The organism is Bremerella cremea (genome assembly GCF_039541315.1).
Taxonomy (GTDB): Bacteria; Planctomycetota; Planctomycetia; order Pirellulales; family Pirellulaceae; genus Bremerella; species Bremerella cremea.
The window spans coordinates 57,672-114,633 of the sequence record NZ_BAABFZ010000002.1; the positions used below are offsets into that span (position 1 = coordinate 57,672).

The 56,962-nt window shown below is 57.8% G+C and carries 54 protein-coding genes (2 of these 54 only partly in view); 34 read left to right on the top strand and 20 right to left on the bottom strand.

The features are described 5' to 3' along the window. The 4 genes from ABD890_RS00970 to ABD890_RS00985 all read left to right on the top strand — a co-directional run. Nucleotides 1-175: the 3' portion of a GNAT family N-acetyltransferase gene (locus ABD890_RS00970; RefSeq protein ID WP_345084609.1), read on the top strand. Its footprint begins 779 nt before the window's first position; the window shows 175 of its 954 coding nt (coding positions 780-954); its start codon lies off the left edge, out of view; its stop codon occupies nt 173-175. 223 nt (nt 176-398) lie between these two features. Continuing rightward, nucleotides 399-2,735: a WD40 repeat domain-containing protein gene (locus ABD890_RS00975; RefSeq protein ID WP_345084612.1), complete on the top strand. Its 2,337-nt coding sequence runs from the start codon at nt 399-401 to the stop codon at nt 2,733-2,735. A gap of 271 nt (nt 2,736-3,006) precedes the next feature. Then, nucleotides 3,007-3,888 (top strand): DUF1559 family PulG-like putative transporter, encoded by an 882-nt coding sequence (locus tag ABD890_RS00980; RefSeq protein WP_345084615.1) that lies wholly within the window; start codon nt 3,007-3,009, stop codon nt 3,886-3,888. A gap of 60 nt (nt 3,889-3,948) precedes the next feature. Continuing rightward, entirely contained in the window at nt 3,949-4,377 is a 429-nt protein-coding gene (locus tag ABD890_RS00985; protein ID WP_345084618.1) for a hypothetical protein, read from the top strand. Nucleotides 4,378-4,384: 7 nt separating this feature from the next. Here ABD890_RS00985 and ABD890_RS00990 read toward each other — a convergent pair whose 3' ends face one another. Then, nucleotides 4,385-5,047 (bottom strand): hypothetical protein, encoded by a 663-nt coding sequence (locus tag ABD890_RS00990; RefSeq protein WP_345084621.1) that lies wholly within the window; start codon nt 5,045-5,047, stop codon nt 4,385-4,387. A 176-nt stretch (nt 5,048-5,223) separates the two neighbouring features. Between ABD890_RS00990 and ABD890_RS00995 the strand changes: the two genes are divergently transcribed. Continuing rightward, nucleotides 5,224-5,859: a YdeI/OmpD-associated family protein gene (locus ABD890_RS00995; protein WP_345084624.1), complete on the top strand. Its 636-nt coding sequence runs from the start codon at nt 5,224-5,226 to the stop codon at nt 5,857-5,859. A gap of 21 nt (nt 5,860-5,880) precedes the next feature. Here the strand turns inward: ABD890_RS00995 and ABD890_RS01000 are convergent, their stop codons facing one another. From ABD890_RS01000 to ABD890_RS01015, 4 genes are all read right to left on the bottom strand, one after another. Continuing rightward, a complete protein-coding gene (locus ABD890_RS01000; protein ID WP_345084627.1) occupies nt 5,881-6,330 on the bottom strand; it encodes a hypothetical protein in 450 nt (149 codons plus the stop codon). 23 nt (nt 6,331-6,353) lie between these two features. After that, a complete protein-coding gene (locus ABD890_RS01005) occupies nt 6,354-7,382 on the bottom strand; it encodes a DUF1559 family PulG-like putative transporter (RefSeq protein ID WP_345084630.1) in 1,029 nt (342 codons plus the stop codon). A gap of 485 nt (nt 7,383-7,867) precedes the next feature. Continuing rightward, entirely contained in the window at nt 7,868-8,338 is a 471-nt protein-coding gene (locus ABD890_RS01010; RefSeq protein ID WP_345084634.1) for a transthyretin-like family protein, read from the bottom strand. A gap of 93 nt (nt 8,339-8,431) precedes the next feature. Then, nucleotides 8,432-9,490, bottom strand: a complete 1,059-nt coding sequence (locus ABD890_RS01015) for a DUF1559 family PulG-like putative transporter (protein WP_345084637.1) — start codon at nt 9,488-9,490, stop codon at nt 8,432-8,434. A 404-nt stretch (nt 9,491-9,894) separates the two neighbouring features. On the opposite strand from ABD890_RS01015, the gene ABD890_RS01020 reads away from it, so the two are divergent. Beyond that, nucleotides 9,895-10,734 (top strand): helix-turn-helix domain-containing protein, encoded by an 840-nt coding sequence (locus ABD890_RS01020; RefSeq protein WP_345084640.1) that lies wholly within the window; start codon nt 9,895-9,897, stop codon nt 10,732-10,734. On the opposite strand, the gene ABD890_RS01025 is transcribed toward ABD890_RS01020, so the two are convergent. From ABD890_RS01025 to ABD890_RS01045, 5 genes are all read right to left on the bottom strand, one after another. Further along, nucleotides 10,694-11,647: an NAD(P)/FAD-dependent oxidoreductase gene (locus tag ABD890_RS01025; RefSeq protein ID WP_345084643.1), complete on the bottom strand. Its 954-nt coding sequence runs from the start codon at nt 11,645-11,647 to the stop codon at nt 10,694-10,696. The two genes, ABD890_RS01020 and ABD890_RS01025, sit on opposite strands and share 41 nt — an antisense overlap. A gap of 173 nt (nt 11,648-11,820) precedes the next feature. Continuing rightward, nucleotides 11,821-12,789 carry a nitrilase family protein gene (locus tag ABD890_RS01030; RefSeq protein WP_345084646.1) on the bottom strand — a complete coding sequence of 323 codons (969 nt, stop codon included), beginning with the start codon at nt 12,787-12,789 and terminating at the stop codon, nt 11,821-11,823. Between the two features lie 71 nt (nt 12,790-12,860). Continuing rightward, the gene (locus ABD890_RS01035; RefSeq protein ID WP_345084649.1) at nt 12,861-13,637 is read right to left on the bottom strand and encodes a hypothetical protein; all 777 of its coding nucleotides are present in this window, start codon (nt 13,635-13,637) and stop codon (nt 12,861-12,863) included. A 77-nt stretch (nt 13,638-13,714) separates the two neighbouring features. Next, nucleotides 13,715-14,857, bottom strand: a complete 1,143-nt coding sequence (gene ispG, locus ABD890_RS01040) for a (E)-4-hydroxy-3-methylbut-2-enyl-diphosphate synthase (protein ID WP_345084651.1) — start codon at nt 14,855-14,857, stop codon at nt 13,715-13,717. Nucleotides 14,858-14,964: 107 nt separating this feature from the next. Next, nucleotides 14,965-16,080 carry a glycoside hydrolase family 88 protein gene (locus tag ABD890_RS01045; protein ID WP_345084654.1) on the bottom strand — a complete coding sequence of 372 codons (1,116 nt, stop codon included), beginning with the start codon at nt 16,078-16,080 and terminating at the stop codon, nt 14,965-14,967. Between the two features lie 156 nt (nt 16,081-16,236). On the opposite strand from ABD890_RS01045, the gene ABD890_RS01050 reads away from it, so the two are divergent. Beyond that, nucleotides 16,237-16,740, top strand: a complete 504-nt coding sequence (locus ABD890_RS01050; RefSeq protein ID WP_345084657.1) for a tRNA (cytidine(34)-2'-O)-methyltransferase — start codon at nt 16,237-16,239, stop codon at nt 16,738-16,740. Between the two features lie 246 nt (nt 16,741-16,986). Then, complete coding sequence (locus tag ABD890_RS01055; protein WP_345084659.1) at nt 16,987-17,937, top strand: lysophospholipid acyltransferase family protein; 951 nt, start codon at nt 16,987-16,989, stop codon at nt 17,935-17,937. Here ABD890_RS01055 and ABD890_RS01060 read toward each other — a convergent pair. Then, a complete protein-coding gene (locus ABD890_RS01060; RefSeq protein ID WP_345084663.1) occupies nt 17,934-18,986 on the bottom strand; it encodes a T6SS phospholipase effector Tle1-like catalytic domain-containing protein in 1,053 nt (350 codons plus the stop codon). The two genes, ABD890_RS01055 and ABD890_RS01060, sit on opposite strands and share 4 nt — an antisense overlap. Before the next feature lie 164 nt (nt 18,987-19,150). Between ABD890_RS01060 and ABD890_RS01065 the strand changes: the two genes are divergently transcribed. Then, nucleotides 19,151-19,615, top strand: coding sequence for a hypothetical protein (locus ABD890_RS01065; protein WP_345084665.1), 465 nt, complete (start codon nt 19,151-19,153; stop codon nt 19,613-19,615). Here ABD890_RS01065 and ABD890_RS01070 read toward each other — a convergent pair. Beyond that, nucleotides 19,612-20,571 (bottom strand): bestrophin family protein, encoded by a 960-nt coding sequence (locus ABD890_RS01070; protein ID WP_345084668.1) that lies wholly within the window; start codon nt 20,569-20,571, stop codon nt 19,612-19,614. The two genes, ABD890_RS01065 and ABD890_RS01070, sit on opposite strands and share 4 nt — an antisense overlap. Before the next feature lie 149 nt (nt 20,572-20,720). On the opposite strand from ABD890_RS01070, the gene ABD890_RS01075 reads away from it, so the two are divergent. After that, entirely contained in the window at nt 20,721-21,296 is a 576-nt protein-coding gene (locus tag ABD890_RS01075; RefSeq protein ID WP_345084671.1) for a DNA-3-methyladenine glycosylase I, read from the top strand. 72 nt (nt 21,297-21,368) lie between these two features. Beyond that, nucleotides 21,369-22,670 carry a tetratricopeptide repeat protein gene (locus tag ABD890_RS01080; protein ID WP_345084674.1) on the top strand — a complete coding sequence of 434 codons (1,302 nt, stop codon included), beginning with the start codon at nt 21,369-21,371 and terminating at the stop codon, nt 22,668-22,670. Here the strand turns inward: ABD890_RS01080 and ABD890_RS01085 are convergent. Beyond that, entirely contained in the window at nt 22,667-23,131 is a 465-nt protein-coding gene (locus ABD890_RS01085; RefSeq protein WP_345084677.1) for an RrF2 family transcriptional regulator, read from the bottom strand. The genes ABD890_RS01080 and ABD890_RS01085 overlap by 4 nt on opposite strands. Before the next feature lie 184 nt (nt 23,132-23,315). On the opposite strand from ABD890_RS01085, the gene ABD890_RS01090 reads away from it, so the two are divergent. Then, the gene (locus ABD890_RS01090; protein WP_345084680.1) at nt 23,316-24,602 is read left to right on the top strand and encodes a hypothetical protein; all 1,287 of its coding nucleotides are present in this window, start codon (nt 23,316-23,318) and stop codon (nt 24,600-24,602) included. Nucleotides 24,603-24,619: 17 nt separating this feature from the next. Here ABD890_RS01090 and ABD890_RS01095 read toward each other — a convergent pair whose 3' ends face one another. After that, a complete protein-coding gene (locus ABD890_RS01095; RefSeq protein ID WP_345084685.1) occupies nt 24,620-25,579 on the bottom strand; it encodes an AraC family transcriptional regulator in 960 nt (319 codons plus the stop codon). 330 nt (nt 25,580-25,909) lie between these two features. Here ABD890_RS01095 and ABD890_RS01100 point away from each other — a divergent pair, with 330 nt between their 5' ends. Together ABD890_RS01100 and ABD890_RS01105 are read left to right on the top strand one after the other, a co-directional pair. Beyond that, the gene (locus ABD890_RS01100; RefSeq protein ID WP_345084688.1) at nt 25,910-26,875 is read left to right on the top strand and encodes a DUF1559 family PulG-like putative transporter; all 966 of its coding nucleotides are present in this window, start codon (nt 25,910-25,912) and stop codon (nt 26,873-26,875) included. 136 nt (nt 26,876-27,011) lie between these two features. After that, nucleotides 27,012-27,401 (top strand): hypothetical protein, encoded by a 390-nt coding sequence (locus ABD890_RS01105; RefSeq protein ID WP_345084691.1) that lies wholly within the window; start codon nt 27,012-27,014, stop codon nt 27,399-27,401. A 301-nt stretch (nt 27,402-27,702) separates the two neighbouring features. Here the strand turns inward: ABD890_RS01105 and ABD890_RS01110 are convergent, their stop codons facing one another. Both ABD890_RS01110 and ABD890_RS01115 read right to left on the bottom strand, forming a co-directional pair. Beyond that, the gene (locus ABD890_RS01110) at nt 27,703-28,116 is read right to left on the bottom strand and encodes a carboxypeptidase-like regulatory domain-containing protein (protein WP_345084694.1); all 414 of its coding nucleotides are present in this window, start codon (nt 28,114-28,116) and stop codon (nt 27,703-27,705) included. Between the two features lie 18 nt (nt 28,117-28,134). After that, a complete protein-coding gene (locus tag ABD890_RS01115) occupies nt 28,135-29,124 on the bottom strand; it encodes a DUF1559 family PulG-like putative transporter (protein ID WP_345084697.1) in 990 nt (329 codons plus the stop codon). Between the two features lie 397 nt (nt 29,125-29,521). Here ABD890_RS01115 and ABD890_RS01120 point away from each other — a divergent pair, with 397 nt between their 5' ends. Further along, nucleotides 29,522-30,379 carry an arylamine N-acetyltransferase family protein gene (locus ABD890_RS01120; protein WP_345084700.1) on the top strand — a complete coding sequence of 286 codons (858 nt, stop codon included), beginning with the start codon at nt 29,522-29,524 and terminating at the stop codon, nt 30,377-30,379. 12 nt (nt 30,380-30,391) lie between these two features. Here the strand turns inward: ABD890_RS01120 and ABD890_RS01125 are convergent, their stop codons facing one another. After that, nucleotides 30,392-31,501, bottom strand: a complete 1,110-nt coding sequence (locus ABD890_RS01125) for an SGNH/GDSL hydrolase family protein (RefSeq protein WP_345084703.1) — start codon at nt 31,499-31,501, stop codon at nt 30,392-30,394. Between the two features lie 154 nt (nt 31,502-31,655). Here ABD890_RS01125 and ABD890_RS01130 point away from each other — a divergent pair, with 154 nt between their 5' ends. Further along, entirely contained in the window at nt 31,656-32,507 is an 852-nt protein-coding gene (locus tag ABD890_RS01130; RefSeq protein WP_345084706.1) for a GNAT family N-acetyltransferase, read from the top strand. Here ABD890_RS01130 and ABD890_RS01135 read toward each other — a convergent pair. After that, nucleotides 32,504-33,520 (bottom strand): hypothetical protein, encoded by a 1,017-nt coding sequence (locus ABD890_RS01135; RefSeq protein ID WP_345084709.1) that lies wholly within the window; start codon nt 33,518-33,520, stop codon nt 32,504-32,506. The genes ABD890_RS01130 and ABD890_RS01135 overlap by 4 nt on opposite strands. Nucleotides 33,521-33,849: 329 nt before the next feature. Here ABD890_RS01135 and ABD890_RS01140 point away from each other — a divergent pair, with 329 nt between their 5' ends. The 4 genes from ABD890_RS01140 (at nt 33,850) to ABD890_RS01155 (ending at nt 36,432) form a co-directional block, all read left to right on the top strand. Beyond that, on the top strand, nt 33,850-34,545 hold the full coding sequence (locus ABD890_RS01140) for an esterase/lipase family protein (RefSeq protein ID WP_345084711.1): 696 nt from the start codon (nt 33,850-33,852) through the stop codon (nt 34,543-34,545). 39 nt (nt 34,546-34,584) lie between these two features. Beyond that, nucleotides 34,585-35,106: a GNAT family N-acetyltransferase gene (locus tag ABD890_RS01145; protein ID WP_345084714.1), complete on the top strand. Its 522-nt coding sequence runs from the start codon at nt 34,585-34,587 to the stop codon at nt 35,104-35,106. Between the two features lie 97 nt (nt 35,107-35,203). Continuing rightward, nucleotides 35,204-36,091 (top strand): alpha/beta hydrolase fold domain-containing protein, encoded by an 888-nt coding sequence (locus ABD890_RS01150; protein WP_345084717.1) that lies wholly within the window; start codon nt 35,204-35,206, stop codon nt 36,089-36,091. A gap of 23 nt (nt 36,092-36,114) precedes the next feature. Continuing rightward, complete coding sequence (locus ABD890_RS01155) at nt 36,115-36,432, top strand: Rieske (2Fe-2S) protein (RefSeq protein WP_345084720.1); 318 nt, start codon at nt 36,115-36,117, stop codon at nt 36,430-36,432. Nucleotides 36,433-36,444: 12 nt separating this feature from the next. Here ABD890_RS01155 and ABD890_RS01160 read toward each other — a convergent pair whose 3' ends face one another. Next, complete coding sequence (locus ABD890_RS01160; RefSeq protein ID WP_345084724.1) at nt 36,445-38,340, bottom strand: SHD1 domain-containing protein; 1,896 nt, start codon at nt 38,338-38,340, stop codon at nt 36,445-36,447. 235 nt (nt 38,341-38,575) lie between these two features. Between ABD890_RS01160 and ABD890_RS01165 the strand changes: the two genes are divergently transcribed. From ABD890_RS01165 to ABD890_RS01190, 6 genes are all read left to right on the top strand, one after another. After that, nucleotides 38,576-39,319, top strand: coding sequence for an ImuA family protein (locus ABD890_RS01165; protein ID WP_345084727.1), 744 nt, complete (start codon nt 38,576-38,578; stop codon nt 39,317-39,319). Then, a complete protein-coding gene (locus tag ABD890_RS01170; RefSeq protein ID WP_345084730.1) occupies nt 39,252-40,832 on the top strand; it encodes a Y-family DNA polymerase in 1,581 nt (526 codons plus the stop codon). The genes ABD890_RS01165 and ABD890_RS01170 overlap by 68 nt, the downstream gene beginning before the upstream one ends. A 111-nt stretch (nt 40,833-40,943) precedes the next feature. Beyond that, nucleotides 40,944-44,150 carry an error-prone DNA polymerase gene (locus tag ABD890_RS01175; RefSeq protein ID WP_345084733.1) on the top strand — a complete coding sequence of 1,069 codons (3,207 nt, stop codon included), beginning with the start codon at nt 40,944-40,946 and terminating at the stop codon, nt 44,148-44,150. Nucleotides 44,151-44,305: 155 nt separating this feature from the next. Next, a complete protein-coding gene (locus ABD890_RS01180; protein WP_345084736.1) occupies nt 44,306-45,523 on the top strand; it encodes a hypothetical protein in 1,218 nt (405 codons plus the stop codon). A 171-nt stretch (nt 45,524-45,694) separates the two neighbouring features. Further along, nucleotides 45,695-46,303: a glycine zipper domain-containing protein gene (locus tag ABD890_RS01185; protein ID WP_345084739.1), complete on the top strand. Its 609-nt coding sequence runs from the start codon at nt 45,695-45,697 to the stop codon at nt 46,301-46,303. Nucleotides 46,304-46,482: 179 nt separating this feature from the next. Then, nucleotides 46,483-48,210 (top strand): outer membrane protein assembly factor BamB family protein, encoded by a 1,728-nt coding sequence (locus tag ABD890_RS01190; protein WP_345084742.1) that lies wholly within the window; start codon nt 46,483-46,485, stop codon nt 48,208-48,210. 8 nt (nt 48,211-48,218) lie between these two features. On the opposite strand, the gene ABD890_RS01195 is transcribed toward ABD890_RS01190, so the two are convergent. Beyond that, a complete protein-coding gene (locus ABD890_RS01195; RefSeq protein WP_345084745.1) occupies nt 48,219-49,349 on the bottom strand; it encodes a hypothetical protein in 1,131 nt (376 codons plus the stop codon). A 158-nt stretch (nt 49,350-49,507) separates the two neighbouring features. On the opposite strand from ABD890_RS01195, the gene ABD890_RS01200 reads away from it, so the two are divergent. From ABD890_RS01200 to dapA, 8 genes are all read left to right on the top strand, one after another. Then, nucleotides 49,508-50,332, top strand: coding sequence for an SDR family NAD(P)-dependent oxidoreductase (locus tag ABD890_RS01200; protein ID WP_345084748.1), 825 nt, complete (start codon nt 49,508-49,510; stop codon nt 50,330-50,332). 7 nt (nt 50,333-50,339) lie between these two features. Then, entirely contained in the window at nt 50,340-51,764 is a 1,425-nt protein-coding gene (locus tag ABD890_RS01205; RefSeq protein ID WP_345084752.1) for a DUF6513 domain-containing protein, read from the top strand. Continuing rightward, on the top strand, nt 51,748-53,178 hold the full coding sequence (locus tag ABD890_RS01210; RefSeq protein ID WP_345084755.1) for an anthranilate synthase component I family protein: 1,431 nt from the start codon (nt 51,748-51,750) through the stop codon (nt 53,176-53,178). The genes ABD890_RS01205 and ABD890_RS01210 overlap by 17 nt, the downstream gene beginning before the upstream one ends. Beyond that, complete coding sequence (locus ABD890_RS01215; RefSeq protein WP_345084758.1) at nt 53,175-53,843, top strand: anthranilate synthase component II; 669 nt, start codon at nt 53,175-53,177, stop codon at nt 53,841-53,843. Before ABD890_RS01210 ends, ABD890_RS01215 begins: the two co-directional genes overlap by 4 nt. Further along, nucleotides 53,840-54,439: a DUF447 domain-containing protein gene (locus ABD890_RS01220; protein WP_345084761.1), complete on the top strand. Its 600-nt coding sequence runs from the start codon at nt 53,840-53,842 to the stop codon at nt 54,437-54,439. The genes ABD890_RS01215 and ABD890_RS01220 overlap by 4 nt, the downstream gene beginning before the upstream one ends. Before the next feature lie 26 nt (nt 54,440-54,465). Then, nucleotides 54,466-55,467: a hypothetical protein gene (locus ABD890_RS01225; protein WP_345084763.1), complete on the top strand. Its 1,002-nt coding sequence runs from the start codon at nt 54,466-54,468 to the stop codon at nt 55,465-55,467. 26 nt (nt 55,468-55,493) lie between these two features. Next, entirely contained in the window at nt 55,494-56,207 is a 714-nt protein-coding gene (locus ABD890_RS01230) for a pyridoxine 5'-phosphate synthase (protein ID WP_345084766.1), read from the top strand. Between the two features lie 104 nt (nt 56,208-56,311). Next, a protein-coding gene (gene dapA, locus ABD890_RS01235; RefSeq protein WP_345084769.1) for a 4-hydroxy-tetrahydrodipicolinate synthase crosses the window boundary here: on the top strand, nt 56,312-56,962 show its 5' portion. The gene runs 237 nt beyond the window's last position; the window shows 651 of its 888 coding nt (coding positions 1-651); its start codon is at nt 56,312-56,314; the stop codon falls past the right edge of the window.

A 56,962-nucleotide genomic window follows, 5' to 3' on the forward strand; every position in this document is an offset into this window, starting at 1 on the left:
CGACGTGCAGGCTCAGTTCTTTTTGGCGGAAACCTTGCGGCAAGTTGCCGAAGAGGGGACCTCGGTCATCGAAACCCAGGTTGCCACCGCCAGCGACATGCTGACCTCACTCGCCACGAAGCTCGATTTCGAGACCGTCGACGAAGTTCACCTGCTGGTCAAACGCTTCGACTAACGCGCAGCGGCATGTTTTGCGCAGCGCGTGGGCACTCTTTTCTCCGCGCGATTTCTGGCTGACAACGGCTGATTCGGCTCAAAGTTTTACGGAATAGTCTCCGTTTTACGGTTTCAGGTGTAGATATCGCGGGGAGTCAGTATGCTTGGGTGGGACAGCATCCCAGTATTTGGTCAGCACGCCCCACTCGTTTACCCTTGAATCTTGCCGGAGATCTTCTCGCATGGCCCACACCACGACCATCGCGAAGCGCGGGCGGTTGCTTGCGTTGTTCGCTTGTCTTCTTGTTCCCGGATTGTTTGCTGGTTGCGAAGGTGAGTCGTTGATCGACGATCCCTCGACCCCGCCGGCCCCTTCCGCCAGTTCGCCTCCGCCGCTGAACCCTCAGCCGCCAGGCACGGAACCAGCCACGACTCCTTCCACCACGACTCCGCCACCGATGGCGGAACCTGGGACCGCTCAACCAGCAGCTGCTCAACCACCAGGGTCGACGCCGGCGCCTAATTCGTTGCCGGTCGATACGCCTCCGCCTCCGATGGGACTGGGGCCATCTCCTGTCACGCCGGCTCCGGCAATGACACCGGGCGGGGCACCAGGTGCTTCGGCTCCTCCGGCCGCCACGCCACCGGCTCAGCCCCCTGCTCTTTCGCCGATGGCGCCCGGCACGACCGATGTATCCGCACTGCGAAGCAAGTTGCTCGGATTCTGGGCTCCTGAGAAAGACCCCAACAGCGGCTTTCAGCTACCAATCTTAGAGATCGGCGAAGAAGAGTTCTCGATCGCGGCTGGCGAGTCGGGACCTTATCAACTGCTCGATGCCACCACGCCAGCGCGAATCATTATGGATGGCGGACACGAGAAGATGCACGCGCTGGTTGACCTGAACGGCGAGATGTTGCGGCTGAGTATGCTCAACCCGCGCGAGCATCCAGGAGAGTTTCCGAAGTCGATGAACGACAAACGCGGGATGCAGCTCACCTTTCATCGTGGTGAATCGCCTCCACGGTCGATTGCGCATTTCGGCCTAAGCGTCCGCGGCGTCTACTACCAGGCCGGCACACTTCGGCCCGATGGCAAAGCGGCTGCTATGCGATTGGGAAATCAGCTGCTGGTGTGGGATCTGGAGAACCAACGCAAAGTCACGCGACTCTCGTCGCTGAACTGTGGCGAGATCGGGCAGGTATCGTGGTCGCCCGATGGCAAATGGTTAGGTGTGGCTTCGCAGTATGCGCTGCCGAACATTGATGGCGGTTATTTATTGGATGTCGACACCATGAAGCCCCTGGCCACCTTCGAAAAGGAGTGTGCCTACGTCGTCTTCAGTCCCAATGGTCGCTTCTTTGCCACGGGCGGTCGCGAAGTGAACCCGAAACTATGGAGCACCACCAGCGGCAAGCCGGTCATCGAGTTGAAGACGCAAACGAATCGTTCCGAAGCTGGGGCGATCAGTCCTAACTCGAAATGGCTTGCCACATATGGCCATGGTTCCGACACGATCGAGTTGTTCGAGACCCAGAGCGGAAAGAAGCTGGCCGAGTTGCCGCTGAAGAAAGATCAGCAGGTCAGCAGAATTTGCTTCGCACCCGATAACCGCTCGGTGTATGCGTTGACGACCAACGAGGAACCCGGGGTCTGGAAGTTTGCCTTGGATAGCAAACAGCCGATGCCCCAACGGATTCACGAGACCGAGTACGATGATATTGCGTTCTCGGCCGATGGTTCGGTTTTCGTCGCGTCGGCGGAAGAGGCCTTGGAGATTCGAGAAGATCCCGACGCAAAAGATCCAACCGAAACGTTCAAACTGGCGATCGACGGAACAACCATCGATGTTTCGCGGGATGGTCGGTTCCTGCTGGGAGCATCGGAGGGGCGCTGCGAAGTATTCGATCGGAAGGCCACCTCCGATGCGAAAGCGGTTCGTTGGCCAGGTCGACTCAGCGAGGAGCAAGACGCGCTCTTTACTCAGGACAGCAAGTTCTTCGACATGGGCTACATGCTGGTGGGAGAAGACAGAAATATCATGCAGGATGGCAAGCCGGTCCTAAGCTGGCGGGTTCGCGTTTATGATCGATACGATGCCTCGGTCGGGCACGAGTTAGCCCCTTGGGACTCGGAAGAAAACAAGGCCCTGCTCGACGCATCCCCCACCCTGTTTCGGCTCGACAAACCGCAGGACAACAAGGCCTTCGCATTGCATGTCACCGGGCCCGGGACTGTCCGCGATCCGAATGGGACCGCCACGCAGGAAGGTGACCCCGATACGATTCGGTTTGTGCTTGTTGGCCCCGAATCGGGCGTTCCATGGACCGCTCCGGAAGACTTTGTATTCGATCCGAACGATCCCTGGAAAGGGCTGCCGAAGGAAGGCTTTTACGCGAACCTCACCAGCAGCTATTCGGTGTGGGTGAAAGGCGATACGCCTCCCGACGTGCTGAAAGCGATGTTCACGATCAACGGCAAGGAAAAGGTCGACATTGACAAGTGGACCGACATCGTCACGGTGCGATTTGCCTATGGCCCAGAGGAAACAAACGCCTTGCCGCCGTTTTCGCCGAACTAAATTCACGACGAACAACTTTGAAGAATCGAACGCCCCGCCATTGAAAGATGGTGGGGCGTGTTTGTTTTCTCGCTGCGCGATGCACGAAGATCAGGCCTCAAAGAACGCCATCAAGTTCTTTCCACGGTGATGACAAAATAGCGGAGCACGACGACGTGGATTCGGATTGCTGAGGAGGAAGTGGCCCCCAAATAATGATGGGCATCGCTGGCCTGCGTTCGCGTGGTTGGCGATTCCCATCTCTCCCCTCAACTCTCTTCAAGGCCTCCCCATGTCAGCCCCACATCGTTTGCATCGCGCTTTTACGTTGGTCGAGTTATTAGTGGTGATTGCCATCATCGGCGTGTTGATCGCGCTGCTACTTCCGGCCGTGCAGCAAGCCCGCGAGGCGGCTCGGCGGATGCAATGCACCAACAACCTCAAGCAGTACGGCTTAGGCCTGCACAACTTTCACGATACGTTTGGCCGTCTGCCGGCGGGTGGCTATGGCGTTGACACGCCGCTGAAGCATGATCGTATGAGCGGGTTCGTCCCGATGATGCCGTTCTATGAACAAGGGACGCTGTACGATCTGTTCAACATTGACGAATCGGTCGACCATGCCGACAACGCCAACGCGATCCGCAACCTGGTCGGCATGATGTTTTGTCCTTCGCGACGTAGTCCAACCGCCGGGCTCACTTCGAGCTATTACATGCAAACCTGTTCGCGAGGCGACTATGCGTTCTCGGCAGGTGGCGAAGGAAGCCATAGCAACACCACCGATCCGAACTTGTTCAAAGGGATGTTCAGTCAGTACTGTAAGTTGCAACTATCGCAGATCACCGATGGCCTCTCGAACACAATCGCGATCGGAGAGAAACGGGTCGAACGACGCTCAGACGCCGAGACCGACGCGCAGTTGATCAACATGGATGGTCCTGCCTATCGCTGGGGATTTCATGCGACGCGAAACATCAAGTCGCCACTCAGTTCGCCACTGCTGACGTCGCTCAGCGATAACGACGCGAACTTTGGCAGCTCGCACGCAGGCCGCGGCGTGAACTTTGTGTTTGGTGATGGTTCGGTGCACTACATTCCGCAAACGGTGAACTGGACTGTGCTGCAAAATCTGGCCAATCGGGCCGACGGCAATCCGGTGACGATTCCATAGCCAGCAACCTCACCTGGGTGTTTTTCTTTCGTCGCTTCTTCTTCGAACGTGGTGATTGCCATGCTGTTTTCTATTGGGCGTGCCGAACTTTCCGGGCGTCGTGGTTTGCGAGGCTTGTTGCTGGTGGCTCCCCTGCTCTGTTTGCTGGGATGTGGTCCGCAGAACGAATCGGTCGTGCGCGGTACGGTGACCTATCAAGGTAAGAAGTTGACCGGTGGTTCGGTCTTGTTCAATCCAGTCGATGAAACAAAGCCATCTGCCCATGCGGCGATTGGCAAAGATGGGACCTACGAGATCCGGGCCGTCACCGGTGAGAACAAGATCGTCATTAACTGGTACTCCGAGGTCGATCCAAGATTTGAACCGGGCGATCCAGGCTATGCGATTCCGCGGGCGTTGATCCCAGAGAAATACTCCAGAATCGATTCCACGCCTCTCAGTCGAACCGTGGAACCGAAAGAAACGGTGATCGACTTCGACCTCGACTAGGAGTTCGTTAGGAACGTTGTGGGGTCAGATCTTTGGTCGTGAGCCACAGGGTCAGCGAATCACGGCGGATCTGTTTGACTGGCATGATCTGTTCGTTGGCAATCCGCTGAGCGATTGATTCCAGTTCTCCCTGAATACCGTCGGCGATCAAGCAAATCCGCCGACGTTCGCCATCGATCGTCGCCACAAGATTCAACTGAGTTGGAATGCGTTCTTCGTTGCTAGCGACGCCTTTCATGTAGGGCGTCGTGATCACTTGTAGATGATCGATGTCCGACAGCGGAATGGTCAGGCCATGTTGGACCAAACGCACGGCTTGGGCGTTCCGATCGATCACGATGGCATCGGCCCACTTTTCGGCAGCCTGCTTACTTTGATGGATAAGGATCGTCCCGGCGGCAGAAAGGCCGGAAACGACGATTATCAAGGCAAGCAAGAAGATCTTAAGCCAAGCGTAGTCAGCACCCTCAAAGAAGTGAATATACCCCAAGGCGGCGAATAGACTCCCGATAAACAACCCGATCCAGGGCAGGCAACCTTGCCCCTCGTGCGCGACGGGGACAAAGGTAATCCGCTCGGGCGAAACATCGAGTTCCCATTTGCCTGCAATGCATCCAAATGGATGCGGCAAGACAAAAAGTTCGGGATCGTCGGTGGCAGTGTGGGACATGCGTAGTCGTTCACAGGATCAATAAGTGAGGGCTGCTGGAACGTCATCTTGGCTGGTGGCGGACCGCTCGTCTAGTGATTTCTAAAACAAGGCTTCCCCGCAGGCAAAGCAGGCCACCGAGACGTTATACTGGCACCCGAACATTTCCGATTCTTCGCCGCCAGTCAGCCAGACCGATGCATCCCCAAGTCGACGAATACTTTGTCAAGCTGAAGCAGTGGCATGACGAATTGCAAGAATTGCGCAGCCTGCTGCTCGATACCGAGTTGGTCGAAGAATACAAATGGCGGGCCCCTTGTTACACGCTCGATGGAAAGAACGTCGTGATTTTGGCTTCATTCAAAGAGGCCTGCATGATCAGCTTCTTTAAGGGGACGCTGCTGAAAGACCCGAAGGGGCTGCTGCAGAAGCCGGGCGAGAACACCCAGGCCGCTCGCGTCGTGCGGTTCAGCAGCGTGGCCGAAGTACTGAAGCAGAAGAGCAGCATCAAGAAGCTGATTCAGGAAGCGATTGCGGTCGAGAAGTCAGGCGAAAAAGTCGCCAAGACAACCGAAGCCGAACCAGTGCCCGAGGAACTGCACGCTGCCTTCCAGCAACACCCGGCGCTCGAGAAGGCGTTCGAAGCATTAACCCCAGGTCGTCAGCGAGCGTACCTCATGCATTTCGCGGCGGCGAAGCAGTCGAAGACGCGTACGGCGCGGATCGAGGCCTGCACCGAACGGATTCTGGATGGCAAGGGCCTGCACGACTGCACGTGCGGGCTTTCAAAGCGCATGCCTGGTTGCGACGGATCGCATAAGTCGCTCGCTTGAACCTACCTGGCTCCTGACCATCTATTTGGTGGTCAGGTCGATCGTTCCCATCTCGACCGGACCGCTGCCGTCGACTGCCAGCCGGATCGGTGATTTGTCGGACTTCGCGTAACGATTCTTCAGCTTGTCAGGCCCGCCGTAGCTTCCTTGAATGACCTTGAATTCACCCCAGTAAAATGTCAACGCATAGTTGCCGGGCGGAACACCATCGCCGTCCTCGTAGGTTGAAAGGTGGAAGCTGCCATCGGGCAGCGTCAGCCCCTGGGTCACCGACGGATTACTGGCGTCGATGCCATTTTCTGGATGGCATTGAATGACAATCGGACTGCCAGGGGGCGAGCCGTTGACGGTCACCGTGCCGGTAACGGGGTGGGTCTTCTTGGCATGGTACTGGTGTTCGTCGTAGCTGCATCCAGCGACCACGGTGCAAACGATCAGACCGACCCACAGACATCGTGTTGGGGAGTGCATTGCTTCTCTCTTTCCGCCAGAAACTACTCGCTGAAGACTTCGCCTTTGGCACGCGTGATTTGGGCGGCGAAGGCATAGGCGGCAATGTTCGATGAAACGAATCTCACCGAACCGTCGCACATCAGGAACTCGGCGCCGCCAGGATGGAATGAGTAATACCCATACGTCCTCGCGTTGGTGCAGTTGATAGCGCACGGGCCGCCGTTTGAACCGAGCGTTCCATCGTAGAGCGAACCTTTGTTCCAGTGTTCGCCGATCAACACATCGCCCCAGGCGCCGCCCTGCGTTGGGCCGAGCGCCGCGGTCAGTGTGGGATCGATGGCACGCTTACGATAGATGTTGCTTCCGCCGAGTCGCTCGCCCAATAGGAACGTATTGGAAGTCCCATCTTGAATGTCGGCGATGCGGGTCGTGTTGGTACTAGCCCCATACCCGGTATTGTTGAGCGCACCGGTTCGACTTCCCCCAGCACTGCCGCTATAGGCCACACTCGCGAAATCGCCGAAGACGCCAGAGGTCGCGCTGTAATCGCAACGAGCCGCAGTCCAGCTCAGATCCATCGGTGGTACGCCACTGCCAAGGCCATCTTTCGGAACTTTGTAGTCGTGAACCTTCGCTTCCGGAGCGGATGGGCACATGAAGACATTCACCGGCGTTGCGATCGCCTGGACATTCGAGTTTACGGAAGCCGCGGGATAGCCAAGCGATGCTGCTTCGTTAAACGCCGGAACCTTCGAGTCGATGCGCGAGGCAAGCGCCGGTTGTTCGATGTAATCGAGAAGCTGAATTCCCCAACTCGACCCGTTTAAATCACCGGTGATATTCCAACTAAAGGGAAACCGCTGCAAAGCTGAGTGATAGTTGTGAAATCCAAGCCCCAGCTGTTTCAAATTGTTCGAGCACTGCATCCGACGAGCCGCTTCCCGTGCTTGCTGCACCGCCGGTAATAGCAAGGCGATCAGTACGCCGATAATCGCAATCACGACCAGAAGTTCGACCAACGTGAAGCCACGTTTGCGATCGACACGCATTCCATTGAGAGCGTCGTTCATGAGAGTCCCCTGAGATGAGAAGAGATGGGACCGCACAAAAGGAACGGCCGCCACGAGGAATCCAGCTAGGGGGCAAGATACACCTTGTTTGAGAAATTGTCATTAACGATTCGTTCAATTCGAAGAGGTTTTGCCCGCCTGCAATCCCAGTGAAAACCAATGAGGTAACTAACGATCTCCGCGAAAAAGTTCGCTAGTCTTCGTAGCCTGCAAACCAGCAGACAAGCCAGCATCGACAGGCAAACAATTGCTATCAGAGACCTATGAGCAACATCCCCCGAATCGCCAGCGTCGATTCAATCGGGCAAGCACAGAACGAGGCATGTATGCGGGACCAACTTGCCACAACCGACGTTGCCCCAGCGGCATGCGATCGCGAGTCGAATCGGGGCGAAATATGCTTCGCGCAAAGAAACAGACAAGGTCCCCGTCGAGGGAGAAGACCTTGCCTGCAAGTTGTGGATGAAGTTTATTGCAACGCGGAACTATTTTGATTCCAGCGCGAACGGAATGTCGTTGTTTCCTTCGTGTACCGTCGCCGTCAAACCAGACTGGTTCGGGTTTTGATAGCGCTTCGGCACGTGATAGGTCAGCTTTGGCTGCGGTGCGTTGCCGACAACATCTTCCGGAGTATCGGCAGCCGTCGCCTTGGCGATCGTCACGCGATATTCTCCTGGTAGCGTTCCCCCGTTCACTTGGGAACTCAGGCCTTCGCCTGGCTGCACAACGGTTAGTTCGTAGTGTCCCTGGGCATCGGTGAAGCCATTGGCTGGGGCACCTTCGCCGCGAACGACTGGCGAGAACATGATAGTCGCTCCTTCGACCGGTTCGCCATCCAGCGTTACGGTTCCTTCGACGTACTCGACTTTGAGAACCGAGTCGTCCGTGGAACAGCCCGCCAAGAAAATAGACAGAAGTAGGAACGATCCGACACGGATCCATTGATGGCAAGTCACGAGAGGACTCCTTTCGCGATTGATTACGGTGGGTTGAAGCAGGAAAGCGGGGCGTCTGGCGATCCGAGCGATTGCCAGGCGAAGACATCTCGGCTATGGAATTGACGAGATTTCACTTCCCGCCGTGCTGCCAAGTGCTCCCCAGACTCCGTAATAGGAAGGCCCCTGGTAAGTGGTAGACGACGGCGCTTGGGTGGGATCGCCCGCGTCGATGGTTTCCGCCATGAACTTCACGGCACCATCGGCGAAGACGACATTCACTCCCCCAGGGTGATAACTGCTAGCCGAGGCCAACGAGTATTGTTCGGCATCGCCGTTGGCACAGTTATGCGAGTTGGGCGGCAAGATCGGTTGCCACTGGGTGTAGATCGTCTGGCCACACGCCCAGCGCGAACCGCTGGTGTAGTTGCCAACGTAGATGTCGCCGTTGATCGTGCCATTGGCACCACGCCGCGCGGCACATAGGCTCGGTGCAGATCCTTCCGTCGCGCCAACGTTGCGGGCAATGCCCGTCGTCAGGCGATCGCTGGCGTAAAGGCCGAGACGCGATTCCGAGACCATCATCGTGTTGCTGGTGCCATCGACCAGGTCGCGAAAGCCTTTCCGGGTGAGGCTTTGTTTGCAGAACACGCCGCGACATTCCGGCCGATTCCAACTGATCCACATGTCGCCCCGGTTACAACGATAACTGGTCGGAGCGAGCCCGCGCGGCGTAGCGGTGTTGCCATCCGACGGACAAACGATCATCGAGATTGGTCGCTTCAGGAATTCCGTCTCGGACCAGGGTGTATAGATGCCAACATGGGTATCGACCAATTCGTCGTAAACAGCTTGCTGTTCCAAAAATGGCATCAGCACAGTCAGATAGCTCCACTGTTTGCTGGACCCAGGATAGGCGGCTTCCGAGTAAGGATCGGCGACGCTCTGATTACGAAACGCCCAGTTGTATGTCCCCCCGGGGAACATCTGGAAGGTATCGTGAAAGTTATGGATTGCCAAGCCGATTTGCTTTTGCTGATTGACGCATTGAATACGGCGGGCCGCCTCGCGAGCCTGTTGCACGGCCGGCAAAAGAAGTGCGATCAACACACCGATGATCGCGATCACCACTAATAGTTCGACCAGGGTGAACCCCTGTTTTCTGACAGACATACGGATGAACTCCAGGTATGAATGGAAGAATATTTCGAACGCAATAACGACGCGTACCGCAGGTACGAACAGCGTTAAAGACATTCGCATCGCAGAAAAATATGCAATGAACTAAGGGGTACGAGTAAGGTGCCAGGAACCCCTGGGTGTTGCAAGAACAATCCAGGGAGAATCATGGCAAAACATCCACTAAACTCTTGCTCGCTCGGGAAGAGGTACGTAAACCGCCATTGGTTCTAAATTTGGCCTCGATCCTTTTCGGCCTGAATGTCAGAGTTGAGCAATTCGTGTTCGCTTGCGGGTAATTGCCGAAGAAGTCGCTGGAAACCAATGCCGCCGTGCGGCATCCAACCTGGCACATAATGCTGCGCAGTGATTGCATTCAAGGGCCAGGAGCACAAGAAATGTCGGTTGAGTTGGTACGATTGCCGCAAGATACCGGTCAGGTCAGCACGCATGTTCTGCAAGGCTCGGCCAAGATGGTCCGTTTCTACCAAGGACGGCGGCACGCGCACGACTTTCACCAGGTGACGTTGCTGCTGTCGGCTCCGCGAAGCTTGTCCTGGTCGGTCAACGACGTGGCCCGGTCTGCCAAGTCGCTGTCGAAAGGGGAAATCGTCATCTGCCCGGCGAACGTCCCGACCAGCGTCACGGCGACCGACCCGTTCGATGCGATCTCCGTTCGGCTCACAAGATCGCTGGTCGATCATGTGAGTCGACAAACGGGGCGAACTGGTTTTCAGTTGCGGCCGATGGTGGGCACGCGTGATGTCTTTCTCGAAACGCTCGCCGAGAAGCTTGCCGAAGATGTTGGCAGCGAATGTCCCGTTCTATCGGAATCGCTCGGCACGGCGCTGGCCGTGCATTTGCTACGCGAGTATGCCGACTTCTCCGCGCCGACTCGATCGATCACCGAGCTAGGCCAGAAAGATCTCGACGACGTGCTACGTTACATCGACACTCACCTCGCCGAGAAGCTTTCGCTGGAACAGCTTGCCGCACGCACGAGTTTGAGCCCGCATCACTTTCTGCGAAAGTTTCGCGCAGCGACTGGTCTGACGCCGCGACAATACGTGATTCAATCACGCGTCGTGCGTGCGAGGGAGATGCTGCAGCGCGGCGTCGGAATCACCGAGACCGCACTGGCTGTCGGCTTTTCCAGTCAAAGCCATCTGCATCAACATGTGCGAAAGCTGTTGGGTGTCACGCCGGGCGAACTTGCGCGGCCTCTTCCGCCAACATAAACCGATTGGCAACGGCCGCGGCAAACGCACCTTCCGCGGCGGCGGTTGCGACGCTCGGTAGACCGGCGGCGGCGTCTCCTACGATGAAAAGACCTGGCACCTCGGTCGCTCCGGTTGGCTCGGTTTTCACCATGCCTGCCATCGGGCCTTCGGCGATGATCGTGCATCCGAGATCTTTCGCCAGCGAAGATCGCTGATGGAATGGTGCCCGGAACTGCAGGATTGAACAGTCGACCGCTGGCCCTGTTTCAAACTCGATCGATTTCAATTGGCCGTTACTGGACACCAACTGCGCGATCGGTTCTTCGCGGATGGCGATCGAGCGTTCGGTTAGCCAGCGGCGGTCTGAATCGGCAATCGAATCGTTGCCGTTGGTGACGTAAGTCAACTGATCGGTCCAGCCGCGAAGCAGCGTCGCCGACTCGATCAAGAACTCAGGCGTGGCCATGAAGGCCCACCGTTTGCCCCGGAATTCCCAGCCATGGCAATAAGGACAAAGGATCGCGGTCGATCCCCAGATCTCGTCCAGTCCGTTCAGTTTCGGCAGTTCATCGACGATGCCGGTCGCCACGATCAACTTGCGGCAAACGACCTGGCTTCCGGATCGCAGCGAAACGAGAAAGCCAGCGTCGGTGGCCTGGGCGGTCTCGACCAGCACTTCACGATAGGTAACGTCGTACGGCTGAAGTTGCTCGCGACCAAGTCGCCGCAATTCGCTGGGGGGCGTTCCGTCTTGGGTAAAGAAACCGTGGACCCCTTCCGCCGGAGCGTTCCGGCCAGGGCCGCCATCGCAGATCAGCACTTTCCGGCAAGCTCGCCCCAATACCAAAGCGGCGCTCAGGCCAGCGGGACCGGCTCCGACGACGACGACATCGAACGATTCGATGGATTGATTCACGGATTCTGCGTTCACGAAGGTTCCCTTTCCCGAAGACGACGGCGAATCGACCATACAATATTCGACCTGGCCGTCGACTCCCTATGTTGAAGTGCGACAACATGATGTTAGGAGTTCGCGGAAAGGGCATCTTCCACAATCTTGCGACAGCGTTGCGAAGAATTGCACGGCGAAGAGAATCGCTGACGTTACTTGCGCGTCGAGGCTTCCGAAAAACGTGCTTCGCGCGGGGGCAAGTTCTCGGCCTGGGGCTGGGTCAAGATGCCGTATAGCTCTGGTCTCCGCCCACGAATCCAGCGACGACCGGTGCACTTGTCGAGCAACTCAAGATCGAGGTCGGCCGTTACCAGACAATCTTCCGGCTGCGAAGCCTCGGAAATAATGCGACCGTAGCAATCGAGAATCATCGCGTTGCCGGTGCGGACTTCGTCGTCGTCGAGACCGATGCCGTTGCTGAACAGCACGAACATGCCATTATCGTGGGCCCGAGCGGGAAGCCAACGTAAGATCCACTCGCGCCCCTTCGGACCGTTCACTTCGTTACGCAAACGCTCGGGATCGGTGTGTCGCTGCTGCCAGACTTCAGGTTCAATTCGACCCATGGCGAAAGGACTGCGCGACGCCGTTCCGCCGGTCTGATGCGGCGCAAGCAAAATATCGGCCCCCAGCAGCGCCGTGGATCGAGCGTTCTCGACCAGGTTGTTATCCCAGCAGATCAGCACACCCAGCTTGCAGCCCAGGGGCGAATCGAAAACGGTGAAACGCTCGCCGCTGCTCATATGCGAGCTGATGAAACAATGCAGCTTTCGATGTGAAGCGATTTTGCCATCGGGCATGGCGACGACATAAGTATTGTAAAGCTGGCCATCGGCGGCACGTTCGATCAGGCCTGCCCCGATCACCATGTTGGTCTGCTGCGATAAGTTCGCGAGGGCCGCGCTGCCGGGACCATCGGGTACCGTTTCGGCGAGCACTTCAACTCCGTCGCGATCGAGATTCCGGACATGCCAATAACCGGTTAGGCACATCTCGGGAAAGCTAATCAACTGCACGCCGTCACTCGCCGCTTGCCGCGCGAACTGTTCGACCGTTTTCAGATTTGCGACTTTATCGCCAGGGGCATGTTGAAACTGAACCGTGGCGGCGCGGATCGGCATGGCATTCACCGTTGAAAAGAGGAGGCAGACAAGTAAGGCATTCAGGCCGATCTTCGTCGACAAGCCTGGCGTTACAGCCGAGGCCGATCGGCAGACTGGATCCTGGCAACATGCGTCGCGAGCTTCGTTTCCGCGGTCGGAATGGTGGTGCGGATGGCGAGTGGAATTGGATCGACAATCTGCTTGTCGCGGCGGGCAACCAGGTAATCGCGAATGATGGGGCTGCGTTGGTTCTGCATCAGAAAGTGAACCCACAACCACGACTCGGCGTAGTCGTTGGCGGTCATCTGTTCTGGCTTGGCAATCGTCGCGAGGCGTTCCAAATTAGGCTGCCAGGTACCACGCTGCAAACCATCGGACAGCCAAGGAAGATGTTCGCGATTGAGTCGGCCTCGTACGCCAGCGACTTCGTAATACTCCGCCAGCCCCTCGTCGAGCCAGAGCGGAAGCGTCCCGACCGACGAATTCAGATAGGCATGCGTCAGCTCGTGCCGCAAGTCGGAGAGGACATGATCAGACCAGGTCGCGTAGACATAGTACTCACCACGTTCGACGACGAACAAAGCCCGTCGTCCGCCAAGCTGTGGGAAGTGAACCCGGGTGAAGTTCGCGAAGTTGTCGGAATCGCGGAAGATGCGAACATGGATTTTATTGTTCGAGAACGGAATCCCTAAGTCGTCGCGGAGTTCCATCTTCAGGTTGCGAACTTCCTGCAGCACCTGGCTGTCGTCATGCAGATCGAAATCGGCTTCGATCTGCAGCGGAACGTCATCGACGAACTCTGGCAGGGGCGCGTTCAGTCGATTGCTCCACATCGTGCACCCCAGCGCGAAGCAGGCGCCCAGCAAGATCAGATATCCTGTTCGAGGTGCGGCGGGTGAAGCGTGGCAGGCCATCCGTGGTCCTTAGCAAGTTGCGGCGAGGTTCAGCCAACCGTTTGGGTAGCGATCAGCTGGTCGAGCTCGTCCTTCAAGCGAACGAGGACTTCGTCGTAACCGAAGGCGCCCAGAGGCTCGCCTCCCTTTTTCAGATTCACATAGTTCGGACCGCACCACAGGCCAAGGTCGGCGTCGTCGGTCTCGCCGGGGCCGTTCACGCGGCAACCCATCACCGCGATGGTGATCTTATGGTCTTTGGCGTAGGCGGTCAGGTCCTTCACCTTCGCAGCCAGATCGACAAACGCTTCGTTCTCGACTCGCGAGCAGCTGGGGCAACTGATGATATTAAGCGTTTGCAAACCGTAATCGAGCACGGTGCGAACACGACCTGCTTTGATGTCGTCGAGGATCTTGCGACCCGCTTCGATCTCTTCCCCTTTTCGCGAGTTGGGAACGGTCAGCGAAACACGCAGCGTGTCGCCGATACCGGTGCCGATCAACTGCTCGAAGGCGATACGTGTCTTGATAATGCCATCGGGCGGCATGCCTGCTTCGGTCACGCCCAGGTGAATCGGTACGTCGGGTCGTTTCTCGGCGAAGCGGCGATTGACCTGAATCACCTTTTGAGGATCGCTATCCTTCAGCGACACGCAGTAGCGATGGAAGTCCAAACCGTCGACCAGATCGCAGTGCTCCCAGGCACTCTCGAGCATCGGCGTGATCGAGTCTTCTTTTTCGTACAGAGCGAGCTTGGCGGGATCGACGCTGCCGCAGTTAACCCCAATGCGGACGGCGCAGTCGTTGTCTTTGGCGATGCCAATGATGTACTCGACTTTCTCTTGCCACGGCTTTTCGCGCTCGTGGTGATAGAGATGCCCAGGGTTGTAGCGGATCTTGTCGACGTGCGGAGCGACCAGTTCGGCCAGCCGGTAATTCTCTTGCAGGTCGACCGAAAGATTGCCGGAAGTCTGTCGCCGAATTTCGGCCAACGCTTCGGCGTCCTTCTTGTTATCGACCGCAATGCGGATCACATCGGCGCCTGCCTTTTCCAGGTCGATTACCTGGGCAACGGTGGCATCGATGTCCTGGGTCTTAGTGGCAGTCATGCTCTGCACGGCAATCGGATTGCCGTTGCCGATGGTCACACTGCCGATTTTCACGCTACGCGTCGGATTGCGCTCGATTTCCAACGTTGTAAACTCCACGGTTGAAAGACTTTTGCCCTATTCTCTCTAACCGTGGAAGTTTTGACAACATCACGATTTCACTTGCTTTTCGATTGCGCGTGAAGAGTTCGCTAATTTTCGCGAACAACCTTGGTCAACGCTTCGACAAAGAAGTACTCGCCGAACATCACCGATTCGTCGACTCCCAGGTCTTTTTCGGTGTGATACACCCCATGTTTGAGGATCCCTTCCCAGCCTTCGTCGTTGATGGCCAGGTATTCCGGCTGAACCAGGGCATCGAGCGTTTTCAGGGCTGTTTCGCGGTATTTAGCCGCCTTGGCAGGGTCTTTGACCTGCTTCGACAGATCGATAAGCCCCGATGCGGCGATCGCTCCGGCCGAAGTCTCTTTCTGGGCACCCCAGGGGGCCGGCTGCGACAAGTCGGCGTCGAAGTCCCAGAACGGCACCCCATCTTCGGGCAGGTTCTCAACCCAGAAGTCGGCATTTCGCACGGCCACATCGAGGAACTCTTCCGAACCCGTCAGGGCGTACACTTTGCTGTAGCCATACAGCGACCACGCAAGGCCGCGGGCCCAACTGCTGTCGCCACGAAGACCCTGATGGGTCGTTTCTTCCAGGAATTCGCCGGTTTCGAGGTCGAACATTCCTTCATGGGCGGTCGAACCGTTCTCGCGGACGATCTTGTCGCGGGTCGTTCGGCAATGGGCAACCGCCTTCCGCATCAGCTCTTCGTCGCCTGTTTCGATGGCGGCATAGAAGATGATCGGAACGTTCATCATGATGTCGATGAACAGCGAATCGTCTGAGACGAAGCTGCGGAGATACTGACCCTTTTCCTTAAACCGCATCGCCAACGTGCGACCGGCCTGGATCAGGACATCGTTCAATTGCTTGTCGCCGGTCAGCTTGTACCACGGCAAATAGGTACTCAAGAAGATAAAGCCGAGATCGTGCACGTCGCGGTCGTGTTGACGATGTTCGAGCAGCTTCGAGTAGTGCTCGGCCCGCTCGCGCCAAGTCGCATCACCGGTTCGCAGATGGAACTGCCACATCATTCCCGCGAAAAAGCCAGCACACCAGTCGGTCCACAACTCCTTATCGTGCCGCCACTTCCCTTCTTCGGTGTAGATGGGAAAGTAATCGGGATGCTGGGCCACCGTTCCGGCAACCTGCTTTTCGGCGAATTGAAGGGCCTGCGTGTATTGGTCGATGCGTGCGTCAGACATGATGGCGAAAAACTCTTACGGGGAAACGGGATAGGAACGCGGTCGAGGCGTTAGTCGCCGGTTGGAGATGCTATAATGCCGGTCCAACTGGGCGCTATCGTAGTCCTCGCGATCTAGCCCGAAAAGCCATTGGACCCAGGAACCCTGAAAATTTCGATGTACGAGCCTGTCTTCCATATCGTTTTGCTGGAACCAGAGATCCCGCCGAACACCGGCAACATCGGGCGAACGTGCGTCGCCACCGGTATCAAACTGTGGCTGGTCGAGCCTCTCGGATTTCAGGTCGACGATGCCACGCTCCGGCGTGCCGGAATGGACTACTGGCAGCATCTCAATTGGGAGGTCGTTCCCAAATGGCAAACGATTGAAGAGCGCCTTAAGTCCAATCGAAAGTGGTACTTAACCAAGACCGCCAAGCAAAGCTACGCCACCGTCGAGTTTGAAAAAGGAGACGTCTTCGTCTTCGGCCGCGAGTCGCAAGGCTTGCCGCGCGAACTCGTCGAAGCGAACGAAAACACGTCGATCTCGATCCCCATGCGGACCGATGTGCGAAGCCTGAATCTGGCCTCTTCGGCGGCGGTCGTCGCATACGAAGCGGTCCGACAACAGACGCTTCGTGGCGAATATTCTTTACCGATCGGCGAGTCCCCAATCGGGTAAAACAAGCCCGAATTGCGAGTCGCTTGAGACGTTCGGTCGATCGTCGTTCGAGGCCGTCAAACAAGCACCATGGTTCGGCAGAAAAGTGATTGCCTGTCTTGCCTGGGTTCGCTGAATTGTCAGATTGCCGATGAGAGGTCAATCAACAGGTCCCTGCTCGTCGTTTTGGTCTTTCCCGGAAGTCGGGAATTCTCCAGAATATGCCCGACCTTTTGACCCATCGGCCAAGCATCGCAGGGAGGCGAAATGAGGCCCAAGCTTGTAGTTGATTATCTGGTTTACCTGATTGTGCGCATCTTTATCTGCGTCGTTCAGGCAACGGCTCTGTCGGTCTGTGCCCGGGCCTCGAAGTTCCTGGCATGGCTCGCCAACGACGTGTTGAAGATCCGCGGCAAGTTGGTCGACCAGAACTTGAAACACGCCTTCCCAGACCTGACCGCCGACCAGCGCCACAAGCTGGCCCGTCGAAGCTGGTACCACTTGTGCCTGATGGTTTGCGAAATCGCTCACGCTCCACGAAAGCTGCACGATACCAACTGGCACAAGTCGATTCAGATGCACGATATACATGTGCAGATCGAACAAGCCCTGGGACGTCGCCCGGTGGTCGTTCTCCTCGGCCACTTCGGCAATTTCGAGCTGATGGGCTACTGCACCGGTTTGCTCGGCTTCCCGACTTACACCGTCGCCCGGCCGCTCGACAATCCGTTTCTGCATAAGTACTTGGAAGAGTTCCGCAGCGCGACCGGTCAGATCATTCTGCCGAAGCAAGGAAGTGCTCCGTACATCGAGAAGGTGCTGGAACAGAACGGCACGCTCGCTCTATTGTGCGACCAGAACGCCGGTCCCAAGGGTTGCTGGGTCGAGTTCATGAACCGACCTGCTTCGTACCACAAAGCGATCAGCGTCTTCTCGATGACTAGCGGCGCCCCGGTCGTGTTCCTTTACATGCGACGCATTGGCGGCCCGATGCAATTTGAAATGGGCGTCGAAGGCATCTACGACCCGGCCCGCGACGGAGCCAAAGGGGTCAAGGAAGTTACCCAGTGGTACAACGACATGCTCGAACGTGTCGTCCGCCGCGACCCCGAACAATACTGGTGGGTCCACAACCGTTGGAAAGACGACCGCCCGGCTACCAAACGCCGCAAGGAACAGGAAAAAAAGGAAGCGGCCCGCGTCGCCCAGGCCGCCTAGCCGGTCGCCTCATCCGTTGGTCCGCCAAGCCACGGCACCTGGTCGTATCGCTTGGCGTCCTTGGGGACATTTCGCCGGCGATATAAATTCGGGGAATACCACGACATCCGCTCGGGTTTCAGATCGTGATTCCATTGCCTTCGTGGCATGAACTCTAACAGGTTCCAAACGACTCCACGGGTAGAGTTGTGGACCGTGCCGTCAATGTTGGGCTTCGTTTGCGGATGTTTCTGATCGCTACGTCCCAGAAAGAAGTCGACCGTATCTTGCTTTAGCTGACACCCGGCCGCGGTCGCTTCCTGATACATCCACTGAAGTGTGGCCTTCGCGATCCCCGATTCTTCTTCAGGGTAGCCACCCCCCACATCGCCATGCGATCCGGGGAACCAGATCTCCTCGAACGATTGGTGCTGGTCCGCCTTCTTGGGACGAAACAAATTGGCCTGAAAGCAGGTCCGTCGCTCGTCCAACGCGACGGCATGACGAATATGATCGATCGATTCGTTATCAGCCGTGTAAGGAAGCGTTCGATAGTTGGTAAAACTGCCAAATGCGCTCACGGTATCCCAGACTCCCATGAAGTGGACCCGCGGTCGCTCCTCTTGTGAAAACGCAAATCGGAAATTCGCCGCCGCGCGGAACTCTCCTTCGCAATAGACCGTCCACCCCAGCGCGTCGAGGTGTTCCAGTTCTCGGCGAGCCATACCGAGGCTATGCAGCATTCCGGCAAGGGCTCTTACGGCATAGGCCCCACGACTGAAGCCGATCAAGTAGATCCGATCGCCTGGTTCCCAGTGTCGCACGAGAAATCGATAGGCTTTGCAGGCCTGATTCTCGACGCTGGAACCGATCGCCATATCGATGATTCGACTGGCCCGTTGTCCCTTTTGGGTCAGCATGCCAGGGTTGGGCAAGGTTCCGACTCCGGAGTCGTAGTAGGCAAGCTGTTCTTCGTTTCGCTCGAGCGAGCGGTAGAATCGCAAGACGTTCGTTGGGTCGTTTACGAGACCATTCGACGTTCCATCGCAGCACACAACAATGTTCTTCATTGGCTGGCCACCCCATGATATTTGTGTCATAACAGCATCATGTCATGGCATAACAGACTATCAGGTCAGTTATGTATGTCTATGAAAACCTCAAAATAAATGCCAAGGTCAGTCCAGATGACAAGAACCGCCTGTCCGGTGGGCAATGAAGAGAAAGCCAGGTCATGCTGAAGATTACGCTGACCGTCCTGGCGGTTCTTACGGTGGTGATGTTCACCGGAATGACACTCTGGACGGCCAATTACATTGGGGCAAATAACCAGCTGGATTCAACATTTACCGTCGATGGTTGCCGCAAAGCGATCGACCGGATGACCGAGGCCGAGAAGACCGCGCATCTGCAGATGACGCTTTACGCGGATACGCTGTTTCCGCTGGTCTATGGAAGCTTCCTCTGCGGCTTGCTGGTTCTTTTCAAGGCACCCTGGGGCTTTTATCTGCTGCCAGCCTTCACGGTAGTAGCCGACTACGTCGAGAACTTCTGCCAGTGGAAAGCGCTAAAAGACGCCGATGGTTACTTGTTGCTTAAGGTTGTGATGACCGACATCAAGTTCGCCGGTCTTGCGATCGCGTCGGCCGTTGTGCTCGTGCTATTCGGCCGATGGTGGTTTTGTCCAAGTTGTCGCTAGATCAGCAGGTGATCAACCGGTTCGACTGGGGCAGGCAATTCTTCCGCAGGGTAGCCGGACATCTGCCGCATGTTGCGTTCGATCATCGTTGTCAGAAACAGCAGCGGAAGGTCGTTGTCGTCGACGCTGAATGGCTGTTCGATCTCGTCGCCAACGGCGTCCAGACCCAGGAACGCATAAGCAACCAGCCCGACCACCACCGGGGTGAGCAGGCCGACCGTGTCGTGCAAGCCACACGGAAGTGCCAGGCAATACAACAGCACCGTGCGGTGGGTCAGCACGCTGTAAGTGAACGGGATCGGCGTGCTGCGAATGCGTTCGCACCCTCCCTGAATGGCCAGCATCTCGGTCAGGCTGGTATGCAAGATCGGCACGTGATAGGTATTCAGCGTCCCGCTTTTCCAGGCCGCTTGAATGCAGTTGGAAATCTCTGCCGCGACCGCAGCCGGAATGTTGTCTTGTGCCAAATAGCTTTGCAGTTTCGGATCGTCGTGCAGACGTAGCATTAACTCGTCGGTGGCATCCGTATCGCGCAAACGATGTCGCACCGCGTTGATATAGGCAATGGTCAGTTCGATCATGCGGCGTCGCTGGGCGACAGTCACGCTTTCGTCCGTGGCGTTCGCGTCAGGATTGGTTCCGTCAACCAAGGTGTTAACCTGCATGGTGAAGCTGCGGCAGACATTCACCATCCGGCCCCACAGCTTGCGCCCTTCCCAGTAACGGTCATACGAGGCATTGTTGCGGAAACCAAGGAAGATGGCGATGGCCAGGCCGACCACCGTGAATGGCGCCATCGTCAGCGTGAACTTATGATCGGGAAAGTAATACGAGATCAGCGTCGTCACGATCGAAAACGAAACCACCACCAGAAAACGAGGCCAGATCTTATCGAACGTCGTTCCATGAACGGCGAAGATCATGCGGAGCCAACTATCTTTTTCGGTGACGATCATGGAAGAAATAGCCTGGTCAGATGGTTTCTGGAACGACGTGTTCGCGTATCATCGATGGTTGTTGTCGAACAAGTTACCCGATCCGGCACCCCGGCGGCAACCAAGCCGCCCGATTGCTCGCCGCCCCTTACGACTTTCAAGAAGGCGTTATGCCCGTAACCAGTCCGCCGAAGCGATGTGCCTGGGCCGGAAACGACCCTGACATGCAGGCCTATCACGATCAAGAATGGGGCGTTCCCCAGCACGATTCCCGCATGCTGTGGGAGATGCTAGTGCTGGAAGGCTTTCAGGCCGGGCTTGCCTGGATCACAGTGCTGAAGAAACGCGAGGCCTTCCGCAAAGCGTTTTCAGGCTTCGAGCCCAAGAAGGTCGCCCGCTTCAACGAGGCCAAGGTCGCCAAGTTGCTCGAGAACCCAGGCATCATCCGCTCGAAGGCCAAGATCGCCGCGACCATTCAAGGGGCGAAGATCTACTGCGAGATGCTCGATCAGGGCGAATCGTTCGACCAATACTGCTGGTCGTTCACCGATGGTAAGTCGCTGCGGGGCGATGGCAAAACGGTGCCAGCCCAGACCGAACTATCCGCCGTGATCTCGAAAGACATGAAACGCCGCGGCTTCAAGTTCGTCGGGCCGACGATCGTTTATGCCTGGATGCAGGCCGTCGGCATCGTCAACGATCACAGCAGTCACTGCTTTCGGCGGAAGGTCTGCGATGCGAAGTGATAGCCTCTAACGGCGAAGCCGTTTAAACTGAGGTGGATTTCCCCCTGCTTGTTGGAAACGATCTGGCCCTGAATGAACGTGGAAAAACGTCCCCCTCCTTTCGATCCCGGGGAAAACTTTCGTCGTCGCGGCGAGATGTTGATGACGGCGAAGCGTTACGAAGCGGCGATCGAGCAGTTTCTGCAATGGATGGCGGTCGATCCCGAAAGTGGTTGGCCCCATAGCCGGCTGGGCATTTGCTTCTCGAACCTGAAGAAGCATGACGATGCCTTGTACCATGCGCGAAAGGCGGTCGAGCTTTCGCCAGAGAGCGCTCCGTACCGCTTCAACCTGGCGCTGGTCTATTACCGGATAGAAGACTACGACCAAGCGCGGATCGAACTGCGCGAGGCACTCCGCTTCCGACCGCAAGATGTCCAAACCCGGGCACTGCTTGGTTGGTGCGATTTCTACACCAATCGCGAAAAGCGGGCGATCGCGCATGCCAATAAGTTGTTAGCGATCGAGCCCGACAACTACGAAGGCTTTTTTCTGCGCGGGGCATCGTACTTCGATCTCGGGCTGTTCGATAAAGCGGTGATCGATCTCGACGAAGCGCTGCGACTGGAACCGGAAGAAGGTCGCGTCCATAGCTGGGTCGGCTGGTGCCGACTGCATCAACGCCGCTGGGACGAAGCCCAATATCACTTCGAGAGTGCCCTGCGGCTTCGTCCGCAAATGCGCCGTGCTCGCGATGGTTTACTCGAAACGCTGAAGGCGCGGTCACCCTTGTCACGTTGGGCGGTCGGTCACGTGAGGTGGCAGGAACGAATCACCAAGAGCCGCAAGACGATCGTGCAGGTGATTTACGGCATCGTGGCCTATGGCATGGTGTGGTCGCTGCTGGGGCACTTGTCGGCGGTGGCCTGGCTGCTGAGTATCTTGCCGCTGCTGCTGATCGCGGGGCTGACCGATACCTTCTTGCTGCCGCTTCTCGACGGACTGGTTTCCTGGCATCGCCTCGGTTCGTTGGCGATGGGACGCTGGCAACGGTATGGCAGTCGAGTGCTTTCGGCGATGCTGCTAGGGGGCGTCGGCGTTGGGATCTGGGGGCTGGTTCTCTGGGACGAGGTCATCTTCGGAGCGGCGCTCGTCTTAGGTTACCTGCTGGTGATGTACGTTCAGATTTGGAAGCCCTTGTATCGTCATGCCCGTCGAAAGATGGCACTTTACGCCGGCGTTGGGACACTGCTTGCCGTTCTGCTGGCGGTCGATCTGTTTTATCTCGATCCGGAACGAGCGACCTGGGCCGAGGCGATTCTGGAGAACATGATCGGCGCGATGGCGATCTGGTCGATGCCGATGCGGCGACTGATCGACTGGCCGAATAATTAGCTGACCGGAGCACCTTCGGCTGAGGCTTCTGCTTTGGCGGTTCCCAAATCGCAAAGAGGAATGCTCGGGTTCGCCGAGTTCAAAAGCTGCTCGATCGTCACGTCGCGAAATGCCGCTTCCGTGGCGGCGTATGCTTTATCGAGCTCCGCGTGTAGCGGGCAAAGCTGTTGATGCGAAGGGAGACCCAGCGGGCACGAGCGGATTCGTTCCAGCGGCGAGACCGCGTCGATGACCTTCAAAATGGTGATCTCGGCGGTCGAGGCCAGCAGTTCATAACCACCCCCAGGCCCGGGACGCGAGCGAACGAGCCCTGCCCCTGCCAGGTCTTGCAGCACACGATTGAGGTAACGCCGCGGGACCTTCGTCTTTTCTGCCAGGCAATCAGCCGAAGCGAGATGCGACTGCTGCGTGGCGAGGCAGGCGATCGCCCTCAAAGCGTATTCGGCAGTTTTCGAGATCATGGCTGGGGCTCGGCAATCCGTATCGAGGCAGGAAAAATGTTTACCTTGACGTGCACGTTTAATTGTGTACCTTAATATGCAGATATCAACTCCCTTCCTGGCTCGATTGGCGAAAAAGGGGAAACAATCGCTTCGCCCAGCCAATCCCTTCCTGGGCCGTGGGATCGTTCGACGAGGTGCCGTGATGAAGAACGCTTGGTTATCGATTCCGCTGCTGCTGGTGGCGGCCACGTTGTTGCTCGCACAAGATCCCTACGACGAACCTCCGATCAACTATAGCGAAACGTCGGACGATAACCCAATCGCCGAGTTGCAAAAGAGGCTGGACGACGGCAGCGCACAGCTCGACTACGACGAAGAGCATGGCTTCCTTCAGGCAGTGCTCAAGGCGCTTGAGATCTCGGAAGAATCGCAGGTCTTGGTTTACTCCAAAACCAGCTTCCAGCTTTCGGCGATCTCGCCCCGTAAGCCGCGGGCACTCTATTACAACGACCATTCTTACATCGGCTGGGTGCAAGGTGGCGACGTGATCGAAGTGATGACCACCGACCCTGTCCGGGGCGAAGTCTTTTATACGCTTCGTCAAGAGAACGACGAGGCCCCCAAGTTCGTTCGTGACAAAGGCCAATGCACCGTTTGCCACGCCTCGTCGCGAACCCACCGCGTGCCAGGCGGCCTGGTGCGATCGGCCTTCGTGAATGCCGGAGGCATGCCGCACTACGGTGCCGGGACTTTCAACACCGATCAAACCAGCCCCCTCTCGGAACGCTGGGGCGGATGGTATGTCACCGGAACGCATGGAAAAATGCGGCACATGGGAAATGCCATCTCGCGTGATCGCCACGATCCGGAAAACATCGATCGCGAAGCAGGCGCGAACGTGACTGACCTGAGCGAGCTGTTCAAGGTCGACAAATACTTGACGCCGCACAGCGATATCGTCGCCTTGATGGTGCTCGAACATCAATTGCAGATGCAAAACCTGCTGACGCTGGCCAGCCATGAAGCGCGCCGGTCGGCACATCACGATCAGGTGATGAACGAAGCCCTCGAACGCTCCCCTGACTTCGAGAGCGAAACAACGCAGCGTCGCATCGCGACGGCCGCCAACAAGGTGGTCAGCTATATGCTATTTGCCGATGAAGCGAAGTTGACCGATCCCATCCAAGGGACATCGCAGTTCGTTACCGAGTTTCAAGCCGCTGGCAAGAAGGATAGCCAAGGCCGATCACTGCGAGAGCTCGACCTGAAGTCTCGGCTATTCAAGTATCCTTGCAGCTACATGATCTACTCGACAACCTTCGACGAGCTGCCGCTGAACATGCAGACCGCCATCTCCAGGCGACTGCGGGAAGTGTTAGATGGACGCGATGCGAGCGACGAGTTCGCCCATCTCAGCCAGACCGATCGCGCGGCAATCGCCGAGATCGTGAAGGAAACGAAGCCCGAGTTTTGGAAACTGGGCGCCTAGTCCCGTCCCTTTGGGACCTAAGACTCGCCTCGCTTCTTATCATTGCTGCCGCTTGTTTCGCCTGAGCGGAATCGTGCGCGGTATTCACCAGGCGGGCAACCTTCTTCCGCGATCATCAATCGCCGGAACCGTTCCTGACTGCCGAAGCCCGCGAGGTAGGCCACCGACTTCACCGATAAACTTGTCTCGGTGAGCAGCCGCTTCGCTCGGAACAGTCGGCAATGGTTGATCTCGTCGAGCACTGTGTGCCCCAGCGCCGCCATGATCTTTCGTTCGAGTGTTCGCCGCGTGGTGGGAAGCGCGGCGACAAGCTGATTGACCGAAAGGGGCCGGTCGCTGCGTGTCCAAATGATATCGAGGGCCCGGTTCACGATTGGGTCGTCGACATGGTGCGTACGTCCTTTCGAGTCGGCGACCAGATCGTCGGCAGATGGAAGGCGTTCCAGGGCCAGCGTCAGCAGTTCCATCGCATTGGCACACACCGCGGGCGAGTGCTCCATCGGGTCGGCATGAATTCTTCCCAGCAACCGGTCGAAGGCCGTTAGAAAGGGACCGACCTGATCGGGGCGAAGTCGCGTGAAAGCCTTGCCCGGCGAGATCGTGCCGTTGGCATAGAGCCGGTGCAGGAATTCGCCGTGGATCGAAATCCAGCGCTCGGTCCAGCCGACCGAGCGAATCGGTCGGTAGCGATGCCAGACGCCAGGGAATAGTAAGAAGAGCGTATCGGACTCGATACCCAGCGGACCAGTCGCCGTCGATTCGAACTCGCCGCGCCCCTGGCTGATGTATTGGATCTGAAATTCCGGCAGCTCGCGACCGCGTTCCCAAGAGAATTGGTACACGCCAGGGTGCTGGTCCGGCGGATAGTTTGAGTTCGGCCGAACCGTTCCCCACCCACCGCCGGTGACATAGAAGCCAAGCTTCATATCACGATCCGAGATCGGCAGGTAATGGAAAAAGCTTTCTGCGGTATCCATGAGACATCAAACTAAATCGAATTTAAAACGGTTGTAAAAAACCTCCGACTGGTGGTGTCGCAAAACGAGGGGATGTGCTGCGGTACCGTTGGTCGATCTGTAGTCAGCAGGAACCTGGTATGGGTAGATAGAGGTCAATTATAGCCGATGCTAAGGGCAAGAATCCCGAATGTGAACGGGTTTCCGCAACTAGCGGTGCGACGACATTGTCGCAAACAGAGGAGTAAATGTTCAAGAGAAAAGAGGTCGATTCGATATAATTAATTGACGAAGCCGAAGGAATTCGATTCGGCCCCATCCCATCTTTTCTCATTCTCTTCGGAGCTCGCAATGAATCACGTCGCCCTGCCCTGTCGACGGTTGTCTTCCCTTCGACGCGGTTTCACTCTCGTAGAATTGTTGGTGGTGATTGCCATCATTGGTGTTTTGATCGCGCTGCTACTGCCGGCAGTTCAGCAAGCCCGCGAGGCAGCTCGGCGGATGCAATGTGCGAACAACTTGAAGCAGATGGGGCTCGGCTTACACAACTTCCACGATACTTTCAATCATCTTCCCCCAGGCGGAAGCCGCACGGGGCATGGTGGCTACACGTGGGGCACGTTCATTCTGCCGTTCGTTGAACAGGCTCCGATGTGGGATGCCATTCTGCAGGAAGCGGGCAACTATCCGCCTGACCCGACCGGCCGGACTGGTTCGATCTATTGCGGTTGCAGCATGTACGGTGTCTGGACGACTCCCGGTCCAGAGGCCAATACGATCGACATCTTCATGTGCCCCTCCGATACCCTGGCCGAAGTTCGTAACTCGACTGACATTGGTCTGCAGTGTGGTAAGTCGAACTACGCCGGCAGCCTAGGCTGGGGACATGCGTATGGCAACGGCATGTTCAATCGCTTCATCACTTCGATCAATAAGTTCTCGGACATCACCGACGGTTTGTCGAACAGCATCGCTATCGGCGAAGTGGGTGGCGGCCGGATTTCATCTGCTCCTGGTGGCGAGAACCCAACCTATCCAGTTTGGGCTGGCAGCCCGAAGGGTGCCTCTGGCTCTTCGCTGACTCACTGGGGGCCGCTGCGAGAAGCTTGGCATGGCGTGCCGATCAATCTGTCCAATGGTGGCGGTCCAGGAGGTGATCCTGATGCTTGGGACAAAGGTTTCGGCAGTCTGCACCCAGGCGGAGCGCAGTTCCTGTTCGGCGATGGCTCGGTTCACTTCCTGGCCGAAACCATCAACCTGGACGCGTACGATCACCTCGGCCAGATCGACGATGGCAACGTGATTGGCGAGTTCTAATCGCCTGGCAAACTTCCGCAGAGCGGCTTGCCCACAGGTCGCTCTGCGATGAGTTTCGATTGAACCTGAAACTTTCCCACGAAACGGTTTCGCCCTGCTTGGCAGGCCTTTCGTGTTTCCCATGGATAAACGAACAATGCGACAAAAACTTTTTGGACTGGTAAGTGCGATCGCCCTCGTAACGCTCGTTGGTTGTGGAGGCAACGCGAGCGTTACGGGGGTTGTCACCGCGAATGGCGAGACAGTCGATGGAGGCAGCATCGTCTTTAAGCCAATCGAAGAAGGCATCAAGCCGGCTCTCGGCAAAATCGGTTCCGATGGCTCGTTCATGCTGCAAGTAGCCGGTGGCGATGGTGTCGCCCCAGGCAACTACCAGGTGATCTACATGCCACCGGATCAGAAAGAAGATGAATCGGGTCGTGCGATTGGACCACCGATCAAGTGGCGAGCCTTCCAGGCCCCGCGCGATCCGGTAACGGTCGAAGCGACAGAAAACAATATCGCCATCGAGCTATCGAAGCGATAACCGCTCTCCCCCGGCCTAAGTCGGGGCTGTGACTCGACCGACGTGCGTCTTAGCGATAACGACCAGTATCGCGATGATGAAAGCGGGAAGCGATTGCATGACGATCGTTTTCACGCGGAGTCACTGCCCCGACAATACCGGCCCTGCTTAGGGAACTGCGACGGCAACTTCTGGCAGCCACGCAATTTCTCGATGCCCACAAAAAAACGCCGCAGAAGCAGGTCCTGCGGCGCCGCATCGATGGAGACCAGAGCCTGCTGCCCAGCAAACCTCCGTTGGGGCGTCTCAAGCGGTTGCTGGATTATTTGGTCAGGTCGAAGGTGAAAACATTCGGACCTTCGGGCTCGACGTCGGCTTCGATTCCTGGGGAACCGAAGGCATATTTCTTGGGGATCAGGTTCGGGTCGACTCCTTCCCCTTTTAGCTCGAACTGAACGTGGTGCTTGCCAGGGATCGCCCCCTTTTCGTTCAAGGTGAAATAGACCTCGAACTTCCCTTCATCGTCGGTCGTGCCGCGCGAAGCTCCGCCTGATTCGACAGGCTCGAACATCACGTTGATGCCGGCCATCGCCTTTCCGTTGACCGTGACGGTCCCGGTAACCGGGGCCAGCTTCTCGCCACTGGAGTAGCCAGAAGAGCACCCGACGATGGCCGCCAGCGCGATGACGAGCGGCCAGGCCTGGGCCAGTGTTTTCGTTACTTGAATGGTCGTCATGTTCCGCCTCGGTGAGATTTAGTAGTCGCTGATCACTTTGCCGTCGGCAATGCGTGCGAGGTAAAGCAACGTGTTCTGGTCGGTGGTTTCCGACAGGAAGTGGATCGAACCATCCCCGAACAAAGCGTTGCAGCCGCCAGGATGGTGGCTACCCGGAGCACGTGCATACGGACGCGGATCTGGAGGCGTATAAGGCTTGTTGATCCCTTCGGACATTCGCAGCCAGAAGGTGTTGGTCCACGTTCCCCAGAACGGGCCCCAGTCGTGATCGTACTTTTCCATCCGTGATTCGCCGACGATGACCGAGTTGCTCAGACCGTCGGTGACATCGCGAAACTTACCGGAAGAATTGATCCCGAAGACGGGGCGACGTTCCGAAGTATTGTTTGGGGCATTCCATAGCAGTCGTGCGTTGTCGCCATGGTCCGACCAGTCGCTGTTCATAAAGCTGTAACTGGTGCGGTAATAGTTCTGGCTGTAGTAATAGTTGGAACTGGTGCTGGCCCCAGGGCGATCGAACGGATCGGATGGACACGCGAACATATCGATCCGGGTTCCTTGCAAAGCGGCCATGTTGGCTGCGGCGTCGGCTGCGGTGGGCGTCGTCGTGTCGCTATGCGCGGCAAGGCCCATCGGTTTGCGGAAGTCGAGGCGATCGTGGAGGTTGCCCTGTTCCAGGAATGGCAAGATCAGCAAGTGCCCGGTGATGTCGCGAACATTATCTTTCATGTTCGATGGAAACGGCGAAGAACCACCACCGAGGCAACCCGGATTGATCACGGCGGGCGGGAATGCCAGGTGGACATCGTGATAGTTATGCAAAGCCAAACCAAACTGTTTCAGATGGTTGGTGCACTGCATCCGGCGAGCCGCTTCACGGGCCTGTTGAACGGCCGGCAGCAGAAGCGCAATCAAGACACCGATGATCGCGATCACCACCAACAACTCGACCAGCGTGAAACCAGCCATTTTGCGGCCGGAACGCAACCAATCACAGCGATGACTCATAGGATTTCCCTTTGGAACGCCCCATAGCTGTCCTATGGGGACTAAGAAGGATGAATAATCTGCGCCGAATGGGCAGAGATGAGGCAGGAGGATAAGGATTTCGAGCAAATCGCAGTCAAACCTAGGTGGAAAGGGCCCCTAGATGGGCTGTTCACTTATCAGTCTAAAGTCGGCCCCAAAATCCTTCAATGAAAAAAAGCTTTGTCTTATTGTAAAAATACCTGATTCGCGGGCGCCAACTAGGGGGTGAATGAACCAATTCTCGCAAAGATGCTCAATAGAGATGAGTGCCGCATGGTATTTAGATGGGGCTGTCAGAAGAATGACAAGTCGTCGTATAACGAAGTCGCCCCATTGCTTAAGTTAGGTTTCTGGTTCGATAGAAAGTCCTCCCGTCGTGTCATTGAATATCTCAGCCCCTGTTTCCGATCTACCGGAAGCTCCATTGGACCTAGACGCCTACTTTTCTCGGATCGCTTACACCGGATCACGAGAGGTCAGCGTTGAGACGTTGCATGGCATTGTCGAGCGACATGTTCTGACGATTCCGTTTGAGAATCTCGATCCCCTGATGCAGCGACCGGTCCGCCTTGATTCGGCTTCGATCCAGCAGAAGCTGATCCACGATCGCCGGGGTGGCTACTGTTTCGAGCAAAACGGGCTGCTGTTGCTCGCTCTGGAAACGCTCGGGTTCGAAGTCCGGCCGCTGAGTGCTCGGGTCAAGATTGGCTACCCGCGCGAGCAAGTCACGCCGCGGACCCACTTGATTGTGCGGATCGAACTGGAAGGCATGTCGTGGCTGGCCGACGTTGGGGTTGGTGGCCTTAGCCCGACCGCCGCCTTGCGGTTGGTGACGGACGAACCGCAACCAACCCCGCACGAAACGCGACGTATCGTGAAGTCTGGCTCGCTCTACTATCACCAGGCACTGCTTCAAGGTGAATGGCAAGATCTGTACGAGATGACCCTGGAAGAGATGCCGCTGATCGATCGCGAAGTGGCCAACTGGTTCACCTCGACGCATCCAGGCTCGCGTTTCCGGAACCTGTTGATGGTTTCCCGGGCCGCTCCGGATGGGGTCCGTTTGACGATGCTGAACGACGAGTTCTCGATACGCGACGCCAATGGCGTGGCGAAGAAGCATCTGATCGGTTCGAAACAGGAAATGCTCGACCTGTTGGCCGAGCATTTTGGTGTGAATCTTTCGCCGGACGATCCTATCGTTTGTCCGGCGGTGCCTTGGCTGGCAGAGTAACGCGTAACGTGCCTACTTCGACGAACCGAGGGCTTCTTCCAGCACCGGGCGGAACGCTTCGGCCTGACGCATGAAGCCCAGATCGCTGGCGTGCGAGGCGTCGGTCGCCCCTTCTGTGTCGTCACCGTAAAGCGTGTCCCCTTCGATGTAATAGAGGTTTTTCACGCCGGCATCGGTCAACTGCTTGTAGGCAGCCTTCAACGCCGCATGGTTGGCGGTGTGATGCTTGCTGCGACCAGGCAAGATCCAGTCGTTCGTGTTGCGACGATCTTCGACCAACACGATCGGCGTTTCTGGCTTGGCGGCTCGCAACTGCTTCACGAGCGGCACGGTTCGATTTTCGACCATCTCAGCGTTCATGTTCGGCAGGCAGTCGATCACGTAAACAGCTGCGTCGACTTGCACCAGGTAGTCGGCGACTTCTTCATGCATCTTACCATTGCCCGAGAAGCCCAGGTTAGCAACAGGATGATCGAACCAGCGACCGAGAATCGCGGTATGCACCATCCCAGGACGGCTGGCACATGCTCCGTGCGTAATGCTCGTACCGTAGAAGACGATCGGATTGTCGCGTGGGGCCAGTCCTTTGAACTTGGCATCGGCAGGCACGCCGATCTTCAGAAACTCGATGCCGTTATACAGCGGCAAATAGGCGGCGTACTCTCGGTAGCCAGGGGCCAGACCGTTGATCCAGGTCGTGTTCATCTCTTGGCTGGAGGGCTTGGTCACCGCGACCCATTTCCATTTGCCGTCGCTGTCGCGGGCATACAAGTCGACGCCGCTCACGCCGGTTGCCGGCATGTGTGGCATCGCGAGGCCCGCGTCTTTCAGCTTGTAATGAATTTGCAGATCGGTGGCGTCGGTTTCAAAACGGACCATCATGCCGGCGCTGTCACGGCTGAGGTTCCACACGGCGTCGGTTACTTTGCCTTCGGCAGAAGCTGGCAAGCGGTCGAACCAGCGAGCACGTTCCTGATCGGGCAGAATGCGTCCTTCGACACCCCACGTGGTAATATCGTGCCACGTGGTTTTGTCGGCGTCTTTTTCCTGAGCCGAGACTGTTGAGCCTGCAAGTGGCAGCAGCAAAGCAAGCAAAAAGAAGAGAGTCAGCGACGATCGCATGGTAGGTTTTCCTGTGGCGGGATGGGGAATGGTTTCCCTCGACCCTACTTCGTGGCGCCGCGCGAGGCAAGTAGGTACCGCCATTCCCCAAACGGTGAAGCTTCTGGCTAGAATGATCGCAATTGACGATGTGTCACCCTCAAGGAACCCGATCATGACCATCCGCAACACGACCCAGGCCGAAGCGTATGAACTCGTGGAATGGGCCGCTGGCGAAGGTTGGAACCCTGGCCTGCACGATGCGGAAATCTTTTGGCAAACCGATCCCGAAGGTTTCATGGCGATCGAAGTCGACGGTCAAATGGCGGGCGCTGGTGGCGCGTTCTATCACGGGCCGAGCTACGGCTTCATGGGCTTATTCATCATGAAGCCTGAATTTCGTGGCCAAGGTTTGGGGCGGCAGCTTTGGTATGCTCGACGCGACCGACTTCAATCGCGGCTGGATTCAGGCGGAACGATCGGCATGGACGCGGTCACCAACATGATCCCGTTCTATCATAAAGGTGGCTTCGAGATCTTCACGCGGCATTGTCGCTTCAGCGTCGATGCCGAGAGAGTCTCGCCTGCGGAAACTCCTGATGTTGTCGAGCTTTCCGCCGCTGATTGGGATGCTGTAACGAAGCTTGACCAGCATGGCTTTCCGGGACCGCGCGATGCTTACTTGAAGGCGTGGACCTCGCAGCCAGGCGTCCATTGGCTGGGCGTTCATCAGCAAGGAGAGCTGAAAGGTTACTGCGTTTTAAGAGCATGCCGCAGCGGCTGGAAGATTGGGCCATTGTTCGCTGCCGATGGCAACGTTGCGCGGCAATTGATGAATGCTTCGTTGGCACGCGCGAAGACCGGTCCGGTATTCCTCGACGCGCCGGACAACAATCCGGACGCGTGGACAATGTGTCAAGAGTTTGGCATGCAGCAGGTTTTCGAATGCACGCGCATGTACCTGGGGCCGGTGCCGGCCTTGGACCATGGGTGGATCTATGGCGTCACCAGCTTGGAAGCAGGTTAGCTCGCCGAGTCGACCGCCTTCTGGGCCTCTTTGCCGAAGTGCGTTTCGGGATAGCGACTGATCACGCGACCCATCGCGCGGCGAAGCGTCACGGCGGAGTTCGCTTTCTGCATGCCTTGTTCGTACAGCTTCTTGGCGGTCAGTTCGTCCTGGAAGGATTCGTCTTCCTTCAGTTGATCGACCAACTCGCGACAGGCGCGTCCTTGGGGCGTCGACTTGAAGTCGGTGGCGACTTGTTCGGCTAGTTCGTATCCGGCCAGACGCTCGGGCATCGAACCTTCGCGGGAAGCCTTGATCTTTTCGACCTGGCGATTGAGGAAGCCACTGACTGCCGAGTTGAACTCGGAGGTCAGGTCGTCGTCCATGTTCTTCCGCATCGAGAGTAGCGAACGCTCGTCCAGCTTGCTGCCGACTTCAGCCGGCCAGAGCAGTTGCTTCAAACCTTCCGACATGTCGGGACTGAGCACCGAGAACTCGCCGTTCATGCCGGTCTTCAGCTTTCGCGCGATGGCAAAGTCTTTGGAATCGTTGGGACCGGGGAAGTATGCCCCGATCGAACCGCTGTCAGACTGCATGCCATCCTGGAAGACGGAATACTTGAACAACTCAGAGTCGAGGCCCATCCGTCTGACGATCGAAGGATCGTCGCCATGAAAGATGTTGGGGCCCACGAGATTACGCTCTAAGGCGTAGTTCACGCCGCGGGTTGATTCGTCAGCATTGATCGCAAACAACACGATCGGCTTGTCTTTGATCGATTCGCGAATCTGGTTGAAGGCATCAGGGGACCAGACGTTGCACTTGGGGCACCACGAGGCGTAGACCATCACGATCGGTGTCTTGTCGCCAATGACCGCTTCCGATGGCATCCGGCCTTGCCAACGCACCCCGGTCAAAGCCTGGCCTAGTGAAACGGACGAGCCCGGGCTGTTGTTCGTTGTCTGGGCATGCAAATCACCACTGGCCATCAGCAGCGAGAAAGTCAAAACCAAGGCTAACGCAAAACGGGGCATCCGAGACTCCTTGAAGTGAGTGTCTTCGATCCAACGACGATCGACCTCCATAATAACCCATCGGTAGGGATATGTGCGACGGTAAAACTTCGATTTGTCCGCAACTCTCGCGGGAAATTGGCATCTGATGCGTAAGGTGGTTTCATGTTCGCAGCAGTCAGGAAAAGTTCGCTCGAAGCTGCACTTTTACAGGCTGCTTCCGCCTGATGGCACGGGTCGTTTTTCAACGTGTTGCCAAGGCGCGAGTTAACCCTTGCCAATGGTCGCGGGACCCTACAATACAGTAGTACCTGACTTTGTGGCGAATGGACGATAGATCTTCCCCTGCAATGACCGAACCTGCTTCCCTGGCGACAGATTCTTCCTTTTCCCAGCAAACCACCGACCTGGTTTATCAGTCGGGCCGGGTGGTGGTAATCCATGGGATCGGCGCGAATACGATCGTGATGGGGCCCTTGGCCCGGTATCTGACTCGGCACCAATTCACGGCGACGCGTTGGGGCTATTGGAGCACCTTCAATGGGCTCCGCGATCACGCGCGTCGACTGCGGATGTTTCTCGAAACGTTTGCCGACGATGACCAGCCCGTCCACTTCGTCACGCACAGCATGGGTGGCATCATCCTGCGAGCAACCCTTGCCGAGATGAACTGGAATCGACCTGGCCGCGCGGTGCTTCTGGCCCCACCCAACCATGGCTCGCTCGTCGCTGGCTGGTTTGGGATGGGACTGCGTGGCATCTGCCCTGCCCTGAATGAGATCTCGGCCGCCCCCGAAAGTCTGGTGCATCATCTGCCTCCGTTTCCTTCCATGGACATCGGTGTGATTGGTTGCCGGCAAGATGCCTTGGTGGCGATGGCCAGTACTTTTGTCGCGAACCAGCGCGATCACATCACGGTGGGGTGTGGACACAACTGGGTATTGGTGAAACGAGAGGCCCAGGCCGAAGTGCTTCACTTTTTGCAGTACGGCAGATTCAGCGATTCGGCCGACCGCCTCAGCGCGGACGACTGCCCTGTGCTATGATGGCCTGAAAACGTTTCACCGCTTCAAAGACCACCTTGTATGACGTTTGTCACTTGCACCTACCAGGAACACGCCTCGGCGATCCTGGACATCTTGAACGACGCGATCGTCCATTCTACGGCGCTGTATGACTATCTTCCGCGGCCAGCGGAAAGCATGGTGACCTGGTTTGAAAACAAACGTCTGGGCGACTTCCCTGTGATCGGAGCGATCGACGACGCCGGCCAACTGATGGGGTTCGCTTCGTACGGAACCTTTCGTCCGTTTCCGGCTTACAAATACACGGTTGAGCATTCGGTCTACGTCCACAAAGATCATCGCGGCAAAGGGCTCGGGCAAGCGCTGCTCGAGCAGGTCATCGCCGCCGCGAAGAAGCAAGGCAAGCATGTGCTGATCGGTGGAATCGATATGAGCAATACCGGAAGCATTCGCCTGCACCAGAAACTTGGCTTCCAGCATTCGGGAACGATCCCGCAAGCGGCGTTCAAGTTTGGTCGCTGGCTCGATCTGGGATTCTTTCAACTAACGCTGGAAACGCCTGAGAATCCGGTCGACGGTTAGTCGCCCCCAGGGAGTTGAGTGGCGCCGCGGGTTGGGTGAGAATAGAACAGACCTCACGACCCATCGTTCCTCCATCTCTCGTCCCGGAACCCAACTCATGATCCGTCCCTTCTCTGCCTTGCTGTTGGTACTGATTGGCTGTTCGGCACCGTTTGCCGCCGACCTGAAAGTCGACCGCGATGTTGTCTACGGCAAAGCAGGCGACGTCGAACTGATGGCCGATATCTACACGCCGGCGGAAACATCGGCCGAACCACTTCCGGTCGTGCTGTTGGTGCATGGCGGTGGTTGGCGGGGTGGAAATCGCCAAGCGGGAGCCGAAGTTGCCCTGGCCCATCACCTGGTGCCGCATGGCTACGTCGCGGTTAGCATCTCGTACCGTTTGGTTGGTCGCGATGCCGAGGGGAAGCTAGTCAATCAATGGCCGGCCGCGATCGACGATTGCCGCCAGGCAGTGCGTTGGATCCGCGAGAACGCCGAGAAGCTGAACATCGATCCTTCCCGCATGGGGGCCGCTGGCGACTCAGCAGGCGGGCACCTGGTTTCGCTGTTGGGAACAACCGACGTGGCTGCCTCTGGCGAAACGTCGACCCGCGTGCAAGCGGTCGTGAATATTTATGGCCCGGCCGATCTTCGCGATAAAGCGACCGCCGATGCGATCAGCGGAAATCCAGCCGTGAAGCAGATGGTCGACGAATTTGTAGGTGAAGGCCCGACGCAAGCAAAGATCGATGCCTCGCCGCTGCTGCATATCGACGACCAGACCGTGCCAATCCTGACATTCCAGGGAGCCAAAGACGCCCTGGTGCCGTATCAGCAGTCGGTTGCTTTTGATGCGGCTCTGCGAAAGGCGGGACGCGACTCGAAGCTGGTGATGTACGAGAACGAAGGACACGGCTTCAGCGGACCAACGTTTCGCAAGATGCTGCTCGAAACGCGGAACTTCTTCGACAAGCATTTGAAGCCCGAAGACGCCAACAACTAGACTTGCCTCGAAAGGATTTGCGAATGCCCAACTGGGTTGATGTTGCCGCGGAAGCCGACTGTCCGGTCGGTCAGGCAATCGAAGTGGTAGCCGCCAAGCAGATGGTGGCCATCTATCACACCGAAGATGGATTCTTCGCCACCGATGGCATGTGCGCGCATCAAGGTGGCCCGGTCGGACAGGGCGAGTTGTGTGGCAACATCGTGACTTGCCCTTGGCATGGCTGGCAATATGACGTTACCAGCGGCAAGCATCAGCTCAGCTCGATTCACCTCGACTGTTTCGAGGTGAAGGTCGAAGCAGGCCGCATCTTGGTCAACATGGAAGCCGGCTCGGCGTAGTCGCGTCGGCGGTTAGTCTTGCCACTTCTGGTCTTGGATCGTGCTGCGTCCGATGCTTTGCGAAACTTCAGGTTTCAAGATGCGGGGCGGGATCTGCAGTCGCGAGAAGTACTCAGGGTCGGCGCGTTCATAACGGGTGACGGCCTGTTGCACGGTCTCGCCATCTTCAATCCGCAAGAGACGTGGCACCATGTTCTCGCGGTGACGCTTCCACAGAATGTCGTCCCCATGACGGATCTCGAGACTGTTGGTGTAAGGCTTCAGACGAGCCGCTTGCTGAGCCCCGGCCGGTGCACCGCCGATAAAGCGGAAGTTCAAGTTGATTTCGTCGGCACGGTCGATCTTCGCAACGAGTACGATCGAGGCGTCCGGATTCACGACCCAGCCGGCACGTTCGACAGCCGTTTTCAGCCCGTCGAGGATGATCTTTTCGTCGACGTCAGGCAGCGATTCGACCTTCAACGCGACTTCTGTCCCTGGTCGTGTCAGGAAGATATCGTCTCCTCCGTCGGCCAGTTTCTGGCGGACTGCTTTGACGGGGGCATGCGGTACCGCGACTGCCAACATCGATTTCGGCGTGGTCGACGATCCGTTGAGCATCACCACTCCGCCTGGCTGTGTGGTTGGGGTCTCGTTCCCCGGGGGAAGCGTATAACGCCAGAGCGATGCGCCGAGCGCCGGGTCGATTAGTCCGCCCAACTGCGTCAGCAGCAGTTCGTTGTCGAGCCATCCGAAGAGGACTCCCATCGTCTGCGCGATGGTTCCTTCATGTTCGACGCGAGCCTCTGGCAAGTTCCAGGTCTGATACTGATTTCCGGCAATCATGGCTAACTTAGTGCCATCGGGCGAGAACGCCACGTCTGGCGTTGTCGAGGTGGGAGAAGGCAATGCGCAAAGTTGCTTTCCTTCTTTCAGATCGACCACGCAAACGGCACCTCGGTACGGAATTGCCAGATAACGCTGGCCTCCACTGAGTTGCAGCTTGCCTGGGCGAGCATCTTTCATGGTGAAGATCGATTTGCCAGCTTGCAGGTCCCAGACATAGATCGAGCTGTTGATATGAACGACAGCCTTCTCGCTGTCGAGCAGCCGGGCATATTCCACTTTCGGCTTGAAACCTGGCTTCTGCCATTCGGGCAAGTGCCATCGTGCCAGAGCGGTCGGCGTTCCAGCGGCAAGACCTTCCAGCAGCACCAGGTCGCCGCCACGTTGGCTGGGGCTGTCGACACCCACAACGATCAGCGTGCGATCGGTTGCCGGATAGTGATCGAGCAGGACCAGCGTTTCGGGCAGATCGAGCACCACCTGACCTTCAGGGTGCTGAGGGGAAGCGAGGTACAACCTTCCGAAGTGATCAGGGGAAACCGAATTCCCCACGCGATGTACCGAGATGGCGTACAACGCTTGCTCCGGTTCGACCAGGACCGGCCGCGATAGCTTGGCGTAGGCGTCGACCTTCTCAAGCTCGGTCGAAAATGGATGGAAGGTGGCCGCAGCCGGGCCTGGGTCAGCCGCGATTGCCGTAGGCTCGCTGTTGATCGATAAGCCGATTGGCTGACCTCCGACCGGAAGTTCGGTCGGCATGGCTTCTTTGGTTAGCAGCTCTTGCGGCGGCCCGGATGGGGTTGGCTTGGGTTCAGGCTTGTTAGAGAGCATGGTCCCGCCACCGAATGGGTTCGCGGCAGGCTGCTTCTTCAATAACGCCTGATCTTTCTCGCTCAGGACATCAATCGCAACGGTGATCTCGCGACCATCTTTGGTGTGCAAGGTGACCTGGTTTCCCTTCACCTCGTGCAGCCGCGCTTCGATTTGAAACTTTCCGGTCTGGTCGGTCCACGTGCGGAGTTCCTCTTCGGCATGAAGGCTGGCAGGCAGCAGAATCAGGAAGGCGAAGACCCAATAAGGCACGGTTGATTGATTTATTCTCATAGGGGGATGGGGCTATTTGAATTAGGGGGGTGAAGATATGGCCGAATGATACCAGCCGGCGTTAGGTAAAAACATCGAAAAGTTGAAATTCGTGTCAGGTCGGAATTTTCCGGGGAAAAGCCTTCGCCGAATGATTGACAAGGAATGGTGTACGCATGTATACATGTGCCAGCGAAGGGAAATTCGTTTCTGGTCTCGCAGGAGAGTACACGCCATGTTGTCGACCCCCACGATCCCCGATCGGGCCAAGATCGATCAGTTGAATGCCCAGCTGCGTGAGATGGAGCGATCTCGGCCGGCCAGCCGAGAAACGGTCTCTTGCGGATGCCGGGCTTTAGACCGGATGCTGCCACGCGAAGGCTTGCTGCGAGGGAGCCTGATCGAATGGTTGGCGGAGGGAGCTGGCAGCGGGGCCCAATACCTGGCCCTGACCGCGGCGCGGCAAGCTTGCCGCGCGGGGCAGACGCTGGTGATTGTCGATTCATCAGCCCGCCGAGGCAGCACGCTGTACTCCCCTGCTCTTTCCGGCATGGGGCTCGACCTGAATCGTATCGTGCTGGTTCGTCCCACCGACGAGAAGCAGGCGTTGTGGTCTTTAGAACAAGCCTTGCGTTGCCCGGCAGTAGGTGCGGTGCTCGGCTTTCCGCGTCAGATGGATAGCTACGCCTATCGCCGCTTGCAACTCGCGGCCGAGCAAAGCGATGGTCTGGGGCTGCTGGTGCGTCCGTCGGAAGTTCGAGGATCCCCTTCCTGGGCCGAACTTCGCTGGCAGGTGTCGCCTCGCCCAACCGCTTGTGGTTGGGGGCTGCACGTGGAACTGCTGCGGTGTCGTGGCTATCTGGGAGATGGCAAGGTAGATCTGACAATCGACGAGCAAACGGGCGAGATTCATGAAGCGTATTCTGGCAGTCTGGCTTCCCAATTGGCCCATCCAACGCTGGCAAGCCAGCGAGCCTGAGCAGCGTGACCGCGTTCAGGTCCTTTCCCAGGTCGAGCGCCGCGGGCAATGCGTGGTGGCTTGCTGCGATCGGGGCTATCAGATGGGCATCCGTCCTGGTATGCCCGTGGCCGAGGTCAACACGTTACTGCAAGCACGCGGCTTATCGGCAACCGAGGCGATGACGCATCGTCCTTACGACCCCGCCGCCGATCGAGAAGCGTTGGAGAAATTGGCTCGCTGGGCTTGTCGATTTAGTCCCTGTGTCGATGTCGAACAGCGCGAGCCGGCCGATACCTTGCTGCTGGATGCCAGTGGGTTGGCTCCTTTATTCGGGGGAGAAGATTCCTTGCTGTGCCAGGTTCAGCAAGGCTTCGCCCGGATCGGTTTGAAAAGTTCGCTCGCCCTGGCAGGCAACATCGGCACGGCGTGGGGGCTGGCGCATCATCCGCCAGCGGAACTCGCCCAGCGCGACGGAACCGGGCGAACGCTCGTTTCCTCGGACACCGAACAAGAGAGCCTGGTCCGGCAGCTGCCGATCGAAGCGTTACGTATTCCGGCGACACTGATCGAAACGTTGCACTTGCTGGGGCTTTATCACGTCGGTCAACTGATGCAGGTCCCACGCGGCGAACTGAAAGCCCGCTTGGGGATGGAACCGCTAGTGCGGCTCGACCAGGTACTCGGACACAAAACCGAGGTGATGCAGGCCGCTCGTTTACCGCAGCAATTCGCCGCCCAGTGGATACTAGAGCACCCGACCGATCATCCCGAAAGCATTCACACGATGGTGATGCGGCTGCTGTCGCAACTGCTGCAGCAACTGGCGGCTCATGATCTGGGCGCGTTGAAACTGACGTGCGTTTTGCAAACGGCCAACCGTCGCGAGACCTCGTTTGAAGTCGGTTTGTTTCGTCCTTCGTCTTGCAACAAGCATCTGCGTGGCCTGGTCGATACCCAGTTTGAACGCATCCGCATTCCGGGACCGATTCAAGAGGTCACGATGCAGGTGGTGCAGTTCGCCCGGCTCGAGAAGCGTCAGCAGTCTTTGTTTCAAGAGATGTCTTGGAAAGACTCCAGCGCCCCACCGGATCATTCGCAAGAGATTTCAGGCCTGGTCGATCGGCTGGCGAGTCGCTTGGGACGCGATGCCGTGGTACGGCCGCGACTGGTCGCCGATGCTCAGCCAGAGTTGGCCTTCAGTCACACACCTTTAGTAGGTCAACCGCCGCGCCGCACCACGCGCCGCAGTGAGTTCGGTCCGCTGGAACGTCCCTGGCAACTGCAAAGCAGTCCGACGCCGATCGACGTGACGGCGGTCATGCCGGATGGACCTCCGATTCAGTTTCGCTGGCAGGGAGAACATCACCAGGTCGAACGTCACTGGGGACCGGAACGCATCGAGACCGGTTGGTGGCGTCGGCGAGCCGTGCGGCGTGATTATTATCGCGTCGAAACGACTACCGGGCATCGCTTCTGGATCTTCCGCGAGCTTACCCGGCAAAACTGGTACCTGCACGGCAGCTTCGACTAATTCCGCCGGCAACCCAAGCCTCGCATCAGACCGGGAGGGTCGTGAGTTGGGCTGCCCGAGATTGACATCTTTGAGTATCGACCACCACCATCAGTTTCAGGAAGAAACGCGATGCCTGACACGCCTGTTTACGATAAACGTGAGCCAGAACAAGCCCTCGCCAGCGATGCCTGGGCGGCGCCTATCTTTCCCTATGCCGAGGTCCGCTGCAAAACGAACTTCTCGTTTCTCGAAGGAGCCTCGCACGCCGACGAACTGGTCAATCAGGCCGCCAGGCTTGGCTATCGAGCGATTGCCGTGGCCGACCGCAACACCCTGGCCGGCGTGGTCCGAGCCCATGCCGCCGCCAAGCTGGCTGGCATCAAGCTGCTGGTCGGGGCTGAGGTGACTTTGGAAGATGCCCCGACGGTCGTTCTGCTGGCAACCGATCGCGCCGCCTATGGTCGACTGGCACGCTTGATCACGCTTGGCCGTCGTCAGGCGCCCAAGGGGGAATGTCGTTTGAGCCTGGCGGATCTGGCCGAACATCATCACGGTTTGCTGGCCTTGGTGGTGCCGGACTGGCAAGGGAATCTTTGCGCGGCCCGCGATCTGGCTCCCTTCTCCGAGATGTTCGGTGAACGTTGCAGCCTGCTGGCCGAACTCTATCTGGGAACGGACGACCAGCAGCGACTGGCGCAACTGCAAGAGCTCTCGCGCAAGGCCCAGATTCCGCTGGTTGCCTCCGGCAACGTACTGTATCACGTCCCCGATCGGATGGTCCTTCAGCATGTGTTGACGGCGACCCGCGTCGGAGCGACCGTTGCCCAATTAGAAGACGAGCTGCTACCCAACGCCCAGCGTCACCTGCGACCGCTTGAAGAAGTGCAAAGCTTGTTCGCGATGGTTCCCGAAGCGATCCGCCGGACAATGTGGGTGGCCGAGCAGTGCCAGTTTTCGCTCGACGAACTGCGGTACGAGTACCCGCGCGAGTTGGCTCCCCAGGGAGAAACCCCGATGCAGTACTTACGCCGCCTGGCGTGGGAAGGGGCACGGCATCATTACGGACAGCAGGTTCCGCAGAAGGTCCGCGATGCCTTGAGGCACGAGCTGGAACTGATTGAGTCGCTGCATTACGAGGCCTTCTTTCTAACGGTGTACGACCTGGTGCGTTTCGCGCGAAGCCGAGGGATTTTGTATCAAGGCCGCGGCTCGGCGGCGAACTCGGCGGTTTGTTTCTGCCTCGGTGTGACCGCGGTCGATCCTTTGTCGACGCAACTGTTGTTCGAGCGATTCATCAGTCGCGAACGGAACGAAGCCCCGGATATCGACGTCGACTTCGAGCACGAACGTCGCGAAGAAGTCATTCAGTACGTTTACGAAAAGTATGGCCGAGAACGCGCCGGCATGACGGCGGTGGTGGTGACCTATCGTCCCCGTTCGGCGGTTCGCGATGTCGGCAAGGCGCTCGGCTTGTCGCTCGATCGGATCGACACGCTGGCCAAGAACATCGATCACCGGCTCGACGAAGAATTGCTTTCGCTGCGGTTCGAGCAGGTCGGCATCGATCCCAAGTCGCGGCTGGGGCGGCAACTGCTGCTGCTGGTCCGCGACCTGATCGGCTTCCCTCGGCATCTGTCGCAGCATGTCGGCGGGCTGGTCATCACTCAAGGAGCCTTGTGCGAACTGGTCCCGATTGAAAACGGCGCGATGACCGACCGCACGGTGATTCAGTGGGACAAAGACGATCTCGACGAGTTAGGGATCTTGAAGGTCGATTGTTTGTCGTTGGGGATGCTGACCGCGATTCGCCGGGCCTTTACCTTTTTGAACGAGCAGTATGGCGAACAAAAGAAGCTGACCGATTTTCGCGAAGCGAACGATCCGGTGGTCTATCAGATGATCTCCGACGCCGACACGATGGGGGTCTTTCAGATTGAAAGCCGGGCCCAGATGAGCATGTTGCCGCGGCTGCGTCCCAACTGCTTTTACGATCTGGTGATTGAAGTCGCGATCGTTCGGCCAGGGCCGATCCAAGGGGACATGGTGCATCCTTACCTGCGACGTCGCGACATGGATCGCGAACAGCTCGAACAGGAACTCGCCGATACTTGCCCCACGCCACAACTGCGAAGCGTTTTGGAGCGGACCTTGGGCGTGCCGCTGTTTCAAGAGCAAGCGATGCAGTTGGCGGTCGCCGCGGCAGGGTTTACTCCCGGGGAAGCCGATCAGTTGCGGCGGGCGATGGGAGGCTGGCGTCGCCCGGGCATTATCGATACGTTCCGTCGCAAGTTGATGGTCGGCATGCGCGAGAATGGCCACAGCGCCGAGTTCGCCGAACGACTGTTCAACCAGATTCGAGGGTTCGGCGAGTATGGCTTTCCTGAGTCGCACGCCGCCAGCTTCGCCAACCTGGTGTATGTCTCGGCATGGCTGAAATGTTATCACCATGCGATCTTCACCGCCGCGTTGATCAACAGTCAGCCGATGGGGTTCTATGCTCCGGCCCAGTTGATTCGTGATGCCCGCGATCATGGCGTCGAGGTCCGCCCGGTCGATGTCAACCTAAGCGACTGGGACTGCACGCTCGAACGCGTTCCGGCCGAGGTTGCCGGGAAGTTCTCGTTGGCGCTGCGGCTCGGGCTGCGCATGGTGCGGGGGCTGAAAGAGCTGGCGGCGCGGCAAGTGTTGGCCCAGCGATCTTCCCCCTATCGTTCGATTGAAGATGTCTCGCTGCGGACCGGTATCGATCGAGGGGCGATCGAAGCACTCGCGCGGGCCGATGCCTTTGGCTCGATGCGACTCGATCGACGGAAGGCTTTATGGGATGCCCTCGACGCGCCGCAAGACACCACGCAGAAGCCGCTGCTGGGATTGGGTTGGGGCGAGCGCGAAGAGGCATCGTCGCTGCCCAGCTTGTCCGAACGCGAGGAAGTGTACGCCGACTATCTTTCGACCGGGCTCACCTTGCGGCAGCATCCGATTTCGTTCTATCGCGAGCGGTTGGATCAGCTCGGAGTGCTGCGATCAGAGCAACTGGCGACCCATCCGCACGACAAGCTGGTGAAGGTCGCCGGGCTGATTCTGATCCGGCAACGTCCCAGTACGGCCAAGGGAATCACCTTCGTCACCATCGAGGACGAAACCGGCACGGCGAACCTGGTGATCCATACCCATGTCTGGCAGAGATTCGATCAGGTGGCCCGACATGCGACGTCGTTCATCGCCCAGGGGAAGCTCGAACGGGTCAACAAGGTGATCCACGTCGTGGTTCGGCGGCTGGAAGATTTAGCCACGACCATGGGAAATTTGCATCACCGTTCCCGAGATTTTCGGTAGAAGTCGGAACAATCGTAACGGTCGGAGCGAAAGTTACCCACCTTGCAAAATTGGCCTGATAAACTATTCGTAGACGCATCGGGCTCTCGACCACTACAATAGAGAGTCTGTTTTTAGCTAGCAATCCTTTCGTCCCGCCCGCCAGGAGCCGTGATTTGCCTGGGAAATCGACGCTGCCATTCGCTTCGCTCAGCCTCGTTTGGGGAATCGCCATCCTGGGCTCTGGGATGGTTTCCGCAGCCGAACCGTCTGATGCTCCCGACCAGGCGGCGCCAAAGGTGACCGCCGAGCAGTTGATCGAGAAGCTTGGCGCCGATGAATTTCTGCTTCGCGAGCAGGCCGAAACCGAGATCATGCAGCGCGGCCGCGAGATCTTACCGCTGCTGCAAGAGGCCCGAACCTCGCCCGACCCAGAGATCCGCCTGCGAGCCAACTCGCTGTACGAGATCCTTTCCGATCAGTTCCGCCGAAAGAGCTTCCAGGACTTTATTGCCAAGCAGCCAGAGGTCGACTTGCCAGGATGGAAGCGTTTCCGAGAGCGGCATGGCGATACGACCGAAACCCGCAAGCTATATGTCGGCATGCTCGAGAGCCAATGGGGCTTGCTGGTGGCGATGGAAACGCGTCCCCAGACAATCGACTACATGGTCTTTCAGCGAGCCAACAAGCTGCGCGAAGAACTGTATGGTCCGGGCCAGACGCAGATCACCGAAGGGAGTGCCGCCGCCATGTTGCATGCGACGTCGTACACTGACATTCGGATCTCGCTCCCATCGATGACGCAGATTCAATTCCTGCTGGCGGCTCCGCAAATCACGGCCAGTCTGCAAGACCCCGAGCGAAGTGCTCCGCTGCTGAGCGTCTTCGACTCGTGGCTGTTGGAAAACATGAAAGAGACCCGCTTCACGGAAGAGATGCAGTACATCGTGCTGACGACCTGTCTGCGGGAAGGAATCAAGAGCGGCCGACTGCTGGCTCGGGAACTGCTGACCAAACGTGCCAGCCCAAATAGCTTCGGCCAGTTCAGCTCGGTAAACGTGACGCAGCAGATGATGTACTCGATGCTGGCGATTGCCAAACTGGGCGACCGAGAAGACATCGACTTTCTGGACAAGTATCTGAAAGACGACACCAAGGTGACGTTGCCATCGGTCCAAGGCGATCAATTCACCACGCTGCTGAAAGATGTCGCTTTGGTGGCCGTGCTGCACTTGGCTGGCGAAGATCCGAAAGACTTCGGTTTTCCTCGCATCACCACCGATCCGAACTATCTCTACAACATTCGCTCGATCGGGTTCTCGACCGAGGAGCAACGGGCCGCGGCGTTCGAAAAGTGGGACAAGATGCGTCAGCAAATGGCCCCCATGAAGTAGTGCTAGCGTTGGCATGGCGGCCCGAATTGCGGGGCTTGCTAGCGTGCTGGCAATCTGCATTGACTGATATAGCCGAAATTGGCATCATTCCGCGACGTGTTTTTTGAGTAGCGCCGCGCGGGCAACCTGGACGATACTTAAGGAAGCACGATGTCGTTCAAGGAGGAACTCATGCGCCAAGTTGCGCCATTCATTCTGGTTGTCACCATCGTCTCGGCATGCTCGCTTGGATGCCGTTCGCCGTATCATCAAGATCAACTCGGACTTGTTGGTGCCGGTACCGGTGCGCTGGCAGGTGCCGCCATCGGTAGTGCTTCGGGTCATACGGCCGGGGGTGCGATCATTGGTGGCTTGGTCGGAGCCACAGCTGGTTCAGCCGTCGGTGCCCACATGGACGACGTCGAAGCACGTAACCAGGCATTGTTTCAACAACGACTGGGACGGACGCTCGAAGGACAAACAACCTACGACGACGTCATTGCGATGAGCAAAGCTGGTCTCAGCGATCAGGTGATTACGACGCACATTCGTCGACACGGTATGGCTCAGATTCCTTCCGCTGGCGACTTGATCTTCCTGAAGAATAACGGTGTCAGCGACGTGGTGATCAGCACCATGCAAAACCCACCTGTCGAAGTGGTGACCGCGCCTGCACCGCGAACGGTGATCGTTGAAGAACATCACTATGGTCCGTATTGGGGCCCAGACTGGCACCATCATCACTACCGCCACTGTCGTCCGCGACCCGGCGTTCACTGGGATGTTCAATTCGGACACTAAGCCCAGGAATGTGAGCCAGTATACGAAACCAAGGGAAAGCGTCGCCGCTTTCCCATTTTCATGCGCGATGGGTTCGTGATGAATAGGAAAAGTTCGCTAGTCTGACGGTTTCATACCGGACGCAATCGCTATACTGAAACGGCAAGATCAGGCGGAACTTTTCTAGGGACGAGAATGTCATGAGCAGCCAACAACCGAATTCCGAACCTTCGCAGCCAGCGGAAGAAACCAGGCCCCAACGCGAGCCGCGATATTTGCCACCTCCGCGAAACCTGTTGGCTACCATCGTCGCGATTGTGGTCGCCCTGATCGGGTTCTTTGGACGCACCCTCGGCGATGGCGTTCTGGCCGATGTCTACGACGTGGTTCCCATCTTGCGCGATCAAGCGGTCTGCAATTTGATGGTGCTGATCGGCGGGTTCTTTGCAATCTTCATTCCGCTGATGTGGTTGACGTTCGGCAGCGCTTATTCCCGCATCGTCCGCTATACACCGATCACGGTTATCGTGCTGGGTGTGGTGATGTTCTTTGTGGTGTTTGAAATTCAAGGGGTCTCCGGCAACATGATCCCGCGGTTTGGATATCGCTTCGGCCTCGCCCCAGATCAGCGATTGGGTGGCTTGACTGCCGAAGACCAAGAAGTCGCGGCAGATGCGACCGTGAAAGTTGCCGACGACCCGAAAGCGTTCCCGCAGTTCCTTGGTCCGAACCGAAATAGCGAAGTCGATGGTCCGAAGCTGAACCCCGACTGGCAGGCCAATCCGCCCGAAGAACTGTGGCGTGTGCCGATCGGTGCTGGCTGGTCTGGTTTCGCCGCCCTCGATGGTCGCATCTATACGATGGAACAACGTGGCGACGAAGAACTGGTCAGTTGCTACGACATGGAAACTGGCAAGCCGATCTGGGGAACCCCGATCCAGGCCCGGCACGAAACCGTGATGGGTTACGTCGGACCTCGCTGCACGCCGCTTCTGCTCGACGGCAAGGTTTACGCTTTGGGGGCAACCGGAGTCTTCCGTTGCCTTGATCAAAAGTCAGGCGAAATCGTCTGGCAGCACGACCTGCTAGAGATGTATGGCGTGTCGCCCGATGTCGAAGGGGGCAATATTGCCTGGGGACGTTCGCAAAGTCCGTTGGCTTACGAAATCGATGGCCGGAACGTTGTGATCATTCCTGCTGGTGGTCCTGATGCGAGTAAGCCGGAAGCGATGACTTCGATCGTCGCTTTCGATGCCGCAACCGGCGAGACCGTCTGGGAAGGTGGCCATCATCAGGTCAGTTACGCTTCGCCACTGGTTGCCCAGATCGATGGCGAAGACCAGATCATCAGCATCAACGAAGCGACCATCACCGGTCACGAGCCAACCACCGGCAAAGAGCTTTGGTCGTTGGATTGGCCTGGCAGTTCCAACGGTGCGGCGACCTGCTCGCAGGTTCATTCGCTCGGAGACAACAAGTTCTTCGTCTCGAAGGGGTATACCGAAGGGGCCCAGACGTTTGAAGTGAAGAAAGATGGCGACAAGTTCGACGTCGAAGTGACTTGGCAAAACCAGCGCGTGCTGAAGACCAAATTCACCAACGTCGCAATCCAAGGCAACGATGTGTTTGGCATCGACGACGGGATCCTCGAGAAAGTTACCATCGGCGAGAAACGTCCCGCCTGGCGCAAACGCGGCTTTGGCCATGGCCAGGTCTTGCTGGTCGGGGATCAACTGCTGGTGATGGGGGAAGAAGGGAACCTCGCTCTGGTCGATACGGCCGCTGACAAGTACACCGAACTGGGACGCATCAAAGCGCTTTCCAGTGAAGTCGCGCCGACCTGGAACCCGCTTTGCATCTACGGCGATCTGCTGCTGGTTCGTAACGCCGAAGAGGCCGCTTGCTATCGACTGGCAACGCAGCCGTAGGTTGGGACTTAATTGTTATGGTCCAGCAACCAATCTTCCAGAACAGTTTGCTGGATCGATGGGGCCCGCATCAAGTAGGCCCGCTCACCAATCAGTGAATGCAGCCAAGGACGGTACACGAGCGTCGAGAGGGCTCGCGTGCTGAGGCTCGCTTTGACCTGGGCCTCGACGTTTTCCGCCAGTCGGCTATAGGTCGCTGGAATAATGTTCGGTTCCGGTCCCAGGTGGATCAAGCGTTCCGTGCCGCTACTTAACGTGTGATAAACGGCTTGCCAGAGGTTCTGCGGCTTGTCGACCCATTGGCAGATCAAGTCGCGGACGTTGCTGTCGGTGTAACTGCACGCTCCGGTCACCAGCGAAAGGACCGGTGGCTTGGGCGCGGTGAAGCCGCTCTTCATCTTGCTCATCAAAAGCGAAGCTCGCGACGTGATGTGCTCGCGCCACACGATCGGCGTATGCATCGGAGGCCAGCGATTGGGATTCTTCTTCAGGTGAACCCGATCAGAAAGCATTCCGGAAAGTCGCTGCTGAACGCGCGTAGCAGAATCGGCTTCTCCGATGACGATCAGCGAGTTGGGGGAAAGCACTGCCGAGATACCGACCAGCCCGTTCCCTTCGGCACTCACCTCTTGGCAGACGCGATGCACGAGCGTCGCACTTAGCGTTTTGCGACGGCAGAACAGCACGGCCAGCGTGCACGTCGGTGCCAGCTTAGCGATATCGGCCGATAGCGCAAGGGGAATCGTCAGGGCGTCTTCCAGCGACAGGCACTTCGCCGCGACCAGCGCGGTTAGTTCGCCCAGGCTGTAGCCCATTAAATATTGGGCTCGATCGAACTGCACGCCGTATTCGTTTTCCAGAATATCGACTTGGGCCATTTCAGCTCCGACGATCAAGGCGATGGCGTCGGCATACGACTCGAGCGTCGTCTCTTCGTTGTGGCTCACCCGGTGCAGTAGATCGACGGGACGATGGATCACATCGGCGGCGATCTTGCCACATTGATCGAGTCGGCGCGCGACGTAGCCGCCAAATCGTGGGTGGTTGAGAAGTTGGTGCGTTCTCCCCAGATTGGTGACGTTGTAGCCACGAAAGACGAACGTGGTCGTCTTCAACTGCCCGAAAATCTGGTCCGCCATGGCCGTTGTCTTCGCTGCGAGGGGTGTCCATCGATGGTGGGATGCCTGATCTGGTGCCCATCATATCGTCGTTACGGCAGTCAGTCCGGCATCCCGCGTTGCCTATCGACAATATACAATGCGGGTAGCTTCCAGGTGTAATCAAGTCAGGATCCACGATGCAAACGCCGCGGGAACCCGTTCCGTATGAGTTTGGCCTTTCAGGAAAAGTTGCCGCCGTAACCGGTGCAGCCAGCGGAATCGGTCGGGCAATTGCCCTGCAACTTGCGTCCCAGGGGGCCTCTCTTATTCTTCACACGAGGTCCAACGACCATGGCCTGCGCGAGACCGCGAATCTGGCGCAATCGCTGAACGATCGAATCGAAGTCTCGCTGATTTTCGAAGATTTTGCCGATCCCAACCATCAAGATCGCTTCTGCCAAAAGGCGTGGGAGGCCCAGGGGGGCGTGGACATTTTGGTAAATAACGCCGGGGTCGATGTGCTGACCGGCGCGAACGCCAGCCTCTCGTTTGAAGAAAAGTTAGAGCTCGTTTATCGGATCGATGTGGTCTCGACCGTCCGAATTGCCCGGACACTTGGCCAGCAAATGCGAACGCGGCCCGGCAGTGCCATCATCAATATTGGCTGGGATCAGGCCGACCATGGGATGGAAGGTGACAGTGGCGAGATGTTCGCTGTCTCGAAAGGAGCAATCATGGCCTTCTCGAAGAGCCTGGCCAAGTCGCTCGCTCCAGATGTTCGCGTGAACTGCGTCGCCCCGGGCTGGATTCAAACCGCCTGGGGAGAGAACTCGTCCGAGTACTGGCAATCCCGCGCCCAGCGCGAATCGCTAGTCGGCACTTGGGGCCTGCCGGAAGACATTGCCGCGGCTGTCGCTTACCTTGCATCGCCGGCGGCGCGATTCATCAACGGACAAGTCTTGCCAGTCAACGGCGGCTTCAACCATGGTGGTCATTCGCCACGCCCTGGCAAGGAGTCGTAAGCAGGCCATGGCCGACCGCCATATCCATTTCGTTACCGGGAAGTTGGCTGAAGCTTCGCTGCGGAGCTTGCTGAGCGAGCTCGCGCCTCGGGCAGGCTTCGACTACAGCGTCCAGGTCCTCAACATCACCGTCGCCGCGCTGATGACGACGACCTGGGTTGCCAAACGGATCGAAGTGCCTGAGGCCGCTACCGAGGTGATGGTCACCGGTTACTGTCGAGGTGATCTGAGCGAAATTGAAGCGGTCGCCAAGTTGCCGGTCGTTCGCGGGCCGAAAGACCTGCGGCTGTTACCAGATTGGTTCGATCAGCCAACGCTGGCGGATGATTATGGTGAATACGATGTCGAGATCATCGCCGAGATCAATCACGCGCCCAGCTTTACGCTTGCGCAGATTCTCGAAGAAGCTCGTCGGCTGAAGCAAGCTGGAGCCGATCGGATCGATATCGGCTGCGATCCTGGTGCTATCTGGATCGGAGTGGCCGAGTGTGTCCAAGCGTTGGTTGACGAAGGCTTTCAGGTTTCGGTCGATAGCCTTGAACCACGCGAGATCGCTCCGGCCGTGGCGGCGGGCGCTTCGCTTGTGTTGTCGGTGAATTCAAGTAATCGTCAGCATGCGGCCGACTGGGGCTGCGAAGTGGTCGTCATCCCGGACGATCCGAAATCGCTGAGCGGGTTCGATGAAACGATCGAATTTCTTGCCCAGCGGAATGTGCCGTTTCGCTTGGACCCGATCCTCGAACCGATTTCATTCGGCTTCACGGAAAGCATCGTCCGTTATTACGAGACCCGGCGTCGGTACCCTGAAGTCGAAATGATGATGGGCATCGGCAACCTCACGGAACTGACCGACGTCGATTCAGCCGGGCTGAATGTCATGCTACTGGGGATCTGCCAGGAGCTGGGCATTCGCAGCGTGCTGACCACTCAGGTAATCAACTGGGCCCAAACGAGCGTGCGAGAATGCGACCTCGCGCGACGCTTGATGCGGTATGCCCTCAACCATCGGACGCTGCCGAAGCGAATCGAGCCCCGGCTGGTCACGCTGCGTGATGCCAAAGTCACCGAACCGACCGAAGAGGAGCTTGCGCGACTGCCTGGCGAGATCAAAGATCAGAACTATCGCATCTTCGTTGCCCAGCAGCTTCTGCATCTGGTTGCCAGTGGAATGCATCTGACCGATACCGATCCGCTGGCGTTGTTCGAGAAGCTGGACGAAACCAAGCCGACGAACTTGAGTCCGTCGCACGCGTTTTATCTTGGGTACGAGCTATGCAAAGCGATGACCGCGATGCACCTGGGGAAGCAATATCGCCAGGACGAAGCCCTCGACTGGGGCTATCTGACGCACGAAGAAGTTTCGCACCGAATCAATTTGCATAAAGATCGGCCCGATCGCGAACGATCTGAGAAGAATGATGAACGAAGTTAGGACGCTTGGAAAACCGTTTGCGATCGAGCTCGACGCGAAATGGACGCCGAGCGAAGTGTTCGCGCGCCTGGCCCATCTGCCGCATGTGTTGTGGCTCGATAGTGCCCGCAGCGACGCGAACCTGGGACGGTACAGTTTTCTGACGGCCGATCCGGTCGAAACGATTCAGGCAGGTCCGCAGCAAATCGAGAATTCGCTGGCGCGACTCAGCGAACTGGAAGCTTCGTTCCGTCTTGAAACACTGGAAGGCTTGCCGCCGTTTCAAGGCGGTGTCGCCGGTTACTTCTCGTACGACCTGAATCGCGCATTCGAGGTCGTGCCAGAGACGCGCTTCAACGAGTTTCATCTGCCGCTATTGTCGTTTGGTGTCTACGACTGGGTGATTTGCTGGGACCATGCCGAGCAAAAGGCCTGGATCATTGCGACCGGCTTTCCGGAAAGTGATCCGGCGAAACGGGAAGCGGCTGCCAGAGAACGTGCGGCGGAAGTGACCGCTCGCCTGGAAGCTGATCCGGTCCCTCTTTCTGGCAACGAAACCGGCCGAGTCGTACCCGCAACCGAGCTTGCTCCTTGCTTTGCCTGCGCGGAGCAACCAGGCGTGATGAGCAACTTCAGTAAAGAGGATTATCTCGCGGCGGTGGCCAAGTCGGTCGAGTACATCCACGCCGGCGACATCTTCCAGGTAAACTTATCGCAGCGCTTGATCATGGAAGCAAAGACCGGCGCGGCCGAGCTGTACCTGAGATTACGAGAAAAGAACCCTGCCCCGTTCGCTGGCTACTACGACTTTGGCATGGGGCAGATTGTCTCGGCTTCACCGGAACGGTTTATCTCGGTTCGTGATCGTTGGATTGAATCGCGTCCGATCAAAGGAACTCGTCGCCGCAGCGGTCGACCAGCGCTCGATATGTTCTGGGCGGATGAGCTGGTCCGCAGCGAGAAAGACCGGGCCGAGAACGTGATGATTGTCGATCTGCTGCGAAACGATCTGTCGCGAATCTGTCAGGACGACAGCGTGGAAGTAACCAGCTTGTGCGGGCTCGAAACCTATCAGACCGTGCAGCACCTGGTCTCGATCATCGTCGGCCGATTGCAAGATGAGGTCGGCGTGCGCGAGATCCTCAAAGCGATCTTCCCAGGCGGATCGATCACCGGGGCACCGAAGATCCGGGCGATGGAGATTATTGCAGAGCTGGAACCTACGGCTCGCGGCCCCTATTGCGGTTCGCTGGGGTACATTGGCTTCGACGGCACCATCGACTGGAACATCTTGATCCGGACGATCGTCGCTTCGGCTGGCTGGTGGCAGTTCCCTGTGGGCGGCGGGATTGTTGCTGATTCGGACCCCTTGCGGGAATACGAGGAAACGTGGCATAAAGCACTCGGCCTTCTCCACGCGGTGCATGACGAATGATCTTGGTAATCGACAACTACGATAGCTTTGTGCATAACCTGGCGCGATACTTCCGCCAGCTTGGGCAGAAGACGGTCGTGCGCCGCAACGATGCGATCACGCTGGAAGAGATTAAGTCGCTGAAGCCTGACGCGATCGTCCTTTCCCCGGGGCCCTGCACTCCGAACGAATCAGGCATCTGCCTGGATGTGGTGCGGCAACTGGGAGCCACGGTTCCAATTTTGGGGGTCTGCCTGGGGCATCAAGCGATTTTCGCCGCATTGGGTGGCGACGTCGTCCGGGCCACGGCACCCATGCATGGTCGCTCGTCGCCAATTACCCATGACGAAGCAAAGCTGTTCGCCGGGCTTCCCTCGCCATTTTCGGTTGGCCGATATCATTCGCTTGTGGCCGAACGCTCATCGCTTCCCGATTGCCTGCGAATCGATGCGGAAACGGAAGACGGCACCATCATGGCGGTCTCGCACGTCGAGTGGCCGTTGGTGGGCGTTCAGTTTCATCCCGAGTCGGTGCTGACCGATCACGGCTACGCGATGCTGGCCAACTTCTTGCGGCTTGCCGGTCAGACTCCGGCATCCGATGTTGGCAGTGCGATGCCGAAGATTGTCACCCCAGGCGGATCGCTGCTGACCGATCGCGACTATTACTGGAGCCAGGAGTCGTGAACGAGGCGCCACTACGAATCATCGAAGGGATGCTCACCACCGAAAACGCCGACGGCACGGTGAATGTCGCGCCGATGGGGCCGCGGGTGAACGATGACTTCACGCGGTTTCAACTCCGTCCCTTCCCTGGCTCGCGGACTTACGAAAACTTGCTGCGGACGCGACGGGCCACTTTTCATGTGACCGACGATGTCGAGATGATCGCGCAAGCCGCCGTGGGCGACTTGCATACGCCGCCGTCGTTTGTCAGCGAGATGCCCACCGGCATCCACGTTCTGTCGGGAGCTTGCCGCTGGTATGCCCTGGAAGCAGTCGAGGTTGAAACGGACGGCGAACGGGCCTCGCTGATTTGTGCGGTGGAATCTTCCGGCAAACTGCGTGATTACTTCGGTCTGAATCGGGCCAAGCACGCTGTGCTGGAGCTGGCCATTCTGGCGACCCGCGTTCATTTGCTGCCTGCGGAAGAGATTGAGGCGGAAATCGCCATGCTGACGCCCTGGGTCGAGAAAACCGGCGGCGAGAGTGAACTTCGGGCCTGGGAGTTTCTACGAAAGACGATCGATCAACGGCTGGCCGCGAAGCAGGAATCGTCGTAGGCCGCCCTCTGCGGTAGACTGGGGAAATGTCGCTACTCAAACCATCACCACTGGCCGATGCCTATTCGCCGCTATTGGCGAAGTTGACTGTCGGTTCGCGCCTGCACTTCGGGCTGCTGAACTTCGATAGCGACGACGCTTCGTTCGGGGGCGTGGGAATGATGATACAGCGACCGGGGCTGGAGGTTCACGCCAGCTTCTCGCCGAAGTTCGTGGCCAACGGGCCGCTGGCATCGCGGATCGAAGCATTCGCCCAGCTTTGGCAGCAAGCGACCCTGAAGAAATTGCCAACCGTGCGGCTAAGCACCCGGGGCGAACTTCGCGACCATGTTGGACTGGGATGCGGAACGCAGCTTGGTCTGGCGATCGGGACCTTATTATCGAAGCTGACGCAGCACCCACTGCCTGACTTGCCAAGCCTGGTCGATACGGTCGGTCGCGCGAAACGATCAGCCATTGGCTGCTATGGCTTTCTGCAGGGTGGCTTCCTGTTTGAAACAGGGCACCAGCAAGAAGAGTTTCCAGATCTTGCCTATCGCGGCGACGTGCCTGAGTCGTGGCGGATTGTTCTGGCAACGCAGCAGAAGATCCACGGTCGCCATGGTCACGACGAAGAAGAGAGCTTCCGGCAGCTCGATCCGGTTCCGCCCCCCACAACCAGTCGCTTGCGGCAATTGATCGAAGGGGAAATGATCCCAGGGCTGGAAACCGCCGAGATCGACCGGTTTGGCGAGGCCGTTTATGAGTATGGATGCCTCGCCGGCGACTGCTATGGTTCGGTCCAGGGGGGCCGCTACGCGAACCCAACGTGCACGGAACTTGTCCAGCGGATGCGTGCCTTTGGCATCGCCGGGGTGGGGCAAAGTTCGTGGGGGCCGACCATATTCGGTATCTGCGAAGATATCGACCAGGCTCAGGCACTTTGCACCCATTTGCATGAGCGGTATTCTGAACACGAAATGCATCTCGAAATTTCCGAGCCGAACAACCACGGTGCCCAGCTCGAGTGGGCTTCGACCGACGGCTAGAACGCAGAAGAGAGGATCTCAAGTCCATGCCTCATTTGGGCGTCAACATCGACCACGTGGCGACGATTCGCCAGGCTCGCAAGACGAATGAACCTGACCCGGTCTGGGCCGCCGCCCTCGCCGAACTGGGGGGCGCCGATTGCATCACGCTGCACCTGCGAGAAGACCGCCGTCATATCCAGGATCGCGATTTGGAAGTGATGCGGCAGACCGTGAAGGTCAAACTGAACCTGGAACTGGCCACCGAGGCCGATGTGGTCGACATCGCATGCCGCGTCAAGCCAGATCAGGCAACCCTCGTTCCAGAACGCCGCGAAGAAGTCACCACCGAGGGTGGCCTGGATGTGGTGAGCCATGAAGCTTCGGTCGCCAAGGCAATCGGGCAGCTCCGCGACGCCGGGATCTCGATCAGTTTGTTCCTTGACCCAGAACCGAAGCAGATCGAAATGGCCGCCAAATTGGGGGCCGAGGCGGTCGAACTGCACACCGGCCAATACGCTTTGCATGGTGGAGCCGAGCAGGAAAAGGAACTCACCCGGCTCATTCAGGCAGCCGAACAAATTCATGCGGCCGGCATGCAGGTGCTGGCCGGGCATGGTCTGACTTATACGAATGTTCAGCCAATCGCCCAGATTCCAGAAATGGCCGAGCTGAACATCGGGCACAGCATCGTTTCACGGGCCGTTTTCGTCGGTTTTCGCGATGCAGTCGCCGAAATGAAACGTTTGGTGGCCCTTTGAGCGGCACTGGCGAAGGGGCCGGTCCTATCGTATTATAGGCCGGTCTGTTACGGACCTTTCGGTCCTCCGTTGTTTGGTTTTATTTCAGCTTTTGGTAATTCGACATGGCACGAAAAGGCAGTCAATTCGCAGGCGTTTCGGTAGCAATCACGACTCCCTTCCAGGGAGACCTGGTGGACTACAACCTGCTGAAAAAACAGGTCGAATTCCAAATTGAAGCCGGCGTGCAGTGCTTGTGCCCCGTCGGAACTACGGGTGAATCCCCTACCCTTTCGCACGATGAACACGAACGTGTCATCAGCGCCGTGATCGAAACGGTCGCTGGCCGCGCGAAGGTGATGCCAGGCACCGGTTCGAACAGCACTCGCGAAGCGTTGAAGCTGACCCGCTGGGCCGCGAAGGAAGGTGCCGACGGCGCCTTGGTTGTCGCTCCTTACTACAACAAGCCGACCCAGGAAGGCTTTTACCAGCACTTCAAGGCGTTGGCGGAAGACGCCGGCATTCCTATCTGCGTCTACAACATTCCTGGCCGCACCGGCAAGAACGTCGATCCAGAAACGATCGCTCGTCTGGCCGAACTGGAACAGATCCAACTGGTCAAAGAAGCGACCGGTTCGCTTGATCAGGCTTCGCAGATACTGGAATTGACCGACCTGACCTTGCTCAGCGGCGACGACAGCCTGACCTTGCCTCTGATGGCGATCGGCGGCGAAGGGGTGATCTCGGTGGTCAGTAACATCGTTCCTGGCGACATG

Excerpts from the sequence above, each read along its gene's own strand:
- ABD890_RS01205 (WP_345084752.1), top strand. The coding sequence starts at position 50,340 with ATGGCCGACCGCCATATCCATTTCGTTACCGGGAAGTTGGCTGAAGCT.
- ABD890_RS01115 (WP_345084697.1), bottom strand. The coding sequence starts at position 29,124 with ATGAGTCATCGCTGTGATTGGTTGCGTTCCGGCCGCAAAATGGCTGGT.
- ABD890_RS01195 (WP_345084745.1), bottom strand. The coding sequence starts at position 49,349 with ATGGCGGACCAGATTTTCGGGCAGTTGAAGACGACCACGTTCGTCTTT.
- ABD890_RS01050 (WP_345084657.1), top strand. The coding sequence starts at position 16,237 with ATGTACGAGCCTGTCTTCCATATCGTTTTGCTGGAACCAGAGATCCCG.
- ABD890_RS01090 (WP_345084680.1), top strand. The coding sequence starts at position 23,316 with ATGAAGAACGCTTGGTTATCGATTCCGCTGCTGCTGGTGGCGGCCACG.
- ABD890_RS01030 (WP_345084646.1), bottom strand. The coding sequence starts at position 12,789 with ATGCCGATCCGCGCCGCCACGGTTCAGTTTCAACATGCCCCTGGCGAT.
- ABD890_RS00995 (WP_345084624.1), top strand. The coding sequence starts at position 5,224 with ATGCATCCCCAAGTCGACGAATACTTTGTCAAGCTGAAGCAGTGGCAT.
- ABD890_RS01175 (WP_345084733.1), top strand. The coding sequence starts at position 40,944 with ATGCCTGACACGCCTGTTTACGATAAACGTGAGCCAGAACAAGCCCTC.
- ABD890_RS01225 (WP_345084763.1), top strand. The coding sequence starts at position 54,466 with ATGTCGCTACTCAAACCATCACCACTGGCCGATGCCTATTCGCCGCTA.
- ABD890_RS01100 (WP_345084688.1), top strand. The coding sequence starts at position 25,910 with ATGAATCACGTCGCCCTGCCCTGTCGACGGTTGTCTTCCCTTCGACGC.
- ABD890_RS01170 (WP_345084730.1), top strand. The coding sequence starts at position 39,252 with ATGAAGCGTATTCTGGCAGTCTGGCTTCCCAATTGGCCCATCCAACGC.
- ABD890_RS01060 (WP_345084663.1), bottom strand. The coding sequence starts at position 18,986 with ATGAAGAACATTGTTGTGTGCTGCGATGGAACGTCGAATGGTCTCGTA.
- ABD890_RS00980 (WP_345084615.1), top strand. The coding sequence starts at position 3,007 with ATGTCAGCCCCACATCGTTTGCATCGCGCTTTTACGTTGGTCGAGTTA.
- ABD890_RS01185 (WP_345084739.1), top strand. The coding sequence starts at position 45,695 with ATGCGCCAAGTTGCGCCATTCATTCTGGTTGTCACCATCGTCTCGGCA.
- ABD890_RS01190 (WP_345084742.1), top strand. The coding sequence starts at position 46,483 with ATGAGCAGCCAACAACCGAATTCCGAACCTTCGCAGCCAGCGGAAGAA.
- ABD890_RS01200 (WP_345084748.1), top strand. The coding sequence starts at position 49,508 with ATGCAAACGCCGCGGGAACCCGTTCCGTATGAGTTTGGCCTTTCAGGA.
- ABD890_RS01215 (WP_345084758.1), top strand. The coding sequence starts at position 53,175 with ATGATCTTGGTAATCGACAACTACGATAGCTTTGTGCATAACCTGGCG.
- ABD890_RS01020 (WP_345084640.1), top strand. The coding sequence starts at position 9,895 with ATGTCGGTTGAGTTGGTACGATTGCCGCAAGATACCGGTCAGGTCAGC.
- ABD890_RS00985 (WP_345084618.1), top strand. The coding sequence starts at position 3,949 with ATGCTGTTTTCTATTGGGCGTGCCGAACTTTCCGGGCGTCGTGGTTTG.
- ABD890_RS01210 (WP_345084755.1), top strand. The coding sequence starts at position 51,748 with ATGATGAACGAAGTTAGGACGCTTGGAAAACCGTTTGCGATCGAGCTC.
- ABD890_RS01005 (WP_345084630.1), bottom strand. The coding sequence starts at position 7,382 with ATGAACGACGCTCTCAATGGAATGCGTGTCGATCGCAAACGTGGCTTC.
- ABD890_RS01165 (WP_345084727.1), top strand. The coding sequence starts at position 38,576 with ATGTTGTCGACCCCCACGATCCCCGATCGGGCCAAGATCGATCAGTTG.
- ABD890_RS00975 (WP_345084612.1), top strand. The coding sequence starts at position 399 with ATGGCCCACACCACGACCATCGCGAAGCGCGGGCGGTTGCTTGCGTTG.
- ABD890_RS01065 (WP_345084665.1), top strand. The coding sequence starts at position 19,151 with ATGCTGAAGATTACGCTGACCGTCCTGGCGGTTCTTACGGTGGTGATG.
- ABD890_RS01000 (WP_345084627.1), bottom strand. The coding sequence starts at position 6,330 with ATGCACTCCCCAACACGATGTCTGTGGGTCGGTCTGATCGTTTGCACC.
- ABD890_RS01085 (WP_345084677.1), bottom strand. The coding sequence starts at position 23,131 with ATGATCTCGAAAACTGCCGAATACGCTTTGAGGGCGATCGCCTGCCTC.
- ABD890_RS01145 (WP_345084714.1), top strand. The coding sequence starts at position 34,585 with ATGACGTTTGTCACTTGCACCTACCAGGAACACGCCTCGGCGATCCTG.
- ABD890_RS01070 (WP_345084668.1), bottom strand. The coding sequence starts at position 20,571 with ATGATCGTCACCGAAAAAGATAGTTGGCTCCGCATGATCTTCGCCGTT.
- ABD890_RS01140 (WP_345084711.1), top strand. The coding sequence starts at position 33,850 with ATGACCGAACCTGCTTCCCTGGCGACAGATTCTTCCTTTTCCCAGCAA.
- ABD890_RS01110 (WP_345084694.1), bottom strand. The coding sequence starts at position 28,116 with ATGACGACCATTCAAGTAACGAAAACACTGGCCCAGGCCTGGCCGCTC.
- ABD890_RS01080 (WP_345084674.1), top strand. The coding sequence starts at position 21,369 with ATGAACGTGGAAAAACGTCCCCCTCCTTTCGATCCCGGGGAAAACTTT.
- ABD890_RS01055 (WP_345084659.1), top strand. The coding sequence starts at position 16,987 with ATGAGGCCCAAGCTTGTAGTTGATTATCTGGTTTACCTGATTGTGCGC.
- ABD890_RS01155 (WP_345084720.1), top strand. The coding sequence starts at position 36,115 with ATGCCCAACTGGGTTGATGTTGCCGCGGAAGCCGACTGTCCGGTCGGT.
- ABD890_RS01015 (WP_345084637.1), bottom strand. The coding sequence starts at position 9,490 with ATGTCTGTCAGAAAACAGGGGTTCACCCTGGTCGAACTATTAGTGGTG.
- ABD890_RS01135 (WP_345084709.1), bottom strand. The coding sequence starts at position 33,520 with ATGCCCCGTTTTGCGTTAGCCTTGGTTTTGACTTTCTCGCTGCTGATG.
- ABD890_RS01150 (WP_345084717.1), top strand. The coding sequence starts at position 35,204 with ATGATCCGTCCCTTCTCTGCCTTGCTGTTGGTACTGATTGGCTGTTCG.
- ABD890_RS01045 (WP_345084654.1), bottom strand. The coding sequence starts at position 16,080 with ATGTCTGACGCACGCATCGACCAATACACGCAGGCCCTTCAATTCGCC.
- ABD890_RS01105 (WP_345084691.1), top strand. The coding sequence starts at position 27,012 with ATGCGACAAAAACTTTTTGGACTGGTAAGTGCGATCGCCCTCGTAACG.
- ABD890_RS00990 (WP_345084621.1), bottom strand. The coding sequence starts at position 5,047 with ATGTCCCACACTGCCACCGACGATCCCGAACTTTTTGTCTTGCCGCAT.
- ABD890_RS01230 (WP_345084766.1), top strand. The coding sequence starts at position 55,494 with ATGCCTCATTTGGGCGTCAACATCGACCACGTGGCGACGATTCGCCAG.
- ABD890_RS01095 (WP_345084685.1), bottom strand. The coding sequence starts at position 25,579 with ATGGATACCGCAGAAAGCTTTTTCCATTACCTGCCGATCTCGGATCGT.
- ABD890_RS01075 (WP_345084671.1), top strand. The coding sequence starts at position 20,721 with ATGCCCGTAACCAGTCCGCCGAAGCGATGTGCCTGGGCCGGAAACGAC.
- ABD890_RS01130 (WP_345084706.1), top strand. The coding sequence starts at position 31,656 with ATGACCATCCGCAACACGACCCAGGCCGAAGCGTATGAACTCGTGGAA.
- ABD890_RS01125 (WP_345084703.1), bottom strand. The coding sequence starts at position 31,501 with ATGCGATCGTCGCTGACTCTCTTCTTTTTGCTTGCTTTGCTGCTGCCA.